General features: G+C 69.4%; 45 protein-coding genes (1 of these 45 running past the window's edge). 23 read left to right on the forward strand and 22 right to left on the reverse strand.

The features are described from left to right. The first annotated feature begins 394 nt into the window (after positions 1–394). Genes TsocGM_RS16515 through TsocGM_RS16525 form a run of 3 tightly spaced genes read left to right on the forward strand, consistent with a single transcriptional unit; the run spans position 395 to position 3,089 of the window. A complete protein-coding gene (locus TsocGM_RS16515) occupies positions 395–1,180 on the forward strand; it encodes a hypothetical protein (protein WP_126726567.1) in 786 nt (261 codons plus the stop codon). After that, positions 1,174–1,935 (forward strand): DUF4129 domain-containing protein, encoded by a 762-nt coding sequence (locus TsocGM_RS16520; protein ID WP_126726568.1) that lies wholly within the window; start codon positions 1,174–1,176, stop codon positions 1,933–1,935. Before TsocGM_RS16515 ends, TsocGM_RS16520 begins: the two co-directional genes overlap by 7 nt. Further along, complete coding sequence (locus TsocGM_RS16525; RefSeq protein ID WP_126726569.1) at positions 1,932–3,089, forward strand: DUF4350 domain-containing protein; 1,158 nt, start codon at positions 1,932–1,934, stop codon at positions 3,087–3,089. Before TsocGM_RS16520 ends, TsocGM_RS16525 begins: the two co-directional genes overlap by 4 nt. 128 nt (positions 3,090–3,217) lie before the next feature. On the opposite strand, the gene TsocGM_RS16530 is transcribed toward TsocGM_RS16525, so the two are convergent. Then, positions 3,218–4,204, reverse strand: coding sequence for a GDP-mannose 4,6-dehydratase (locus tag TsocGM_RS16530; protein WP_126726570.1), 987 nt, complete (start codon positions 4,202–4,204; stop codon positions 3,218–3,220). Positions 4,205–4,590: 386 nt separating this feature from the next. Between TsocGM_RS16530 and TsocGM_RS16535 the strand changes: the two genes are divergently transcribed. Then, positions 4,591–5,343 carry a hypothetical protein gene (locus TsocGM_RS16535; RefSeq protein WP_126726571.1) on the forward strand — a complete coding sequence of 251 codons (753 nt, stop codon included), beginning with the start codon at positions 4,591–4,593 and terminating at the stop codon, positions 5,341–5,343. 244 nt (positions 5,344–5,587) lie between these two features. Here TsocGM_RS16535 and TsocGM_RS16540 read toward each other — a convergent pair whose 3' ends face one another. Continuing rightward, the gene (locus tag TsocGM_RS16540; RefSeq protein ID WP_158633594.1) at positions 5,588–7,072 is read right to left on the reverse strand and encodes a peptidylprolyl isomerase; all 1,485 of its coding nucleotides are present in this window, start codon (positions 7,070–7,072) and stop codon (positions 5,588–5,590) included. A 316-nt stretch (positions 7,073–7,388) separates the two neighbouring features. Here TsocGM_RS16540 and TsocGM_RS16545 point away from each other — a divergent pair, with 316 nt between their 5' ends. The 9 genes from TsocGM_RS16545 (at position 7,389) to hflX (ending at position 20,911) form a co-directional block, all read left to right on the forward strand. After that, positions 7,389–8,336, forward strand: coding sequence for a glycosyltransferase (locus TsocGM_RS16545; protein ID WP_233578964.1), 948 nt, complete (start codon positions 7,389–7,391; stop codon positions 8,334–8,336). Positions 8,337–8,388: 52 nt separating this feature from the next. Further along, positions 8,389–9,477, forward strand: coding sequence for a CDP-alcohol phosphatidyltransferase family protein (locus TsocGM_RS16550; protein ID WP_126726574.1), 1,089 nt, complete (start codon positions 8,389–8,391; stop codon positions 9,475–9,477). After that, a complete protein-coding gene (locus TsocGM_RS16555; protein ID WP_126726575.1) occupies positions 9,447–10,229 on the forward strand; it encodes a glycosyltransferase family 2 protein in 783 nt (260 codons plus the stop codon). Before TsocGM_RS16550 ends, TsocGM_RS16555 begins: the two co-directional genes overlap by 31 nt. Then, a complete protein-coding gene (locus tag TsocGM_RS16560) occupies positions 10,226–10,957 on the forward strand; it encodes a class I SAM-dependent methyltransferase (RefSeq protein ID WP_233578966.1) in 732 nt (243 codons plus the stop codon). Before TsocGM_RS16555 ends, TsocGM_RS16560 begins: the two co-directional genes overlap by 4 nt. Beyond that, a complete protein-coding gene (locus TsocGM_RS16565; RefSeq protein WP_126726576.1) occupies positions 10,957–12,477 on the forward strand; it encodes a polysaccharide deacetylase family protein in 1,521 nt (506 codons plus the stop codon). Before TsocGM_RS16560 ends, TsocGM_RS16565 begins: the two co-directional genes overlap by 1 nt. Before the next feature lie 1,037 nt (positions 12,478–13,514). Next, positions 13,515–15,599, forward strand: coding sequence for a DUF11 domain-containing protein (locus tag TsocGM_RS16570; protein WP_158633595.1), 2,085 nt, complete (start codon positions 13,515–13,517; stop codon positions 15,597–15,599). A gap of 143 nt (positions 15,600–15,742) precedes the next feature. Beyond that, the gene (locus tag TsocGM_RS16575) at positions 15,743–18,325 is read left to right on the forward strand and encodes a DUF255 domain-containing protein (RefSeq protein ID WP_126726578.1); all 2,583 of its coding nucleotides are present in this window, start codon (positions 15,743–15,745) and stop codon (positions 18,323–18,325) included. 109 nt (positions 18,326–18,434) lie between these two features. Continuing rightward, the gene (gene truB, locus TsocGM_RS16580; protein ID WP_233578967.1) at positions 18,435–19,367 is read left to right on the forward strand and encodes a tRNA pseudouridine(55) synthase TruB; all 933 of its coding nucleotides are present in this window, start codon (positions 18,435–18,437) and stop codon (positions 19,365–19,367) included. A gap of 239 nt (positions 19,368–19,606) precedes the next feature. Further along, the gene (gene hflX, locus TsocGM_RS16585; RefSeq protein WP_126726579.1) at positions 19,607–20,911 is read left to right on the forward strand and encodes a GTPase HflX; all 1,305 of its coding nucleotides are present in this window, start codon (positions 19,607–19,609) and stop codon (positions 20,909–20,911) included. A gap of 299 nt (positions 20,912–21,210) precedes the next feature. Here the strand turns inward: hflX and TsocGM_RS16590 are convergent, their stop codons facing one another. The 7 genes from TsocGM_RS16590 to TsocGM_RS16620 all read right to left on the reverse strand — a co-directional run bounded on the left by TsocGM_RS16590 (position 21,211) and on the right by TsocGM_RS16620 (position 30,070). Further along, positions 21,211–21,396: a hypothetical protein gene (locus tag TsocGM_RS16590; RefSeq protein ID WP_126726580.1), complete on the reverse strand. Its 186-nt coding sequence runs from the start codon at positions 21,394–21,396 to the stop codon at positions 21,211–21,213. 45 nt (positions 21,397–21,441) lie between these two features. Beyond that, a complete protein-coding gene (locus tag TsocGM_RS16595; protein WP_126726581.1) occupies positions 21,442–21,624 on the reverse strand; it encodes a hypothetical protein in 183 nt (60 codons plus the stop codon). A 272-nt stretch (positions 21,625–21,896) separates the two neighbouring features. Beyond that, a complete protein-coding gene (locus tag TsocGM_RS16600) occupies positions 21,897–22,352 on the reverse strand; it encodes a peptidase associated/transthyretin-like domain-containing protein (RefSeq protein ID WP_126726582.1) in 456 nt (151 codons plus the stop codon). A 151-nt stretch (positions 22,353–22,503) separates the two neighbouring features. Continuing rightward, on the reverse strand, positions 22,504–23,559 hold the full coding sequence (locus tag TsocGM_RS16605) for a DUF1559 domain-containing protein (RefSeq protein WP_126726583.1): 1,056 nt from the start codon (positions 23,557–23,559) through the stop codon (positions 22,504–22,506). Between the two features lie 632 nt (positions 23,560–24,191). After that, entirely contained in the window at positions 24,192–25,310 is a 1,119-nt protein-coding gene (locus tag TsocGM_RS16610) for an Ig-like domain-containing protein (protein ID WP_126726584.1), read from the reverse strand. A 132-nt stretch (positions 25,311–25,442) separates the two neighbouring features. Further along, complete coding sequence (locus TsocGM_RS16615) at positions 25,443–26,546, reverse strand: hypothetical protein (protein WP_126726585.1); 1,104 nt, start codon at positions 26,544–26,546, stop codon at positions 25,443–25,445. A gap of 335 nt (positions 26,547–26,881) precedes the next feature. After that, a complete protein-coding gene (locus TsocGM_RS16620; protein ID WP_126726586.1) occupies positions 26,882–30,070 on the reverse strand; it encodes a VPS10 domain-containing protein in 3,189 nt (1,062 codons plus the stop codon). A 231-nt stretch (positions 30,071–30,301) separates the two neighbouring features. Between TsocGM_RS16620 and trhA the strand changes: the two genes are divergently transcribed. The 4 genes from trhA to hflK all read left to right on the forward strand — a co-directional run bounded on the left by trhA (position 30,302) and on the right by hflK (position 36,152). Beyond that, the gene (trhA, locus tag TsocGM_RS16625) at positions 30,302–30,925 is read left to right on the forward strand and encodes a PAQR family membrane homeostasis protein TrhA (protein ID WP_126726587.1); all 624 of its coding nucleotides are present in this window, start codon (positions 30,302–30,304) and stop codon (positions 30,923–30,925) included. 94 nt (positions 30,926–31,019) lie between these two features. After that, on the forward strand, positions 31,020–34,163 hold the full coding sequence (locus tag TsocGM_RS16630; protein WP_126726588.1) for a cation-translocating P-type ATPase family protein: 3,144 nt from the start codon (positions 31,020–31,022) through the stop codon (positions 34,161–34,163). 61 nt (positions 34,164–34,224) lie between these two features. Then, positions 34,225–35,217 (forward strand): protease modulator HflC, encoded by a 993-nt coding sequence (gene hflC, locus TsocGM_RS16635; RefSeq protein ID WP_126726589.1) that lies wholly within the window; start codon positions 34,225–34,227, stop codon positions 35,215–35,217. Beyond that, on the forward strand, positions 35,217–36,152 hold the full coding sequence (hflK, locus tag TsocGM_RS16640) for an FtsH protease activity modulator HflK (RefSeq protein ID WP_126726590.1): 936 nt from the start codon (positions 35,217–35,219) through the stop codon (positions 36,150–36,152). Before hflC ends, hflK begins: the two co-directional genes overlap by 1 nt. Positions 36,153–36,224: 72 nt before the next feature. Here the strand turns inward: hflK and TsocGM_RS16645 are convergent, their stop codons facing one another. The 13 genes from TsocGM_RS16645 to carA form a co-directional block, all read right to left on the reverse strand. Further along, complete coding sequence (locus TsocGM_RS16645; RefSeq protein ID WP_126726591.1) at positions 36,225–37,502, reverse strand: glutamate-5-semialdehyde dehydrogenase; 1,278 nt, start codon at positions 37,500–37,502, stop codon at positions 36,225–36,227. 27 nt (positions 37,503–37,529) lie between these two features. Then, the gene (gene folP / locus TsocGM_RS16650) at positions 37,530–38,414 is read right to left on the reverse strand and encodes a dihydropteroate synthase (protein ID WP_233578969.1); all 885 of its coding nucleotides are present in this window, start codon (positions 38,412–38,414) and stop codon (positions 37,530–37,532) included. Positions 38,415–38,499: 85 nt separating this feature from the next. Next, positions 38,500–39,042: an LPS assembly lipoprotein LptE gene (gene lptE / locus TsocGM_RS16655; RefSeq protein WP_126726592.1), complete on the reverse strand. Its 543-nt coding sequence runs from the start codon at positions 39,040–39,042 to the stop codon at positions 38,500–38,502. 139 nt (positions 39,043–39,181) lie between these two features. Next, positions 39,182–40,546 (reverse strand): tetratricopeptide repeat protein, encoded by a 1,365-nt coding sequence (locus TsocGM_RS16660; protein WP_126726593.1) that lies wholly within the window; start codon positions 40,544–40,546, stop codon positions 39,182–39,184. Positions 40,547–40,641: 95 nt separating this feature from the next. Continuing rightward, the gene (gene recO, locus TsocGM_RS16665) at positions 40,642–41,385 is read right to left on the reverse strand and encodes a DNA repair protein RecO (RefSeq protein ID WP_126726594.1); all 744 of its coding nucleotides are present in this window, start codon (positions 41,383–41,385) and stop codon (positions 40,642–40,644) included. A 163-nt stretch (positions 41,386–41,548) separates the two neighbouring features. Continuing rightward, positions 41,549–42,844, reverse strand: coding sequence for a hemolysin family protein (locus TsocGM_RS16670; protein WP_233578971.1), 1,296 nt, complete (start codon positions 42,842–42,844; stop codon positions 41,549–41,551). Further along, the gene (gene ybeY, locus TsocGM_RS16675; RefSeq protein ID WP_126726595.1) at positions 42,841–43,365 is read right to left on the reverse strand and encodes an rRNA maturation RNase YbeY; all 525 of its coding nucleotides are present in this window, start codon (positions 43,363–43,365) and stop codon (positions 42,841–42,843) included. The genes TsocGM_RS16670 and ybeY overlap by 4 nt, the downstream gene beginning before the upstream one ends. Positions 43,366–43,369: 4 nt before the next feature. Then, positions 43,370–45,610 (reverse strand): HD family phosphohydrolase, encoded by a 2,241-nt coding sequence (locus TsocGM_RS16680; RefSeq protein ID WP_126726596.1) that lies wholly within the window; start codon positions 45,608–45,610, stop codon positions 43,370–43,372. A gap of 49 nt (positions 45,611–45,659) precedes the next feature. Continuing rightward, on the reverse strand, positions 45,660–46,706 hold the full coding sequence (locus tag TsocGM_RS16685) for a PhoH family protein (protein WP_126726597.1): 1,047 nt from the start codon (positions 46,704–46,706) through the stop codon (positions 45,660–45,662). Positions 46,707–46,837: 131 nt separating this feature from the next. Further along, on the reverse strand, positions 46,838–47,737 hold the full coding sequence (locus TsocGM_RS16690; RefSeq protein WP_233578973.1) for a phosphatidate cytidylyltransferase: 900 nt from the start codon (positions 47,735–47,737) through the stop codon (positions 46,838–46,840). 257 nt (positions 47,738–47,994) lie between these two features. Then, positions 47,995–48,783, reverse strand: coding sequence for a polyprenyl diphosphate synthase (gene uppS / locus TsocGM_RS16695; protein WP_126726630.1), 789 nt, complete (start codon positions 48,781–48,783; stop codon positions 47,995–47,997). Between the two features lie 62 nt (positions 48,784–48,845). Then, positions 48,846–50,153, reverse strand: a complete 1,308-nt coding sequence (locus TsocGM_RS16700) for an adenylosuccinate synthase (protein WP_126726598.1) — start codon at positions 50,151–50,153, stop codon at positions 48,846–48,848. A gap of 250 nt (positions 50,154–50,403) precedes the next feature. Next, complete coding sequence (gene carA / locus TsocGM_RS16705) at positions 50,404–51,558, reverse strand: glutamine-hydrolyzing carbamoyl-phosphate synthase small subunit (protein ID WP_126726599.1); 1,155 nt, start codon at positions 51,556–51,558, stop codon at positions 50,404–50,406. A gap of 237 nt (positions 51,559–51,795) precedes the next feature. Between carA and TsocGM_RS16710 the strand changes: the two genes are divergently transcribed. The 6 genes from TsocGM_RS16710 to TsocGM_RS16735 form a co-directional block, all read left to right on the forward strand. Further along, a complete protein-coding gene (locus TsocGM_RS16710) occupies positions 51,796–52,374 on the forward strand; it encodes a sulfotransferase family protein (RefSeq protein ID WP_126726600.1) in 579 nt (192 codons plus the stop codon). A 310-nt stretch (positions 52,375–52,684) separates the two neighbouring features. Then, positions 52,685–53,128 (forward strand): thiol-disulfide oxidoreductase DCC family protein, encoded by a 444-nt coding sequence (locus TsocGM_RS16715; RefSeq protein WP_126726601.1) that lies wholly within the window; start codon positions 52,685–52,687, stop codon positions 53,126–53,128. Positions 53,129–53,232: 104 nt separating this feature from the next. Continuing rightward, positions 53,233–54,063 (forward strand): MIP/aquaporin family protein, encoded by an 831-nt coding sequence (locus tag TsocGM_RS16720; protein ID WP_126726602.1) that lies wholly within the window; start codon positions 53,233–53,235, stop codon positions 54,061–54,063. Between the two features lie 599 nt (positions 54,064–54,662). After that, positions 54,663–55,565, forward strand: coding sequence for an ABC transporter ATP-binding protein (locus TsocGM_RS16725; RefSeq protein WP_126726603.1), 903 nt, complete (start codon positions 54,663–54,665; stop codon positions 55,563–55,565). Next, positions 55,562–56,500 (forward strand): ABC transporter permease, encoded by a 939-nt coding sequence (locus tag TsocGM_RS16730; protein WP_126726604.1) that lies wholly within the window; start codon positions 55,562–55,564, stop codon positions 56,498–56,500. The genes TsocGM_RS16725 and TsocGM_RS16730 overlap by 4 nt, the downstream gene beginning before the upstream one ends. A gap of 35 nt (positions 56,501–56,535) precedes the next feature. Continuing rightward, positions 56,536–57,671, forward strand: partial view of an alpha/beta hydrolase family protein gene (locus tag TsocGM_RS16735; RefSeq protein ID WP_126726605.1) — the 5' portion only. 1,039 nt of this gene lie beyond the right edge of the window; 1,136 of the gene's 2,175 nt are visible here — the first part of the coding sequence; its start codon is at positions 56,536–56,538; the stop codon falls past the right edge of the window.

Raw genomic sequence — 57,671 nt, forward strand, 5'->3', positions numbered from 1 at the left:
AGAGCGTTGACGTACACGACGGGTCGCTGGGAGCAGTTCTGGGGCAGGCTCAGCCGGGAGGGATACCCGGTGGCGGCGTAAGCGAGTCCGGAGGGGCCGCGAACCACATCATTCGTCGGTCACACCCTCTCGAACGGAAGGCGGTGGAGGCGGAGGCCGATGGCCAAGCCGATCGGCGGACGGCGAATGACCGGGGATCGATGGCGGGGAAGGGATCGGACGCCGAGGACGGTCGATCCGAAGCGCTGATCGCCCCCCCGGAGGGTGCGTCTTCCCTCCGGATCGGACGTCAAGCACCGGTCATCCGCACTCGGCCCTGGGCCTTGATCCGGACTCGTGCCCCATCGGACCTCGACCGGATCGGAGAATCCACAGCCGAGAGGAGAGCGACCCCGTGGCCCTCGACCGGACTCTGGTGCAGATTCGAGAGCGATCGTACCCAGACATCCTGGATCTGGCGTTGGTGGTCATCCGGCACCGGCCCGGAACGATCGGAGCGACGGCGGCGGCGGGGATCGCACCCTGGGCGGCGCTGAACGCCTGGCTGTTGCGCGAGGCGGGAGAGATTCGGGCGTTGGGGCACCTGTGGGCGATCATGCTGGAGGCACCGATCGCCACGGCACCGCTGACGATCGTGCTCGGCGGCCTGATGTTCGGCTCCAAGCAGCGGCCGAGCCGGGTGATCGCCACGATGTTGGGCCGACTAATGCCGATGATCCTGTACCAGTTCCTCCTTAGGAGCATCCTGATCGGGACGGTCGCGCTGGCCTGGCTGGTGCCGACGCGGATGGCCTTCGCCAACGAGGTGATCCTGCTAGAACGCGGGAGGTGGTGGAAGGTCTGGTCTCGGAGCACTGACCTGACGGCCGATCGATCGGGAGACCTGTTCGGCCAGTGGCTGGCGGAGCTGGTCTTCGGATCGAGCTTCGTGATGGCCTTCTGGCTGGCGACGGGACAGATCGCTGGCGTCTTCGAGGGGGAGCTGACCTGGGCGCAGCCGGAGGTCGACCTGGTGTTCAACGGCTGGATGATTCTGGGGATCTGGATCGTGGTGGCCTTCCTCTCCGTGGTCCGGTTCCTGACCTACATCGACCAGCGGATCCGACTGGAAGGCTGGGAGGTCGAGCTTCGGCTCCGGGCCGTCGGCCGGACGATGCGGGAGGAGCTGGAGGCATGGTGAGCCAAAGCCCGGCGACCGTCCTGCTCGCCCTGGCAATGGGCTTGATCGCTCCGGGAATCGGCGAGGCCCGGGAGGTGGAGGAAGCCGCCCCAGCCGATTCCGAAGCGGTCGGCGCCGTCCGGCAGGCCCTCCGCGGTCAGAGGTTCCCCTGGTACGACGCGACGGCCGACGACTTCCGCCCGGTCATGCCGCCGAGGATGCGGTCGTCGACCGGGAGCGGCTGGTGGAACTGGGACCTCGGCGAGGTGTCGCCGCGGGAGCTCGGCCAGCTGATCATCTTTCTCCTGCTGGCGGCCTCCCTGACCGCGCTGGTGCTGTTCATCGCCCGGACCTGGCAGCGAAGGCTCCCGAACCAGGAGCGGCCGACGACTGGAAAACCAGCGCAGGTCACGGGCACGACGACCCGGATCGGCGCCCTGCCGACGGCCCTGGAGGTCGACGAGGCCGACCCGCTGGAGGCCGCCCGGCAGCTCCGGGAGCGGGGGGACCGCTCCCGAGCGGTCGTGCTGCTGTTCGCCCATCAGTTGCTGGTCCTCGACCGGCTCGGGAAGATTCGGTTGGCCCCCGGTCGGACCGGGCGGCAGCTCGTCCGGTCGATCGAGGAGGCCGAGCTGCGCGAGCCGCTCTCCCGGTCGCTCCGGCTGTTCGAGGACGTTTACTATGGCCACCGCGAGCCGGACCCGGCCGCGTTCGAGGCCCTGTGGGCCGAGGCCGAGGAGGTGGACCGTCGCCTTGGCTCGGGGGGAAGACCATGATCGCGAGCGGGCACGGGAGTCGAATCCTCGCGCTGGTGGCGATGGCGGCCGCCCTCTCCCTGTCCGGATGCGGCGAGGAGCGGATCGAGACGGAGTACGGTCGGATGCGGGGGCGGAGCGTCAATGGCACTGGCGCCTTCGCCGAGCTGCTCCGAGGCCGGGGGCATGAGGTCCGCGCCGCCCGTCGCTTGAATGACGAGCTGGCCGGGTGGGCCGACACGATCGTCCGCTTCGCCCCCGAGCCGGGCCCGATCGAGCGGGACGAGGCCGACTGGTACCTCGATTGGCAGCTCTCCGGCCTTGGCCGCCGGCTGATCTTCGTCTGCCGAGACGGGGGAGCCGAGGCCGAATACTGGGCGGCCGCGCTCTCCTCGCTCCCGGCCGACGCTCCTCGCGTGCAGCGGGACCGGATCCTCCGCAAGCTCGGCGAGGCGGGAGGCTGGGGCTCCGATCCGGCTCCGCCCGATCTTGAGCCGGCCGAGGCCCAGTTGTGGTTCTCGATCGACTCCAGCCGGGGGCTCACCGCGTCGGCGTCCACCCTGGATGGCCCCTGGGCCGAGGGAGTCGATCCGGCGGCCGCCAACGTGCCGATCAACCGCGCCATCGAACAGACCAGCGAGACGGAGATGCCGCTGCTGGTCGGCGATGGCCGGATCCTGGCGATGGACTGGGTCTGGGAAATGAACGAGGGAACCGATCCCTCGGCGGTGCTCGTTCTGGCCAACGGGTCGTTCCTGCTCAACGCGGCGATCGTGCCTAAGGCCAGGCGTTCCCTGACGCTTCGGGTGGCCGAATGGGCAGGGTCAACGCCCAGGAAGGTGGCGTTCGTCGAGGGCCCGTTCGTGTTCGGGGCCCAGCAGCCGCTGCCGACCCCCTGGGAAGTGATCCGACAGGTGCCCGAGCTTGGCATGGTCGCTGGGCACTTCCTGGCGTTCGCCCTTGCGGCGGCCCTGAGCCGGGCTGTCCTTCTCGGTCGCCCTCGGCCCGCTCCCTCGATCGCCCTCGATCGCCCGAGCGCCCACGCCGAAGCGCTCGGCCACCTGCTGGCCCGCGTCGGCGCCTCCCAGGCGGCCCGGTCGATCCTGGCCTCCTATCGCCGATGGCGGAGGCCGCAGCGAGCGGTCGACGCAAGGACGGAACCTGACAGCGGATAAGTCGAAGCGGGGGGGAGAAGGCCGACCGGCAAGAGCGGAGGGGATCGGCCGCCGACTTCCGCCGTCGCCCGCAGCGATCGGCTCTCGACCGCCGGCCGGCTTCGGGCGCTGGTGGGCCCGGATTGAAGTCAGGAGGGGCTCGAGTCCTCCTGGGAGTCGAGGGCGGATCGCCAGAGGTCGAGCATGTCGGAGAGGGTCTGCTCGATCTTGAACTCGGGCTGCCATCCGGTATGGGAGCGCAGCTTGGAGGAGTCGGCCAAGAGGAGGGGCTGGTCGACAGGGCGGACTCGGGAGGGATCGACGACGACCTCGACGGGGCGTCGGGCGAGGCGTCGGAGGATCTCAAGCATGGCGGTGAGCGAGATGTCGCGTCCGGTGCCGATGTTGTAGACCTCGCCGGGGAGGCCGAACTCGGCGAGGAGGCGGTAGGCGCGGACGATGTCCCGGACGTCGGTGAAATCGCGGACGATCTCCAGGTTGCCGACCTCGAGGCGAGGGCGGGTGCCGCGTTCGACCTCGGCGACCTGCCGGGCGAAGCTGCTCAGCACGTAGCGGTCCTCCTGGCGAGGGCCGGCGTGGTTGAACGGCCGGGCGATGACCACGGGGGTTCCCCAGCAGAGCGCGTGCTGAATGCCCAGCAGGTCGGCGGCGGCCTTGCTGGCGGCGTAGGGGTTGTTCGGCCGCAAGGGGCAGCGCTCGGTGACGGGAAGGTCCGCCGGGGACGGGTTCCCGTAGCAGACGCCCGACCCGACCAGCAGGACGCGGGGGGTCGGGTGCAATCCCGAGGCCCGGACGGCCTCCAGCAAGGTCATCGCGCCACCGAGGTTCAGTTCCCAGGTCTCCCGGGGATCGCTCAGGCTGGCGCTGGGGTTGGCCTGGGCGGCCAGGTGGTAGACGGCATCGGGACGCTGGCGGGCAAGGAGCCTCGTCAGCGACTCGACGGAGTCGACCCGGAGATCGAACGCCTCCAGTCGGATCGCCTGGGCCAGGTGCGAGGAGGGGCCCGACCAGACCCCCGAGGAGGAAAGGCCGACGACCTCGTCCCCCCGTTCGATCAGGTGCTCGGCCAGATGGCCGCCCACGAAGCCGGTGATGCCCGTGATGAGGGCTCGCATCCCGATTGCCCCTCCTCCCCGCGGCCCTCGCGCTCGCGGCGGTTTCCAAGCGGCCACCGGCGCGGTGATCCCCACCGAGCGGCCAGGCCGGCGTGCCAGCCTAATCGGCGGAAGGGACCCGGACAAGGCGACCATCGCGAAGCGGGGCGGCACCGCCTCGCCTGGGGCCTGCTCACGATCAGGGAACGACTCCCAATCACGGGAAATCGGCCGATTCTCTGGGGCCGGTCGAGCCGATACAATAGGAAATCTGGGCCCAGCTCTGAATCCTCGAGTCGATTCCGGGCCGAGGCTCCCGATGTCGGGGCGTTTCCCGGGCTGCCGCTCGCGTCGGGGCGAGCCCGTTGGACCCGGGGCTCGACCTCCTCCGATCGAGGACCCGTCCCATGATCCCAATGAGCTGCCCGAACTGCGGGAGCCAGGGCGAAGTCCCGCTCGACCGGCTCAACAGCCGCCTGAAGTGCCGTAAGTGCGGGACGATGTTCTATATGGACGAGACCGGGCAGATCGTGCTCGGCGACCCGAACGCTCCTCGGAAGAACGGGAGGCGTGCCCACGCCAAGCAAGCGGGCCCGGGCCTGGACGTGGACTTGGACCTGAGCCGGATGGTCCGGGATCTGCCCAAGCCGGTCCGGATCGGTGCCCTGGGGCTGGCGATCCTGGTGGCGATCGGCTATGGCGTCTCGACGTTGCTGGCGTCGATCGGCTTGCCGAAGGATGTCGAGGGCCGGACCAAGTATGTCGGCGAACTGTTCGTCGACAACAAGGTCGACGATCTGAGGGCGCTGGCCACCCCCGAGACGGCGGACGACCTGGTCCGGTGGCACGAGGAAACGCGCCCCGACCTCGCCTTCGAAGGTCCCCGGGTCGATCAAAACGACGTCTCCACCAGCGCTGTGGTGATGGACTCCAGCGACACGGCCGCCCAGAGCTTCGTGAGCCTGCTGGTCACCAACGCCCCTCCCGTCCCGAGAGGAGCGGCAACTATCGACGAAGGGCCTCAGTCCAAACTGACCCTGGTGCTCTACTGGAAGAAGTCGGGCGACCAGTGGCTCGTCGACGGCGCCCGGACCCTCCAGGAGGCGCTCAACCAGAAGCAGGCCGCCGAGCGATCGCGGAACCGGAGTCGGGGTCGCTGAGCGACCGCCTGCGCCCTTGAGACGATCGGAACGCAGTCACAGGGTCGGATGTCGCTCGGCCGCGACGGGAGGGCTGAGAATCTCCTCTGCCTCCCTTGAGTCGTTCCTGTCAAACGGTCGGGGAACTCGTCCGAGCAGGGCTCCAGAGCCACCGACACGACAGGAAGGCCTCACCCCGAGCCCGATTCACGATCCGAGTCGATCTCCTTCTCGGACGTCGGGCCGCAAGCGGGGGCGGCGCGGCCTATCCACCGATGCCATCCCCCCTCAGATGCCGGGGGACGTATTCGGAGAATACGGTGGTGACGACCGCCCCCTGGTAGAGATCCCTGAGATACTCGTCGATCACCTCGGCCTCCTTTTCGGCCTTGAGGAGATCCCGGATCTCGTCCTGGACCTCCTCGAAGCGCTTCCGACCGGCCGGGACTCGGGATTCGAGCCGGACGATGTGGAGCCCGTCCGGCCCCTCGATGACCGCGCTGGTCTGGCCCGGGGCGAGCGATTCGAGCGCCTGGTTGACTTCGGCGACGGAATAGCTCCCCGGCGAGGACGTCCACATCCCCCCCTGGGGGGCGTTGGGCCCCTCGCTCAGCTGCTCGGCGACACGCTCGAACGGCTCCCCCCGCGCGAGGCGGGCCAGGGCCTGCTCGGCCTTGGCCCGGGCGGCGTCCCGGCTCGGGTGGTTGGCGAACCGGACGACCACCTCCCGCCAGGTGATCTCGGCGTCTCGGTGGAACGCCTCGTGGTCGCGATGCTCGTGGTAGTAGGCACGCATCTCGGGCAGGTCGACCCGGATCTTGGAGGTGACGTTCATCACCAGGTATTGCTGATAGATGAACTCCAGCTTGAAGGATTCGAGGATCTCCTCGAATGACTCACCGCGTTCAGCCAGGATCCGCTCCAGCTCGAAGCGGTCCTGGGCCTTGTACTGATTGAGCAGGCCGGGGAGCCGTTCGCGCTGGAAGTAATCGACGGCCCCCTTGTTGATCATTTCCCAGCGCTTGGGGTCCTTCAGCTCGTTGCGCCGGGCTTTCTGAATGACCAGCGAGCGGTCGATCAAATGGTCGAGGATGTTCTGGGCCAGGGCGGTCCGCATCTCGGCGGTGGCCTGCCCCTCGGGATCGATCTCCCGGAGCCGTCGGGCGACGGCCGATTGCAGTTCGTTCCAGGTGATGATGTCGTTGTCGACACGGGCCGCCCATTCCCCGATCGGCTGCCCGATGGGTGCCGGGGGCTCAGTCGCCGAGGCCCGAGCGACCGCCGCGTCGCCATCTCCCCCGGAGGCGGTCGGGGGCGGAAGGTCAACCTCCTCCCGATGCGAGGCGACCGCGCCAGGGTTCTCCGGCACTCCCTGAGCGCTGGTCGCCGTCGGGGAGGGGGGGGCCGGAGCGGCGGGCGGCCGCGCTGGATGCGACGCCAGCCGAGCCGGAGTGGCGACCGGCGGCGACTCGGCGGATCCGGGAACGGTCGAGGAGGAGAGGCGGGGGGGTTCAACCGCTCTTTCGCCGTTGATGCCGGGGTGGACGCCTGAGGTCCGCACCACCGGGGCGGAGGAGTCTCCCGCCGGAGGGCTTGGGAACGGCCCCGAGTTGACCTGCTGCTCGATCGGGGGCAGACCGTCCGGCATGGCCGCGGGGGCGAGCCCGGCGGTCGGCCGGACGCCATCTCGGGTCTGCCCGCAGCCGATCAGCATCGCGGCGAACATCCCCAGCCCGACGAGCCGCTTCATCGCCACCCCCCTCGACTCGACCTCGGCCGGCCGCCAGCGGTCGGCCCGTGCACCGGAACCGGTTCGAACTCGGACAATCAGTTCCCCGCCCGTCGGCGTCGGCCGGGAGAGGTCCCGGTCGGAATGGGGACCGCGACCGATCCGCGTGGTCCTTCTCAAGGATGTGAGGCCGCGACCATACGGCCAACCGGGAGGACCGGCAAGGCCAGTTTCACCCGTCGGCGAACCTCGGCTGGCGGCTCGCCTTGACCTCCGAGGCGCGGCCGCTTATCGTACCGCGGCCCCAGGGAGGGGCACGAACCGGGGGAAGGAACCCGTGGGCGCCGATCGCTGCTGCATCCTGGTCCTCAACCACAACGGCCGAGACCTGCTGGCCGAGTGCCTCCCTTCGGTCGTCCGGGCCGCCGAGGCCGCGCCGATGCCCTGCGCCGTGGTTGTGGTCGACAACGCATCGACCGACGACTCGATCGCCCTGGTCCGCGATCGCTGGCCCTCGGTCCTCGTCGAGCGCGAACCGAATCGGGGGCTCGCCTCCTTCAACCGAGTGCTGGCGCGTCGGGATGAAGAGATCGCCCTGCTCCTGAACAACGACGTGAAGCTCGCTCCCGGAGCGGTCGCCCCACTCGTCGCGGCCCTCCAGGCGGATCCCGACGCGCTCTTCAGCGCCCCGGCGTGCTGGACCTTCGACGGCTCGACCTACGAAGGCATGCGCACTCGAGTCCGCATCCGGTACGGGCTCGTCCAGGGCCTCTGCCGCGTGCCCGGCTTCGAGGCCGAGGTCGACCGCCCCGGTCTGACCGCCAGCGCCGGGCCGGTCCTTGCGGTCGACCGTCGCAAGTTCCTGGCGATTGGCGGCTACGACGAGTTGTTCTTCCCCGGGCGGATCGAGGATCTCGACCTCGGCTTCCGGGGCTGGATGGCCGGCTGGCGCGGCCTGTATGTGCCGGAATCGGTCGCCTATCACCGTGGGTTCGCCTCGTTCGGCCCGGCGTTCGGCCGATCGGGCTGCGACCTGCTGGCCATCCGCAACACGCTGCTGTTCTCCTGGAAGAATCTCTCCGGTCGCCTGCTCGCCGGGCACCTGGCCTGGCTGGCGGTGCGGACGGTCGCGAGCGTGGCCACGGGTCGCACCGCCTTCGTGAGGGCGCTCGGGGATGCCCTCTCCCGGCTGGGATCGGTGCTGGACGCCCGGCGGTCGGCCGCGGCGGGAGCTGTCGGGAGGGTCGATCGCCAGAACGCCTTCTTCCGAGAGTTCCGATGGTGATCGACTCGGCCTCCGACCGACCCCGAGGAGATCCGGCGCAGGGAGGCACCCGATGGCTCGACCGAGCACCCCGAGAGCCTTGATCGTCGACGCCCGCCCCCGAGGCCCCGACGGCCCGATGGCGCGGGTCCCGCTGCTGGGACGGCCGCTCCTGACGCACCTGGTCGAGTTGGCCTTCCGAGTTGGAGGGGACCCCGTGGTCGTCCACGCTCGGGCCGACGAACACGAGGAACTCGCCCGGTTGCTGGAAGGGACCAGCCATCCGGCCCCGGTCGTCTTCGCGACCGGGCCGCCTCCCGAGGGGGCGCTGATCCTCCGGGCCGACCGGCTCTATGACCCCGTTCGCCTCCGCCGCGCCGCCCGTCGCGGCCGAGACGCCGAGGCGGCGGCGATCTGGCGCCTCGACACTCCCCACGGTCTGCTCGGGGCGGAGGCCGAGCTTGTCCGCCGCCGATCGTATCAGCCAATCGGCCGGTTCTGGTCCGTCGGCCTGGCGGGGCTGCTCGTCCGGCTCCTGGCGCCGACTCGGGTCCGCCCGCATGCGCTGACGATTGGGTCCTTCGCCCTGATGATCGCCTCCGCCGTCTTGGTCCTCTGGGGGAGGCTGGACGCCCCGGTTCGCTGGGGCACGGCGGCCGCGCTGGCGGCCGCGCTGGTCCTCGATGGGGCCGACGGGCGGCTCGCTCGGAAGCAGGGGACCGCCTCGCCGATCGGCCGCTGGCTCGATACGACGCTCGACGAGTCGGGCGAGATGCTCCTGCACGCGGCGATTGCCTGGGCCGCCTTCTCTCGGAGCGGCTCGGCGGCATGGCTGGCAGCGGGGATGACGTTCGCTATGGGCAAGTATCTGTTCACGATCAGCAATGACGAATGGGACCGATCCCTCGGCCTCCGCGACCGCAACTCGGGGCTTGCCCGCGTGCCGCTCGACGCCGAGCCGAGGCTGGCGAGCCCGACCTGGTGGGGACGCCGGCTGGGGCACGCCGACGTGCGCTGGCACCTCTGGATCGTTGCCGCCGCGGCGGGCCGGCTCGACTGGGCCCTGGCGGTGTATGCGGCCTATTTCCCGACCCGCGCCCTCGTCGGCGCGATCCGAAAGGTGGGACCGATATGGCGAGGCGCCCCCGCATCTCGGCCCTGATCATCGCCCGGGACGAGGCGAAGAACCTGCCCGGCTGCCTCGCCTCGCTGGGCTGGGCGGACGAGGTCGTGGTGGTGGTTGACGCCGCCAGCCGCGATCGGACGTATCAGATCGCCCGTCATCGGGTGGACCGCGTCCTCCTGCGCCCGTTCGACGACTTCGCCTCTCAGCGCAACGCGGCGCTCGACGCCGCCTCCGGAGACTGGGTCTTCGCCATCGACGCGGACGAGCGCGCCACCCCCGCTCTGGCCGCCCAGGTCCGCGCCGCCGTGGCCGACCGCCGCTCGGGGCACGCCGGCTACCGAGTCCCGATTCGTAGCGAGATCCTCGGCCGCCCCTTCGGTTACTCCGGCACCCAGGACGACCGGCCGCTCCGCCTCTTCCGCCGGGGTCGGGGCCGCTGGGTCGGTGCCGTCCATGAGACGGTCGCCTTACGCGGAACGATCGGGGACCTCTCCGAGCCGCTCCGGCACCGCACGATCCCGAACATGAACGTTTTTCTGTACAAGTTAAACAAATACACGAGCCTGGAGGCGATTGAGTTCGCCCGGCAGGGCCGGCCCGTCCGCCCCTGGGACCTGACCCTCCGTCCGTTCTGGACGTTCGCCAAGCTCTACGTTGCCAAGCAGGGCTACCGAGACGGCCCGGAAGGCCTGGTCTTCTGCGCCCTTTCCGGCGTCTCGGTCGCGGTGCGGCACTGGAAGCATCGCGAGCTGATCCGCCGGGCCGAGGCCCGGAGGAGGGCCGCGTGATCTCGCCGACTCCCCCCCGGTATCGGGACCGGCACGAGGCCGCGGTCGCCTCCCGGTTCGACGCGCTGGCCCACCGCTTCCGAGACGAGGTCGCTCGCGACGATTTCCGGCTGATGGCCGCCCTCCGCCACCTCGGCCCGGTGGCCGGCCGTCGGGTGCTGGACCTTGGTTGCGGCAAGGGTCGGTTCGCCGCGAGACTGGCGGAGCGGGGGGCGAGCGTGATCGGGGTCGACGCCTCGGCGGCCATGCTGGGGGTCGCTCGGGGCAGGGGAGTGGCGGTGGCGAAGGGGTCGGCCCGGCGACTGCCGATCGGGGACGATTGTGTCGACCTAATCCTGTCGATCGAGGTCATCGAGCATATCGCCCCTCCCGAGCTTCCCGACGCCTTGGCCGAGGCGTTCCGCGTCCTCAGGCCGGGCGGTCGGCTCGTGGTGATCGACAAGAACGCGGCGTCGCTCGACCCCATCCGTCCGTGGCTGCCGGCGGTGCTGGTCAAGCGGATTGACGAGCGACGGGGGCGATGGATGTACCCCCCCGACTCGAATGCCCGGGAGCGCTGGTTCTGGCCCGGCCGGGTGCCGAGCTTGCTGCGGTCGGCGGGATTCGTCGATCCGAAGACGGAGCCGATCCCCTGCCCGGTCGAACGGGAGGCGAAGGTCTTCCGGTGGTTCCCCGCCGCGCGACGGTTCGTGGCGTGGTCGGCCTCGAAACCTGGAGGACCTCGCTGATGGAGGCGAACGCCGGCGTGCCGGTCCTGCCCCTGCTGCTCTGGGGAACTCCCCCGGGGTTGGAGCTGATCCTCCGGCAGGACGGGGTGCCGTTCGAGACGGTGGTCGAACCGCTGCCGATCGTTCTCCAGCGCGGGAAGTTCGTCCTGGTCGACGCCCGCTCCGGCGTCTCGGCGCACGGGCTGCCGCTGGCGCCGTGCCAGGAGGCGATCGACATCGATCGCTTCCGTCGCGAATGGCCGTTCGACCCCTTCGCCGCCCTGGTGGACAACCGGGCCTCGCGGTTCGGCTGGCGAGTGGCCGGGGAGGAGCTGACCGAGCGCGTCTCGATCCGGGACAAGGGGGCAATCCGGCGCCGGTTGCTGGCGCAACTGCGAGCGGAACTCGCTCGCAGGGGAGGCATCTGGGCCCGGATCTCAGCCTTCCCGTACCCCTACCGGGGGGCCTTCAACCTGCGGCTCGACCTCGACGAGCCGATCCCCGGGGACTATTTCCGATTCGCCGAGGCCCGCCGACCGCTCGACGACTGCACCACCCACTTCGTCAGCACCGCCGCCTACGGCGACCTTGCGGACGTTCTGGCCGACTTGCGGCGGGTCGACACACAGTCGCACGGGCATTTCCACTTTGTTTACCGAGATCCTGAGGCCAATCGCCGCAACGTCCAGCGGGCGCACGACCTCCTGGAGGCGAGCGGTTTTGATCCGGTCGGGTTCGCCGCGCCGCAGGGGCGCTGGAACCCGGGGCTGGACGGCGTGCTGGAATCGCTCGGGTATCGGTATTCGTCCGACTTCGGCCTGGGTTACGACGACCTGCCGTTCTTCCCCTGGTTCGGTGGCCGCTTCTCGAAGGTCTTGCAAGTGCCCGTGCACCCGATCTGCGAGGGGCTGTTTCTCGACGCTGGCATCGGGGACGGCCGGGAGATCGCGGCGCACCTGGTCCGGGCGGTTCGGGCCCGGATCGACGTCGGGGAACCGGCGTTCGTTTACGGGCATCCGGAGCGTCGGCTGGCCAGATATCCGGAGGTGGTCGCGGCGCTGGCGAGCGAGGTCGAGCGCTACGAGTTGCTCTGGCGGACAACCCTGACCGAGTTTGCCGACTGGTGGTTGTGGCGAGGACGGCGTCGCTGGTCGGTTTCGGCGCGGGGGCCTGGCGTCTTCGAGGTCGCCTTCGAGGAGTGGAGCGATGCCTACCACCCGACCCTGGAGCTTGTCCGGGGCCGGCACGTTGCCAGCTTGCCGGTGCTTGGCCCGAGGGCGGTGCTCCGGCTCGATGGGCTCTCGTTCGAGGGGCCGAGCCGTCGCGTCGACCTGCCGGCCCCGATCGCCGTACGCCGGCCGTTCAGCCTGAAGGCGGCCGTGCGAACGGCCCTCGACTGGGAGACGGTCACGCCGCTCGAGGAGCTGGACGCGGGCTCGATCTCCGCGATGCTGAAGAAGCGACTCCGCCGCTGGCGGGACCGGCCGGGGAGGGCCCCCGCTCCGGATCACCCCCGGGGCTCCGCCGGCCGATCGGGATGACCCCCGGCCCGGGTCCGGGGCCCGGACTGGGCTTCCCCGGCCTGCCGGGTTCTGTTATGAAGGCGACCCGCGGGGCGAATCGCGCCGCGACGGGAGGGCCCGACGGTCGGGCCCGCCGAGCCGACGTCGGGAGCCTGAACCCGCCCGGTCCCGGGGCGTCGGCCGACGCCGACCGGGCACGAAGGCCGATCGGGCCCCCGCTCCCAGGGATGGGAGGCTCCACCATGGCCCGGCGGACGACCCGCTCGACGAGCGGGGATCGGGACGATCGGGGTCGTTTCCCAAGGATGGGGAGCGCGGGCATGTCCCTGAGGATGTCTCTTTGCGCGGCGATCTCCCTGGGCCTGACGATCGGCGCGCACTTCGTCGCCGGCCAGGCCGCCCAGGAGGTGCCGGCCGACGCCCCGGGGCCGCCGAGGGTCGCCTCCCCGGGCTCGAAGACCCCCAAGGGCTCCGCCCCGGGAGGGGACGGCTCCTCTTCGCCTTCACTGGCGGGGAACCCGGTTCCCAAGGGGCCGCCCTCGATGTCGATTCCGTCTCGTCCACCTCGGGATGAGGACTCGGGGACGGCCGCTGTCCCCTCGAGCGACCCCCTGCCTGCTCCTCCGCTCGTCGCTCCGTCTCGAGCTTCCGACCTGGTCGACCTTCCCAACCTGCCGACGGGAGATGGCCCCCCCGCCGTCGCCGGCCCGGGGGACGGTGGCTCCCCGCCGCCGACCGGCCTCGGCGATGCCCCGCCCGCGCTCTCATTGGCTCCTCCCCTCGGACGTGATGATCCATCGTCCGTCGATCCCCCCTCCCTGCCGGGAGGCCCCCCCTCGGTCCCAACGGTGATGGTGGCCGAGTCCGGGGCAGGCGACGACGGTGGGTACGCCGACTCTCCCAATCCGCCAGGCACCTCCCCGGACTCCGGTCTGGAGCCCGTCCCCGGGATGCCTGCGCCCGAGGGCTCCGCCTTGGCCGGGCTCGGCGCGAAGGGCGGCGAGGGGTCGGCTGTCTGGCCGGGAGCTCCCCCCGCCCCCCCGGCGTCCGGCGCGATGCCCGATGATCCCGCGGGGGATCCTCGGATCTCCGAACTGACCCTCCCCGAGGACGAGGGAGATCCGCTCGGAGGGATCACCCCCCCGTTCCCCTCGCCCATGGACGAGGACCTCGGACCTCCGGGCGTCCCAGGCACCGCGCCGATCGGAGGCGATCCGGTCTTCGCGGCCGAGTCGGGCGCGATCCCTCCCGAGGCGATCGGAGACGATCCTGCTCCGGTCGTTGACGCGGCGAACCTGGGGACGTCCTCCCCGTACAACGAGGCCGACGTCGCGACCGATCCCGGTTCCGGGGCCCTGGACGGCTCGCCGTCGGAGCCGATCTTCGCCTCGGAGCCGCCGGCCGCCACTCCCCCGACCGCTCCGGCCGTTGCCTCCGAGCCGAATTCCCTCGAGCCCGAGCCAGCCGCCAATCCCATGCCCCCGGCCGTATCGAGCAGCCGGCCGAGAATGGCGCTGCCGACGCCAGTGCCGCTGACCCCCGAGTTCTCGGCCGCGGGTGGGCCCGCCGCCGACCCCCGGCTCCAGACCTCCGCCGCCCCGCCAGCCGGCGAGGCGACGATGGCCGACAGCCTGGCGGACCGACTCCCCGAAGGCCCTCGGGTCGTCGGCCTGAGCCTCGACGTCAGCCAGCCGCCGACCTCGAATATCAACTTGCCGATGGATGTTGTCATCACCCTCCGCAACGAGGGCCGAGACGACGCCTTCGACGTGCTCGTCCGCCTACCGCTGCCCGACGGGCTGGAATACGTCGAATCCTCTCCCCCGCCCGACGAGCAGGCCCCCGACGGCTCGTCGCTCTCCTGGCGGTGGGCATCGCTGCCGGCCGGCGAGTCCCGAGTGATCGAGCTGACCACCACGCCCCGCAAGGCGGTGCCCATGGACATCGTCCCGCGGATCACCTCGGTCATGGCGGCCAAGTCGCGCACGGCGGTGCAGGAGCCGAAGCTGAAGATCGACCTCGTCGGCCCCAACGGCGAGGTGCTCAAGGGGAGCCAGTTCGACTTCCAGGTCACGGTGAGCAACCGGGGCAACGGGCCGGCCCGGAACGTCAACCTCCAGGCCAACCTCACCGGAGGGCTCCAGGGCTACGACCTGGACGGCCGCCTGGTCGATGACCGCACGTTCGAGATGGCCATCGGCACCCTGGAGCCGAACGACGTCTACGGGCCGATCCCGCTGAGCGTCCTGGCCGCCGGCGCCGGCGAGCAACTTTGCACGATCCGGGCCACCAGCCCTGATGTCGTGCCGGACACGCCGGCCGAGGAGAAGAAGGTCAACATCGTGATGCCCGACCTCCTGCTCACCGTCGTCGGCCCCGACAGCCGGCCGGTTGGCTCGGTGGCCGAATACGTCATCACGATCACCAACCAGGGAACCGCGGCGGCCACCGACGTCATCGTCGGCTTCTTCGCCCCCGAGAGCGGCACCCCCGACGTCCCCCGCGACGCGGATTACAAACAGGACCCCGCGTCCCGGCACCACAAGATCTACTGGCACCTCCCCCGATTGGACAAGGGGGAGACCCGGGAGTTCCGCGTCCCGATCCGCTTGGACCGCATCGCCCTGTATCCTGTCCAGGTCGCCGCCCATTCGCAGGGGTTCACCAGCGAGCAGGACACCCGGCGCGGTTCGAAGCAGACCGACGTGGTCGGCATCCCGGATGTGCAAATCGTGTCCGTCACGCGCAAGGATCCGGTCATCGACTTCGGCGACACAACCGACTTTGAGATCCGCATCCGCAACGGCGGCTCGAAGGAAGCGACCAACGTTTACGTCGACTTCTACACCAACGAATGGATCGCCGTCGAGCGTACCGACCCTCCCGACGCCAAGTACGACGGCAACAACCCCACCCACCACGGCTTCCCGCCCATCGACCGTCTCGCCCCCGGAGCCGAACGCACGTTCGTCGTCACGGTGAAGGCCGTCAAGTCTCCCCCCGCCGGTCGGGCGGTCGCGAATTTCGACGTGAAGATCTTCTGGGACGGCCTCGACCAGGCCACCCCCGTCAGCTCGAACAACTACGTCTGGATCGCCGAGGGGCAGATCGCCCGCACTCCGGGAGGCAGCCCGAGGTGATCGCGACGACCGTCGCATCCCCTCGCCCGCCCGACCTCGGGGGGAGGGCGAGCGGGCTCCCGGCGATACAATAGGTTCCTCGGGCGACTCCCGGGCGGTCACTCCCCCGGGTCGCCACGCCACCGCCTCCCGAGGACCTCGCCATGCGACGCCCCGCCGCGACGATCCCCCCTCCCGCCCCACCCCTCGGCCGACCGGCCCCGCTTCTGGGGCCGGTGGCGGCCCTTGTCGCCTTGCTCCCCGTCCTCGGCCTCGGATGCCGTGGCTCGATAGCCAAGGACGAGCCGCCGATCCCCGTCGCGACCCAGACACCGGCGCGAGCCGACACCGAACCGGCCGAAGTCCCGGCGCCGGCCCCCGAGGGCCGCAACCGCTTGGGGGAGCAAACCAGCCCCTACCTGCTCCAGCACGAGCACAACCCCGTGCACTGGTATGCCTGGGGGCCCGAGGCGTTCGCAGCGGCGAAGGCACAGGACAAGCCGGTCTTTCTGTCGGTCGGCTACCGCTCCTGCTACTGGTGCCACGTCATGGAGCGCGAGTGCTTCATGGACGAAGGCATTGCCGCGCTGCTGAATGAGCACTTTATCAGCATCAAGGTCGACCGCGAGGAACGCCCCGACGTCGACCAGGTCTACATGACCGCCTTGCAGGCAATCGCCAACGGCCGGGGAGGCTGGCCGATGTCGATGTTCCTGACCCCCGACGGCCTTCCCTTCTACGGCGGCACCTACTTCCCGCCCGAGCCCCGAGACGGGATGCCCAGCTTCCCCCAGCTCCTGGAGGCGATCCGGGACGCCTGGGCCGAACGCCGAGCCGAGGTGGAACAGGACGCCGAGGCGCTCACCGCTTACGTCCGCCGCGTCTTCGACCTCGGCATCGCCCTGGAAGAGGTGCCACTGAACCGGGAGCTGGCGTCCTCGGGCATCCCCGCCCTGCTGGCTGAGTACGACCCTCAGCACGGCGGCTTCGGCTTCTCGCCCGCCCGGCCCGAGGGCCCGAAGTTCCCCGAGCCGGTCAACCTGGTCTACCTGATCGACCAGCACCGCCGAGGCCGTTCGGCCCCCCCCGGCGCCCCGGACTTGCTGAGTGTCGTGCTCAAGACGCTCGACCGGATGGCCCGAGGAGGCATCCGAGACCACCTTGCCGGCGGCTACCACCGCTACAGCACCGACCGAGCGTGGCAGGTCCCCCACTTCGAGAAGATGCTCTACGACAACGCTCAGCTTGTCCCCGTCTTCCTCGACGCCTTCGAGCTGACCGGAGACGAGCGCTGGGCGGCCGAGGCCCGTGCCACCCTCGACTTCGTCGCCGACGTCATGGCCGCTCCAGACGGCGGCTTCTCGTCATCGATCGACGCCGAATCCGATGAAGAAGAAGGGCGCTTTTACGTCTGGACGCGCGATCAGGTTCAGGACGTCCTCGGCGACGATGCCTCGTACACGCTGTTCGCCACCGTCTTCGGCCTCGACCGCGAACCGAACTTCGAGGGCGATCGATACGTCCTGACCCGGCCCGACACGCCTGGTTCCGAGGCCGTCACGCTCGGCCTGGCTCCTGAGCAGGTCGAGGACGCCCTCGCCCCGCTCCGAGAGAAGCTCCTGGAGGCCCGCCGGACGCGCGAGATGCCGTTCATCGATGATACAGTGCTCACGTCCTGGAACGGCCTGATGATCGGCGCCTTCGCCGACGCCGCGAGGCTCCTCGACTCTCCCCGGTATCTGGAGATCTCCTCGAACGCCGCCGCCTTCGTGCTGGATTCGCTCCGAGACGACGATGGACACCTCCTCCGCGCCTACCGCTCCGGCTCCGGCAAGCTGGCGGGGTACCTGGAGGATCACGCCTACCTCATCGACGGCCTGCTCCGCCTGCACAAGGCGACCGGCGACCCCCTCTGGCTCGACGAGGCCCGGTCGCTCGCCGACCGCATGATTGACGCCTTCGCCGATCCCCGAGGGGGCTTCTTCTTCACGGCCGACGACCATGAGCGCCTCGTCGCCCGAGTCAAGGAGCCCTTCGACGGCGAGCTCCCCGGCCCGAACGCCGTCGCCATTCGCAACCTGATCTCCCTCCATCGCCTCACTGGCGAGGGTTCGTACCTCGAACTGGCCGCCTCCGCCCTTTCGGCGTTCGCCCCGGCCGTCTCCCGGTCGGCGGGCTCGGCGCCGATGATGCTTCTCGCCGTCGACGAATACCTCGATGTGCAAGACGGCCCGAAGGACGAAGCCGCCTCCTCGTCTCCCGCGTTCGTCCCGGGAGAGCTCCGGCTCCCCCCCGGCGAGGGCAATCCGACTCCTGCCGGCCCCTCGATCGTGACCGCCCGGGCCGATTCCCCCGCCGATCCAATCCGACCCGGCCAGCCGTTCGAGGTCCGAGTCACGCTGACCATCGCCGATCCCTACCACCTCAACGCGAATCCGGCCGGCGCCGCCAACCTGATCCCCACCACGCTTGCTCTTCCGAAAGACGCCCCCGCCGCGCTGGTCTCCGTCGACTACCCCGCCGGTTCCCCGCTCTCGCTCGCCGGTCAGGACGACCCGATCCCCGTCTACGATGGGACCGCCACCCTCGTCGCCCACCTTCGGCTCCCGGCCGACGCGCCCGCCGGCCCCTCGTCGCTTCCGATTGTCATCCGCTACCAGGCATGCGACGACCGCTCCTGTCTTGCGCCCGCTCTCCTGGAATTCAACGTCCCGATCGAGGTCGCTCCGGTCGATCCCGAACCCTGATCGCTCGTCCTTGTCGGAGCCTCCGGCACCTCGGAGAGGGGTGTCCCCTCTCCGCCCGCCGGGTCTTTCGTCATCCCGCAGTCGTCATCAGCCATCCTCGGAGAGTCCGTTGCCCGCCCGCGACCGCCCCCCGACACCTCCCGTTCCCCTCATCGGCCTTCTCAACCTGGACAAGCCGACCGGCATCACCTCGAGAGACGCTGTGGACCTCGTCGCCCGTCCCTTGAAGCGGTGGAAGGTGAAGGTCGGCCATGCCGGCACACTCGACCCGCTCGCCTCCGGCGTGCTGGTGGTCGCGGTTGGGCCGGCGACCCGCCTGATTGAACGCGTCCAGGACCAATCGAAGACCTACACCGCCACGATCCTGCTCGGGGCCACCAGCGACACTCTCGACGCCGACGGCGTCATCTCCCCCGTGGCGGGCGCCGTCCCTCCTCACGAGGATCGGGTCCGAGCCGCCCTTGCCTCCCAGGTCGGCGAGATCGAGCAGCGTCCGCCCGCCTTCTCCGCCCTCCGGGTCGGCGGCAAGCGGGCCTACGAACTGGCCCGAGATGGCCGGGAGGTGGAGCTGGCGCCCCGTCGGGTCCGCATCGATCGCGTGGAGCTTCTCCGATACGAATGGCCTCGACTGGAGATCGAGGTCGATTGCGGCTCAGGCACCTACATCCGCTCGATCGCCCGAGACGTGGGGGAGGGCCTCGGATGCGGCGGCCTGATCGAAGTCCTTCGCCGCACCCGGATCGGTCCGTTCCGCGTCGAGGAGGCAACCCTGGCCGTGGCGGAAGCCCTCACGCTCGAGTCGATCCCCCGGCTCCTGCGCCCCGCGGTCGACGCCGTCCCCGAACTCCCCCGGCTGGTCCTCACCGAGCGGCAAGCCGCCCTCGTCCGGCTCGGGCAGCCCCTGGGAGCCCGGTCGGGAGTCTCCCCGCCGGGAGAGCCAGGCGAGGTCGCGCTGCTTGGCCCCGACCGCGCTCTTCTCGCCCTCGCCGAGTCGGACCCCGACGCTGGCCTCTACCGCCCTCGTCGGGTCCTCCCGGGCTGATCGATACCAGTCCCATCTGGGATTCTCTCGAACAATCCCCGCCGATGGGACGAACTTCAGAAGGGCTCCTGGTGTCGATTCTCCCGGCCCAGCGGTCTCCTGTCGTTGACGGCCTCCGCTGAGCCGTCCTAGAATCGGCGCGGGGACAAGAACCCGCAGGGTCGCCCCGGATCGCTCAATCGACACCGACCGGCGTTCCGATCACCCCCTCCCACCTCCCTTCGAGGGTCAGAGCCGCCTTGACCGAACTCAAGAGCACCGAGCGCAAGGATCTCAGGGAACGGGCCATCCTCGTCGGCGTCCTGTTGCCTGACGGCCGGTACAACCCGGAGGACCCCCTCGACGAGATCCGCGGGCTAGCCAAGACGGCGGGCCTGGTCGTCGTCGGTTCCCTGCTCCAGAAGCGGCAACAGGTGGATATTGCCACCGTCGTCGGCTCCGGCAAGGTTCACGAGCTGAAGGAGCTCTGCGAGGCCCAGGAGGCCGACCTTGTCGTTGTCGACCACGATCTCAGCCCCTCCCAGGGACGCAACCTGGAGAAGGCCCTCGGGGTGAAGGTCATCGACCGCACCGAGGTCATCCTTGACATCTTCGCCACTCACGCCCAGACCAACGAGGCCCGGCTCCAGGTTGAGCTAGCCCAGCTCGAATACTCCCTGCCCCGCCTGAAGCGCCTGTGGACCCACCTGTCGCGTTACAAGGGCGGCATCGGGGTGCGGGGTCCTGGTGAGAAGCAGTTGGAGACGGACCGCCGGCTTGTCGAGGGGCGCATCCAGGATCTCAAGGCCAAGCTGCAGAAGATCCAGGCGAGGAAGGAGCGAGAGGTCGCCGCCCGAGACGCCGTGCCCACCGTCTCGCTCGTCGGCTACACCAACGCCGGCAAGTCCACGTTGATGAATGCGTTGACCGGTGCCGGTGTCCTTGTCGAGAACAAGCTCTTTGCCACCCTCGACACCCGTACCCGCCGCTGGAACTTCTCCGGAGGCGGCCACTTCCTGCTGTCCGACACGGTCGGCTTCATCCGAGACCTGCCGCACTCCCTCGTCGCCTCATTCAAGGCCACGCTCGAGGAGGCCAGCCAGGCGGATCTCTTGCTGCACGTCGTCGACGCCTCCAGCCCCGAGGCCGAGGCCCAGATCGAGGCGGTCAACGCCGTGCTTGACGAGATCGGCCTCCTTGACCATCCGACGATCCTGGTCCTGAACAAGGCCGACCAGGTCCCCGACCGCTCCTATCTCGATGTCCTCCGCGCCCATCATGACGAGTCGATCGTCGTCAGCGCCGCCACCGGTGACGGCCTCGATCGGCTCGAGCAGGCCGTCCGCGAGGCGATCAACGAGTCGGCACTTGACGCCGAGATCGAGACCACCGTCGGCAATGGTCGCGTGCTCAGCTACCTTGCCCAGCATGCGTTGATCCGGAATCGCCGCTACTCCGATGGGGACCGGGTCACCGTCGACTGCCGCCTCCCCCGCCGCTGTCTCGGCTACCTCGCCGAGCACGGTGTCGACGTCCGCACCAACGGCCAGCGTCTGTACGCCTGAGCCGACGAGACGATCCTACCGGGAGGGCTGGCCGATTCTCCGCCGGCCCTCCGACGTTCCTCCAATCGCCAAGCCGCTCAAGAACGAGCACCGACCCCTCGGGGCGGTGCTCTCCGCTCGACCTCCGCTCGCACCGCTTCCCCGATCCTGCCCGATTGGTTCGGATTCGACTTTCTTGATGAATTTCCTCGCTGGACCCCGGCGACATCGGCCCTCGTTGCTGTCCAGAACGAGCCCGTCGGCCCTGGCCGTCCGATCGTGCGCGGACATCCCGACCCGGGAACCTTCGACCGGCCGGCTCAGAACAGGTCATTGGGTAGGTCGGGCTTCAATCGCATCGTCTCCTTCAGATCATTGGAGTTCTTCCAGAGCAGCACGATCACGGCGATCGCGTTGAAGATCAGGCCGAGGATGAACCACAGCCACGGGTTCCTCCCCGTGTTCTGCGCCCAAAGGGCGCAGAAACCGCCGAACAGAAGGAGCACGGTCCACCCGACCTCGTTGTGTTTGATGATCGTTCGGGATTCCGTTCAGCGTTCCAGGTCCTCGACGTCCGACCGCAGCCGACACACGTCGGATTCGAGTCCCTCGATCGCCCGCTCCAGTTCCGCGATTCGGCCCCCGAAGTCCTGGGCCGGGGCAGGGGAGGGCATCCCGCCGATCGGGAGCAGCGCGAACAGCAGGACGAACTTCACAATGCGAAGGCGACTCATCTCCGTCCTCCGAAGCCGATCACTCGGGGAGAGGCCCGACGGGCGCCTCGAATGGTCGATTGAGCGGCGAGCGGCCGATGGAGGAGATTCGTCTCCGGTTGCCGATTCTTGTCAGGACCAGGTCGGCCGGAGGCCAGGGACCAGACTTGCCCTCACGACCCAGCCAAGGCTCCCGCTCTCGAACGACCTGGACCTCTCGGCGAATTGCTGAAATGTCCCCGGCCCTCGCTCCGAGGGGTCTGGAAGAGGATGCCGAGGGCCGGAAGACGGGCTCACCGAACCTGGATCTTGATGTCGGCCGCGTCGGTCCCGCCGGGGGGGACGGCGTACTCGACGGTCTGGGGAGTGAGCTGCTTCGGCTGGTTTCCCTGGGCGACGAAGTACTCGAGGTCGTTCTCGTCGTCGGGGTCGAGCAGGGGATCGAGCACGGGGTCGGGCGTCACCGTCATGGGGGGCGTGATGGTGACGCGGTGGTTCCCGACCACGGCGCCCTTACGGCCGTCGATGGTCTGCAGCTCGAAGTGACCCTGCTCGTCGGTCTGGCCGCCGGAATTGAGGTTCGGGTCCTCGGTGTCGGTCGGCTCGAAGATGACGGTCGCGCGGGCGAGCGGCTCGCCGTTGACGACGACCGTTCCCGAGACCGGGACCAGCTCCGGCCCGGCGTCACCGCAACCGGCGGCGAGGGTAAGCAGCCCGACCGAAACGAATGTGACGATACGAAGGCTCATTGATCGACGCTTCCCCTGGGGATCGTGGACTCGAATGGCCCGGCCCGCCCCGGACCGGCAGGCCTCGGAGACGAGCGGGGCCCGCCCGGCCGGGACAGCCCTGAGGGGCACCGGCCGGGCGGGTCTCGAAGTGAACAGAGTCCCGGAGCGATCAGTACTGGTCGGCGCTGAGCACCTCACCGCCGGCGATCGAGGCCAGAGGCATCCAGACGCCCCTCAGGCTGATCGACTCCTTGAGAAAGATCACCGAGCCGTCGGCCTTCAGTGCGTTCAGGCCGCCGGGATGGAAGCTGGCGAAACCTCGTTTGCACGTGTTGCTGCTTGGGGCGCCTCCGCTTCGCTGCTGGAAGAGGCAGAGGTCGTAGTCGGGAACCATGTAGCCGGGCTTCCACGGCTGGGCCGACGACTGGTTGTAAGACGTGTAGGTGTAGGCCCAGAAGGTCCGTCGACGGTTCGAGGTCTTCGTGCCGTACTCCGAAACCATCAGGGTGTTGGACGTGCCGTCCCGAATCGAGGCGATGCGCTCGACCGAAAGCCCCCGGGCGGGATGTTGTGGGTCCCCGCGGCCGGTGATGACGTACGGTCCGGACGTCGGCACGACGTGCATCACGCCGCGCCAGCCCATGGGAACCAACCCGGCCCGAATCTGAGCGCCGACACCGGCATCGTCCCACATGTACTCGCCGTGGATCCCCTCCGTCGCACCGCTGATGCAGCGGTAGGAGCCCGGGGCGTATTGCAGGTCGTGCGCGGCTCCCGGACCGCTCGCCGGCTCCTCGGTGCGGTCGGTGTTCTCGTCGGAGGGGCAGATCATCGTATTGAGGATCGTCACCCGCACCGTCCCATTCTCCATCACCGCCTGGCCGGCCAGCGGGTGCCAGGGGAAGTGGCTGTCGTTGCCCAGCTCGTAGTTATAGGCATTGTTCAGCGATGTGCCCTCCATGAAGGGCAGGATTGCCAGCGCCCAGGTCGTCAGGTTCGGGGCGCTGCAGCACCAGCCGGAGGCGATGCTGCCGGGAGGAAAGCTGCCAAAGGCGCTCTCGTAATTATGGATCGCCAGCCCGATCTGCTTGAGGTTGTTCGAGCACTGGGCGCGGCGGGCGGCCTCGCGGGCCGATTGCACCGCCGGCAACAGCAGCGCGATGAGCACACCGATGATCGCGATCACCACCAGCAACTCAATCAGCGTGAAGGCACGACGCTTCATGGGGCTCTCCCTCCTCTCAAGCCGAGAAGTCGGGAACTTCCCGAACTTGGATCGATAATCCCGATTTCGGTCACGAACCGGGACGACGAACGCGGCCCGGCCCTCGGTCGGCCTCGATCTCGACGAGACGATCGTCACCGGCAGGATCCCACGACGCGCTCCGATCCTCCCGATCGAGGCCCCCTGATCCCCAGATGACTTGCACGTGGCGATGTGAAGCGTGCCAGGAAATGGCAGCCTTATTAATGCCGGCCACTTCCCATCGGGTCAAGGAATAAATCCCAAAAGAGGGAACAAACAGCGCGCCGTCACCCGCCGCCGATCCATCGAGCCTCTTCCGGAACGATGCCCGATCGGTTGTGATGCCGGAATCCCTCGATGACGGCCCCTGGGCCGAAGCGGCCGGGGTTGTGTCTCGCCAGGAGTCGGGAGCCCTCCGCGCCCCCGGGGAGCGACACGAACTGACGCACCGAGCATCGGAAGGTCAGCAATCGAGACCATCCGGGATGGCGCATCGCCCCGGCCCCGGGGCGGCCTCGCGCAGCAGCCGACCGCGCCCGATTGTGCGCGGGAGATGAAGAACGCAGCCGGGAGCGGAGCGAGATCGGTTCGACCGGGAAGTCGATCCTGGATCAGGGGCCGATCTCGAAGGGCAGCGCGATGATCCTCGCTTCGACTTGCTGCTCAACGCGGTCGAAGACGTCGACCTCGAACGGCCGGCCGATCCCGTTGCCGGCGAGGTCTTCCAGGTCGGTATCGGCCCGGAGCCGGTGCGTCCCGGCCCTCCAGGGCCGTTCGGGAGAGAAGACCCACCTCGTCTCTGCCGAGGCCACCTCGACCTTCCCGGGGACGAGTCGATCGGAGGGATCGACCACGGACAGCAGGCGGCCGGCCAGCGCGTGGTCGAGCGGCTCGGGGAAGGAGACGACGAGCGGATCCCGGGAGCCAGCCGCAGGAGGGGTGACCCGCCAGGAGTGAGGATCCGGGGGAGTCTCGTCGGCGGGTCCGGCTTGGAACGCCTTGCGGAAGGGAGAGGCCAGCGGTCGGCCGGAGGCGTCGGGCCAGCCGGGGTCGACGACCAACTCGTACGAGCGACCGGCTTCGAGCACCGGACCGAGTTCTTCCCGGGGGAGGAGGCCGCGCTTGATCCGGCCCGGGTCGATCAGCAGCGTCATCCGGGTGCCGGACCGATCCCACAACTCCTCGTCCAGTTCCAGGAAGGGCGCAATCACAGGTTCGCCGTCGGGCCCAAGGAGCGTGATCCGGTGATCGGCTTCCCCTCGGCTCATCGGCGAGGAGAAGTGGAGATAGAATCGTAGCAGATTCTCCGGGAGCACATCCGCGGTCGGATAGACGGCGAGGACCCGGGCGGGTTCGGCATCGTCGGGGTTGGGGACCGACAGTTCGGCCTCGATGGGGGAGGCCTTCGGATCTCCCCCAGGAATCCGGCCGGGGAGGAAGCTCGCTTGGTAGGTCGTACCCGGGCGGAGGGAGAAACGGGGCTCGAACCGGAGGCGGTCGCCGACCACCCGGACCTTGCCCAGCATTGGCTCCGGGGCGCCGGCCACCGCCACGACGATCGGCGGCTGCCGATCCAGGTCGGCCGATCGGAGGAGATCGAGCGACCGGGAATCCAAACCGGCGACCTCGAAGGCTCCATCCTCCGCCAGCAGGATCGTCGGGCGGGACGGGGACTGATCGTCACGGGGAACGCCCCCGCCGAGGAGGGCAAACACAACGAGCACGATCATCAAGCGGCCCTCCGAAGCGGAGTCGCACACTTCCCGCCGATCGGCCGAGGAGGGAAACCTCCCCGGCCGACCTGAGGGGGTTGGATCTTGGAGCCGATGGTTCATCTCCCCATCGGTTGGTTCACGGCCTGCTCAGGGCAGGTCGATGGTGCGGAGATCCTGGGCGCCGCTGTCCTGCTGGACGAGGATCAGGGCGCGTTCGGCGTCGAGACGGTCGAGCTGGACAACGCCTTGGAGGTTGTCGATCGTCTCGTACTTCAGGCCGGCGGTGTCCTGAACCGGGGAGGTGATCCCCTCGATCGTGGAGGCGGGGCCGGCGTCGACCTTCATCACGCCCCGGGCCGAGTTGGCCACCAGCAGCAGCTCTCGGTTGTCCTTCTTGTAGGAGACGAGGTCGAGCGGGGTATTGCGGTTGCCCAGTTCGGCGACGGTCGTCCCCTTGACGTGCGCGCCGGCCTTCAGGTCGGCGACCGGGATCTTCACCAGCGGGGTGCAGGTGTAGGCGGCCATCAGGTACGGTTCGCCCTCGATCTGAGTGGCGACGAAGGTGCGGATCGGCGACCGCGTCTCGAACCGCCCGTGAGCGCCGTGGTAGATCTCCAGGCTGGCCGACTGCGGGCCCTCCTCGAACGGGACCGGGATCGCCAGCAGCCGAGAGGAGAACTCCTCGTTTGACAGGCCGGCGACGAAGAGGCGGCCGTCGGCGAAGACCAGGTCGGTGATCGCCTGCGCCCGGAGGCTGCGGCCACGCTCCTGGGCGTTGGGGTCCGGGGCATCGGGCAGCTCGGCGCGGGCGAACTCGACGTCGGAGAGATCCAACACCTCGACATCCCCGGAGGCGTCGACCCGAACGATCGCCGGCTCGGCGTCCGGCCCTCGTCCCCTCGAAACCGACAGGTAGGCTCGGCTGGAGGCGGGGTTGACCGCCAAATCGTTGATCAGAATCTCCTGCGGCTGGGTGCCGAGTTTCGCGGCGATCGTCTCGTTGATCTTCGCCACCTCGATCGGCCCACCGGCCGTCGGGGAGGTGTCCCCGGTGGCGATGGCGAACACCGCCGCGCCGGTCGAGTCGCCGATGAACAGGACCCCCTCGGGGCCGAAGGTCATCGCCCCGGCGGACTTCAAGTCGGGCGAGCCCCGCTCCATGCCCTCAGTCAGGTCCCCGGCGGCCACGGCGGTTGTCAGCAGGGCGGACGCGGACAGGCTCGCGATCACGGTGCGGATCGTCAGCGTCATGATGACTCCCCTGGTTGGTAGCAGCTCGAGTGGTGGATCGATCCCGGGTGAGGGCGAGGTGCAGACTCCCCCTGGGGAGAGTCGAGCGTCATCTTGGTGCCAGTCGCCCCGAGAAATCAAGGCGAGACTGGCCAAGCAAGGTCGGTCCCGGGTCAGTCGGCCTCATCGGGCAGAGGAGCGGGCCTCCGAGACGGAGGCCGAGGACGAATCACCGCTGACGGATCGGAGGTGATCCCAGCGGGACGATGGCTCGGCGAGCCATCAGGGACGGGGCACTCGCTGGCACCCCCCTCGCGCCTGGGCGATCCGTCATCCGCCCTTCCTCTGGCCGAGCATTAGTCGAGGATCAGCTCGTCCTCCTCATCCTCGTCCCGGAGCTCCGGCTCGGCGGGCCCGCGCCAGTCGTCGTCGGAGACGATGACCTCGGAGACCGGGAGCGTCGGGTCCTGGTCGACGCGGAGCGTCTGGCGGTAGGTTTCACCGTCGACGTCGAGGATGACGCCGTAGGTCCCGGGAGGGACGGGGGTTCCTCGGGGGGTTCGGCCGGCGGCGAGGCCGGCGAGGCCCCCCCGGCCTTCGGAACGACGGGTCAGGTCCCAGATGACCCGGTGCAGTCCGGGCCGGCGCGAGGCGCGCAACGACTGCACCGCGTCCCCGGCCGCGTCAACGATCTTCAGCGAAACCTCGTCCGCCTCCTCGAGGAGGCTGTAATAGATCACCCCACCGCTGACCGGATTGTCGCCATAGAACTTGCGGTTGGTCCCGCCTCGGCTCGGCTCCCGCTTCCAGCGCACGGCGGGGAGCGGGTCAAATAGGTGAGCGTCGGCCGAGAGGACCTCCTCCGTGAGCTGTTGGAGCGGAGTCACGTCGAGCACCCACAGGCTCCGGCCGTGTGTGGCGGCCACGATCTCGCCGGCGGTGGGATGGACGGCGACCTCATGAATCGCGACCGTCGGCAGATGGCCGCCGTCGAGCGTCTGCCACGACGATCCCCGGTCGACCGAGAACCAAAGGGCGAACTCGGTCCCGCAGTAGAGCAGATCCTCGTTCCTCACATCCTCCCGGAGGCACCGGGTCGATCCACGGGGCAGGTTGGCCGTGATCGATTCCCAGGTCTGGCCGTAGTCCTCGGTGACGAACAGGTAGGGGTGATCGTCGTCGTTGCGGTGGCCGTCGACGGCGACGTAGCAGCGGCCCGCCTCGAACCGAGAGGGCTCGATCGTGCTGATCCCCCTCGGCCCGGGAAGGCCGAGCCGGTCGGTGACGTCAACCCACTGGACACCACCGTCGCGCGTCACCCAGAGCGCGCCGTCGTCCGTACCGACGTAGAGCACTCCCGGATCGACGGGCGACTCTCCCAGCGCGGTGGCGCTGCCGCGATCAGTACGGGTGATCTCGGGGGAAATCATCGCGAGGTCATCGCCGCGATCGAGCGACTTGAACACGTAATTTCCCGCCGCATAGTAAATTCTCGAGTTGTGTGCCGAGAGTCGGAACGGCGAGTTCCAGTTCCACCGATAACGGACGCCCTCTTTCCTCGGCGGCCGGATTCCGGCCCGCTCCCCCGTGCGGAGGTTGATGCGCTGCAAGGCCCCGTACTGGCTGGTGAAGTAAATCTGGTCGGGGTCGTTGGGGTCGACCTGGCACTGGAAGCCGTCGCCGCCGCCAATGCGGAGCCAGTCCTCGTTCGCCGGCCCCTCGCCGTTGCGGGTGGCCACCGGGCCTCCCCAGGTGCCGTTGTCCTGGAGGCCGCCGTAGGCGTGATACAGCCGCCGGGTGTCGAGAGCGACGTGGTAGAACTGCCCCAGCGCCAGGTGGTTCAAGTGGTCCCAGTTCTCGCACCGGTCGTAGGAGACGTATGTGCCGCCGTCGGTGCCAAGGATGAGGTGCCGGCCGTCCCGGGGGTCGATCCACAAGGCGTGATGGTCGGCATGGACGTCCCGGCTGGCGTCGGCGGAGAAGGTCTTGCCGCCGTCCCTGGACCGGTACAGGGCGATCCCGAGCACGTACAGGAGCTGATCGTCGTTCGGGTCGACGCGCACCTTGCTGAAATACATCGGCCGAGTGTTGAGGCTATTGATGCGAGTCCAGGTCTCGCCGCCGTCGGTCGACTTGTAGACGCCTCCCGTCTGGAAGCCCTCTTCCCCTTGCTCGTCCTGCTTGTTCTCCTGCTGGCCGCCGAGCGAAGCCCCGAACGGCCGGTCGGGATCACCGCCCTGGCCGCCGCGTTCGGCGAAGGTCAGCTCGAACGTCTTCTCCTCGTCTCCCCGGCGGGCCTTGAGCGACACCGTGTCCCCCGCCGCCTTCTCTCGGATCACGTCGATGAGGTCTTGATACGTCTGGACCTTCTTGCCGTCGATCTCCGAGACGATATCCCCCGCCTGGAGGCCCGCCCGGGCCGCGGGGCCCTCGGGGGTGACGAGCGTCAGGCTGGCGCCGGCCTCCGCGTCTTGCCCCTGAATGCCCATCAGCGCCGGCTTCTTCCCCTCGGGCTCCTTCGGCCCCTCGCCGATCCGCTCCGACTCGACGATGGCGAAGACCACGTCCGGGTCCTTGCGGTACCAGTCCAGGCCGATCCTCCCCAGCTTGCAGGTCGGCAGACCTTCGGTCAGCCGGGTGAAGCGCTTGCCGCCGTCAGTCGTCTTGTAGATGCCCGCCTTCTGGCCGAACTTCACGGCCGGATCGCCCACGTCGAACTCGTCTCGTCGGCGCTCGTAGGCAGCCACTAGCAACGTGTCCGGCTCGTTCGGGTGCATCACGGCGTCGATGATGCCGGTGTTCTCATCCAGATAGAAGACCTTCTCCCAGGTTTCCCCGCCGTTGGTCGTCTTGTACAGCCCTCGCTCCTGGTTCGGGCCGTAGAGCCGGCCCAGGGCGCCAACGTAGACGATGTTCGGGTCGGTCGGATGGATCAACACCTTGCCGATCTGGTAGGTCTCTTTCAGCCCCATGTTCGTCCAGGTCTTGCCGCCGTCGGTCGACTTGTAGACCCCGTCGCCGTAGGAGACCGAGTTCCTCGGGTTCTGCTCCCCGGTGCCGACCCAGACGATGTTCGGATCGGACTTCGCCACGGCGACATCACCGATCGAGACCGTCGCCTCGCGGTCGAACTGGTGCTCGAAGCTAATACCGTTGTTCGTCGTCTTCAGCAGGCCGCCGGAGGCGGTGGCGACCCAGAAGGTGCTCGGGTCGTCCTCGACCACGGCCAGCGCAACGATCCGGCCCCCCATCGCCGCCGGGCCAATCTCCCGCCATTCCAGCGCCTCGACCCACTTCGGGTCGACCTTCGGCCTGGCCGGATTGATTTCGGTCTCGGCCTCCTTCGAGGCCGCCGCCTTAAGCTCCTCAAGCTGCCTCGACAGCGACTCGATCTGCGCCTGGATCTCCTCGATCTTCTTCGCCGACTCCTCGCTTTGCCTCGCCTGAACCGGCATCGGCATCGAGGCAAGCGCGAGGATCGCCAGGCTCAAGGACGCCCGCCGCCCTGACCATCGCAGGCGCCGGGACCAAGTCAATTCCATCATGATTGCAATTTCCATGAGAACGGAAACCGACGCGGGCGGGGCGAACCGAACCGCGCAGCCACCCAGACTTCCCCATCTTACTTGAGCGTTCGACCGAGAGAACCTGGCCCAAGGGAATTCGTCGGAGGATTCGGCACCGTGGTTCGGGGCCGCATCCCGGCTGGGAGGACGGCTGGTGATCCGATATCATGGATCAGCATGAGCGATCTTCCTGAGGACCCGAGGCGTTCGATGACCCCCGCCGAAGAATTGGCCAACGCGCTGAGCCACGGGCTCGGCCTGGTGGCGGCGCTGGTCATCTCCCCGTTCCTGGTTTCTGGGGGCTGGGAGGTCGGCGGCGCGACCGGGGCTCTGGCGGCGCTCGTCTTTTGCACCGCGATGATTTTGGTCTACCTCTTCTCGACGGTCCATCACGCCTGGCCGGACGGGCTCCGCAAGCAACGGCTGGAGGTGCTGGACCGGGCCGCGATCTTCCTGCTGATCGCTGGCACTTATACGCCGTTCACGCTAGGAGTGCTCCGAGGCGTGTGGGGTTGGCTCCTGTTCGGGGCGGTCTGGAGCCTGGCTGTGGTGGGCGTCGTGCGGACGATTCTCGGAGGGGTCGACCGGCCCTACCGGGGGACGAAGCTCTACCTTGCGATGGGATGGCTGGTCTTGCTGGTGATTGGCCCCGTCAGGGAGCGAATGCACCCGACCGGGCTCTCTCTGATCGTGGCCGGTGGGGCGGCCTATACGGTAGGGGTCGCGTTCTACGTCGCCCGAAGGTTGAAGTTCAATCACTTGATCTGGCATCTGTTCGTGCTCATGGGGTCGGCCTTCCACGTCTTGGCCGCCCTGTGGTACTCGGCCGTCTGACGGCGAGCGTCGTCAGTCGCTTGACGCGGCCCCCGGCCTCGGGGAACCTGAGGGCATCGCTCCCGGCCCCGAGGCGCCCCGAGGCCCGTCCCCTGTGCACCGCGAGTACGACCCGACGCAGATGGGGCTCGGCCATGTCGTCGAGTCGCATCATCACCACGATCACGACCATCACCCGGGCCACGATCGGGGGCACGACCACGATCATGACCACGAGGCCGAGCGCCGCCGACTGATTGTCACGACCTGGGCGGTCGGTCTGCTGCTCGCGGGGCACCTGCTGCTGCCGCTTTGGTCGAGCGACTGGGGCCGGCCGTTCGGCGTGCCGCTCGGGCTGCTGGCGGCGATCATCGGCGGGGGCCGGATCGTCTTCCACGCCCTGGAGGCGCTGTTCGCCGGCAAGGTGGGGGCCGACATCGCGCTGGCGATCGCGACCGTCGCCGCCGCGCTGGCGGGCGAGTACTTCGTCGCCGCCGAGGTCGTCTTCATCGCTCTGGTCGGCGAGTGCCTCGAGGCGTATGCCTTCGGTCGAGCGCAGCGGGCGATCAAGAACTTGCTCGACCTGAGGCCCGCCTCGGCCACCATTCTTCGCGACGGCGCTGAGATCGAGATCCGAGCCGAGCAGATCGCGGTTGGCGACGTGCTCGTCGTCCGCCCCGGCGAACGCATCGCCGCCGACGGCGCCGTCGTCGCCGGCCGCACGGCCGTCGACCAGTCCGCCCTCACCGGCGAGGGGATGCCCGTCGACAAGGGGCCCGGAGAACCCGTCTACACCGGCACGATCAACCAGTTCGGCCGCATCGAGGTCCGCGCCGAGAAGGTCGGCGCCGAGACGACGCTGGGCCAGGTGATTCGACTGCTCTCCGCCGCCCAGGCACGGAAGTCTCCCCTGGAACGCACCGCCGACCGCTTCGCCCGAGCCTTCCTCCCGGCGGTGCTGGTGTCAGCGACGGTGGTCTTCCTCGGGACGAATGCCGGGGCGGTCTGGTCGCTGGCCCGGTCAGGAACGCTCGGAGGCCGATCGGTCGATGTGATGCCGACGCTCGCCGTGCTGGTCGTCGCCTGCCCTTGCGCCCTGATCCTCGCCACTCCGGCCGCCGTGCTGGCGAGTCTGGCCCGCCTGGCGCGCTCCGGAGTCCTGGTGAAGGGGGGAGCGGCGATCGAGCGGCTGGCGAAGGTCGATTGCCTCGCCTTCGACAAGACCGGTACCCTCACCGAGGGCCGTCCCGAGCTAGCCGACCGTCGCACCTTCGGGGGCTGGGATCCCGACGGCGTGCTCCGCCTTGCCGCCGCCGCCGAGCGGTCCAGCGAGCACCCCCTCGCCAGGCTCCTCGTCACGGAGGCCAACCGAGCCGGCCTCGACCTTCCCCTCTCCGACGACTTCCTCGCTCACCCCGGCGCCGGCGTCGAGGCGAAGGTCGAAGGCCGCTCCATCCTCGTCGGCAACCTTCGCCTGTTCCGGGAGCGGGGCATCGCGGTCGCCCCCGAGGTCGAGGAGGCCCTGGACGCCCTCGACGAGTCCGGCCAGACCGCCCTGCTCGTCGCCGTCGAAGGCCAGATCGTCGGCGTCCTCGGCGCCCGAGATCGCGTCCGGGCCGAAGCCCACGACGTGGTGCACGCCCTGAAGCACCTCGGGCTGAAGGACCAGACCATCCTCACCGGCGATCGCCTCGCTCCGGCTCGGGCGATCGGCAGGAAGGTGCACATCGCTCAGATCGAGGCCGAGCTGACCCCCGCCGCCAAGGCCGAGTGGATCCATCGCAAGCAGCACGAGGGCCGCATCGTCGCCATGATCGGCGACGGCATCAACGACGCCCCCGCCCTGGCGATGGCCGACGTCGGCATCGCTCTCGGCGGCGTCGGCACCGACATCGCCGCCGAGGCCGGCTCCATCGTCCTCATGGGCGACCCGCTCATGCCGCTGCCGGGAGCGATCGAGCAGGCCCGGCGCACGGTCCGGAATATCCGGCAGAACATCATTCTCTTCGCATTCGGCCTGAATGCCATCGCGGTCATCCTCGCTGGCCTCCGCGTCCTCGGCCCGGTGGCCGCCGCCGTCGTTCACCAGATCGGGTCGTTCCTCGTCATCCTCAACGCCATCCGCCTGCTCGGCTTCGAGGGCTGGCGCCAGTTCGGCGTTGTGAGGGCGGGCGAGCGGTTCGTCCTCGCTTGCCGATCCTGTCGGCCGTCGGTGGTGCGAAGCTGGGCGGCTCGCCATCGTCGGGCGCTGATCGGTGGCTCCGCCACGATTGCAATGGTCGCCTATCTCGGCTCGGGCCTGACCATTATCGAGCCCGGCGCCGTCGGCGTTCTCCAGCGCTGGGGAGCCAGGCGCGACCCGATGCTCGGTCCGGGGCTGCACCTGCGCTGGCCGAGGCCGATCGAGCGGGTCACGGAACGGGAGCCCGAGCTCATCCGGGTGGCTCGAGTCGGCCTTGTCGGATCGACGGTGACGAACTCGCCGACCGGCGCCGTCGCCTGGAGCACCGAACACGACTCCTCCTCCGACGAAGACGCGGCCCTCTTTCTCACCGGCGACGAGAACCTCGTCGAGGTCGCTGGCGTTGTCGAGTACCGACTGACCGCCCAGGCCGCCGCCGACCTCCTCTTCGGGGTCGCCGCTCTCGATTCTGTCGTCCAGGCCGCCGCCGAGGCGTCCTTCCGAGAGGCCGTGGGGAAGTCGGCTCTCGAATCGATCCTCGTCTCCGACCGCCCCGAGCTGGAGGCCGAGATCGGCCGCCGCATCCGGGCCCGACTGCGACGCGCCGGCGTCCCCGTCGCGGTCGAGCGGGCCCGGATCGTCGATGCCCACCCGCCTCGAGCCGTCGTCCCCGCCTACCGAGACGTGGCCGCCGCCGTCTCCGACTCGGAGCGCTACCGCAACGAGGCGATCGGCTACGCCGAATCGCGCCGATGGCTCTCCCTGGGCGAGGCGAGCGAGGCCCGGGACCGCGCCTCGGCCTCCTCCTTCGCGCTGGCCCGGGCCGCCGAGGGAGCCCGAGACGCCTTCCTCGCCCAAAGCTCCGCCCGGGCCAGCCACCCCGGACTGACCGACTTCCGCCTCGTCCGAGAGGCCCTCGCCGCCGGCCTCGCCGGCCGCCCGAAGCTGATCCTCGACCCTCGCGCTCGAGGCCGCCGTCAGGTCTGGCTCGCCGATCCCGACCGCTTCGGCCTCGAGCCAGCCGCGTTCTCCTCCCCGGCGACCGAGGCCCAACCGATCGAACCTTTCGACGAATGATCATTCATATGACTTCAACAGCGTTCACCAATCACGAACGCCCGCTGCTGGGAGCTCGGGGATGACCCGCACCGCGATCCGTTCCGTCCTCGTCGGGACCGCCCTGGCGGCCCTCCTCGCGGCCTTCCGGACTCTCGTCGTCGTCGACCAGGCCGAGGTCGCCTATGTCACCGAGTTCGGGAGGCCCGTCCGGCTGATCGAACGGCCCGGCCTCACCTTCAAGTGGCCGCACCAGAGCACTCGACGCTTCGACAAGCGCCTCCAGGTCGATTCCCCTCCCCCCCGCGAAATGCTCACGCAGGACAAGAAGAACCTTCAAGTCGCCTGGTCGATCGCCTGGAAGATCGCCGACGTCGACACGTTCCTCGCCTCCGTCCGGACGATGCCCGATGCCTCCGCTCGCCTGGAGGACCTCGCCGCCTCGGTCCTTGCCGCCGAGCTCGGCGGCCGAGATCTTTCGGGGCTCGTCGCCGTGGGAGAATCCTCAGCGCTGGAAGCGCTCGCCGATGATGCCCGCCGCCGAATCGACGACCAGGCGGAGTCGGAATACGGGGTCGAGGTCGTCGACGTCCAGTTGCGCCGGCTGAACTACCCGGTCGAGGTCCGCGAAGCCGTATTCGAGCAGATCCGGGCCGAGCGCCGTCGCGTCGCCGCCGCCACTCGGGCCGAGGGCGAGAGCCAGGCCCGCCAGATTCGATCCGCCGCCGACCTGGAACGTTCCAGGATGCTCGCCGAGGCCGAGGCCGACGCCGCTCGCCTCATCGGCGAGGGAGAGGCCGCCGCCACCCGCATCGCCAATGAGGCCCACGCCGCCGACCCCGACTTCTACCGCTTCCTCAAAACACTTGACGCCTACCGAGCCGCGATCGACGACCGGACGACCCTCGTCCTCTCGGCCGACAGTCCCTTCCTCAAGCTCCTGACCGAAGGGATCCCCGAACCTCCCGAGCCGCCGAGCGGCCCCGGCATCGCCGCCGAGGCCCCCCCGGCGCCGGCAACCGCGCCGGCCTCCGATCGGGACGAGCACGGGGCGACCGGCGAAGGGGAAGACTGATGCGTCGCAGAGTGCTCGGAAGCATCGTCGTCGCCCTGTCCGCGTTTGCGGTGAGCGGGGTGCGGGTGATCCGGCAGGACGAGGTCGGTGTCGTCCGCCGCTTCGGCGCCGTCCGTCCCGAGCTGTGGGGCCCCGGCCTGCACTGGGGGTTGCCCTGGGGGATGGACCGCGTCGACCGGCTCCAACCGGGCAAGACCCGATCCCTCACCATCGGGGACGATGGCCAGACCGCCGCCCCGCTCTCCCGACGGCCCGACCCCGAGGCCGACGACGTGCTCACCGGGGACCTGAACCTCGTCACGGCCCAGGTCACCTTGCAGTACCGCGTTTCGGACCCCACCCGCTTCCTCTTCGCCTCGACCTCCATCGAGGACGCCCTCTCCCGGGCCACCGAGGCCGCGTTGACCCGGGCCGTGGCCTCCCGGCGAGTCGACGACGTGCTCACGACCGGCCGCGCCGAGGTGGCCGACGCGATGGCCGCCCTGATCCAGTCGACCGCCGACCGCCAGGGGCTCGGTGTCTCCATCCGAGCCGTCCGGCTCGGCCGCGTCGCGCCCCCGGTCCCTGTGGCCGACGCCTTCGCCGACGCCGCCCGAGCCCGCAGCGACCGTCGCCAGGCCGTCTCCGAGGCCGAGGCCTACCGCGATCGCACCCTCGCCGACGCCCGAGGCCGTTCCCGGGAGATCGCCGACGCCGCCTCCGCCGCCCACGACCGCGCCGTCCAGCTCGCCCGCGGCGAGGCCGACCGCTTCTCCTCCGTCCTGACCGAGGCCGCCCGCTCCCCTGACGCCTCCCGTCGACGCCTCTACCTGGAGGCCATCGCCGAGCTGCTCCCTCGCGTTGATCGCACCGTCGTCGTCGACCCCGGTGAGGCTGTGGACCTCGGCCTCTTCGCTGGCGGACGCGGGCCGGCCGAGAGCAACGCCAAGCCCTGAGAGCCTCCTCCCGCTCGATCATCCGGGAGGGGGCAGCCTCTCTCATCCGCAACGATTTCCGGCGAGCCTGTTTCAGCCCCGGATGTGACCGTCGCCGAAGACGATCCACTTGCTCGTCGTCAGCTCTCGGAGCCCGCACGGTCCCCGGGCGTGGAATTTGTCGGTGCTGATGCCGATCTCCGCCCCCAGGCCAAGCTGCCCGCCGTCGTGGAATCGGGTGCTGGCGTTCACCAGCACGGCAGAGCTGTCCACCTCGGCGACGAACCGCCGAGCGGCGGCCAGGTCGCTGGTGACGATCGCCTCGGTGTGCCCCGAGCCGTGCCGGGCGATGTGCTCGATCGCCGCGTCCAGATCGTCGACCACGGCGACGGCCAGGATCAGGTCGAGGTACTCCGTGTCCCAGTCCGCTGCGGTCGCCGCCTTCATCGCGGGAACGATGGCACGGCTCGCCGCGTCTCCGCGCAGCTCCACACCCACGTCGGTCAGCTCCCGGGCGACCTCCGGCAGGAATCTCGGAGCGATCGCCCGGTGGACAAGCAGCGTCTCGGCGGCGTTGCAGACGCCGGGCCGCTGGGCCTTGGCGTTGACAACGATGGCGGACGCCATCGTCACGTCGGCCGACGCATCGACGTACACGTGGCAATTCCCCTGGTAATGCTTCAGCACAGGCATCTTCGCCTCGGCCACCACCCGGCGGATCAGGCTTTCGCCACCCCGGGGGATCGCCAGGTCGATGCACTCCGGCATGCCGAGCAGCAGTCCGACCGCCTCGCGGTCGGCCATGCCGACGTACTGCACCGCGTCCCGGGGAAGGCCGGCCGCGTCGAGCTGGTCGGCCAGGATCGCATGCAAGGCCAGGTTCGTGTGCCGGGCCTCCTTGCCTCCCCGGAGGATCGCGGCGTTCCCGCTCTTGACGCACAGAGAGGCGGCGTCGGCGGTCACGTTCGGGCGGCTCTCATACATCATGAAGATGACGCCCAGCGGGACTCGGATCCTGGACACCTCCAGCCCGTTCGGCCTGCGATACGCCTCGATCACCTCGCCCACCGGGTCGGGCAGCGCCGCCACCTCCTCCAGGCTCGCGGCGATCTGGCCGATCCGCTTCACGTCCAGCCGCAGGCGATCGACCGCCGCGGCATTCAGGCCGAACCCTGGCGCGGCCTCGACGTCCCTCGCGTTGGCCTCAAGGATCGCATCGGCCCCGGCGCGGATCGCCTCGGCCGCTCCCCGCAGCCATCGGTCCTTCGCCGCTCCCGACGCCGAGGCTAGGGACCGGGACGCGAGCTTCGCCCTCCTGGCGAGTGTGCGGCACTGTTCCACCAACGAATCCGAGGCAGCCTGCACGTTCATCGTTCGAATTCCAGCTGGAGAGAATGCTCAATCGTGATGCTTGATCGCCGACCAGACCTTCACCGCGTCGGCCATCGCGGCCACATCGTGGACCCGGACGATGTCCGCCCCGGCCTCGATCGCCAGCAGCGAAGACGCCACGGACGCCGCGGCCCGGTCGCCCACGCCCCGGCCGGTCAGGTCGCCGAGGAACCGCTTGCGCGAGGTCCCGACCAGGATCGAGCAGCCGATCCCCTCGAGGCGGCCGAGCCGGCGGAGCAGCTCCCAGTTGTGGTCGGCCGTCTTGCCAAAGCCGATCCCCGGATCGACCGCGATCCGAGACCGCTCGATCCCGGACGCCTCGGCGCGCTCGACGAGGCGGGCGAGTTCGTCGTAGACCTCCGTGACCACGTCGGCATACGTCGGGTTGCGCTGCATCGTCTTCGGGGAGCCCTTCATGTGCATGAGCACGACCGCCGCCCCCGACTCGGCCACGATTTTCGGCATCCGGTCGTCGCCCGAGAGCCCCCGGATGTCGTTGATCACCGAGGCTCCGGCGCGGAGGGCCCGCTCGGCCACCTCGGGCTTGGTCGTGTCGATCGACAGCGGCACACCGATTCGGCCGGCCAGCGCCTCGACCACCGGAAGAACGCGCCGAATCTCCTCCTCCAGCGGTACCGGATCGGCCCCCGGTCGGCTGGACTCGCCCCCCAGGTCGAGCAGGTCGGCACCGTCCGCCACGAGCTGTTCGGCCCGGGAGACGGCGGCATCCAGATCCGGCGCGAGGCCGCCGTCGGAGAAGCTGTCCGGCGTCAGATTGAGGATGCCCATGACCGCCGGCCGCTGGACGATCCGGCCGGGCAGGTGCCAGTCGGCCAGGCCGATCAGGGAGCCGAGCAGCAGGAATACGAGCAGCAGGCCGATCGCCGTCACGTTCCCGTCTTTCGATCGCTCGATCGCCCGGGCGCCGGCGCCCCCCGACCGGTGGCTCGGCCGAGCATGGAGCGATCCGGAGGGCTCACCAGGGCTCTTCCATCATGTTAACGATATCGACCGCCGCTCGGCGAATCGCTTCCTGGTAGGCGAGGAAGGCCGTCTCTCCCGGCTCGGGGAAGAAGGGGACCGACTGCGAGAAGCGGACCACGGGCGGGTCCTTCTCCGGGTCGCCACCATCCCGGACGTCCTCCCACGAAACCTCGACCGTCATGTCGGCGAAGATTTGCCGGGGCAGGTTGTTCGGGTTGACCACGGTGGTGTACTTGGTTGTGAACAGGACGGTGCCGGAGAGAATCGTGTCGGCCTCCTCCCGCGAGTCGACCACCTTGTAGGGCGTCCGCCGCTCGATCTCCTTGATGACCGCTTCGGTCAACATCAGGTTCACGTCCTCCCGGAAGGAGAACGAGCGGAAGACCGGGACGTAGACCGTCCGGATCGACTCGTCGAAGGGAGCCCGCAGCGAGTAGCCGCATCCGGCACCCGAGGCGGCGGCGAGGCAGGCGATCGCGACGATCAGGACCGGACGCCTCGCGAGGGTGCCGGGGCCGGATTCGGGTCGAGCCATCGGGGGCCTCCTGTGCCGGCCGTTGGCCGGGAGCCTGTTGGGCTCGCGTCCCCCCTCTCCTCCGAGGGGCTGCGACGCGAGGGTCATGGCTCATCCAACATCAGCCATCTCGTATCCGACTGCGATCATGCGGTCGGGCTCACGGCCCGACCGACCCTCCCGGACCGAGTGATCCCAGGTTCCCCGAGCTGATCCCCTGCGAGAACGGATCGCTTGCGCCGGGCTGGGTCATGGTCTTCAACGGCGCCGATTCCTTCCTCGGCATCGTCGCCAGCTCGGCGAGCTGCTGCTTCGCCTTCTCAGCCCAGGGGCTTCTTGGCCACTTCTGCGTGATCATGCCGAAGTAGTACTCGGCCGAGATCACGTAGCCGGCGCTCCGGAAGTATTCGCCGTAGGAGTACGCCCGTTCGGCCTCCTGGTCGGCGATCAGATCGAGCTTCCGGTACAGGTCGTCTCCCTTCTCGTCGGTGGTGCTCGCCCGGCGCTCGGGGAAGAGCTGCATCGTGCGCCGGACGGTTTCCCTCGCCTCGGCCAGGCCGCTGAAGTCGTACTCGGGGCCGATGTAGGCGTTGAGCTTCGAGTCGACGCTGGCGAGCAGCGCGTCGTGCAGCAGGGGGCTCTTGGGGTGGTCGTTGACGAGCTGATCGTAGTAGAAGGCGGCGTTCTCGAAGTCCCCCGAGGCGGCGTAGTGGTCGGCGATCAGCTTCACGGCGTCGTCGGCCAGCGGGCCGGTTGGGTCGTTCTGGCGAACGTGCTCCAGCACGGCGACGGCGTGCCCTCCCGAGTCGATCAGCGGCAGGCTCCCCTTGAACCGGGAGTGCCAGGGCAGGGGAGGGCGGTCCTCCGAGGGGCGAACCTGGTTGAGCCAGATCTGGGCGATCTCGAATTCCCGGGCGACGGCCTCGTCCAGATGCGGAGTGCCGGGATACTGCTTGAGCAGTTCCTCGAACGTGTCGTGCGCCTTGACGTAGTTCCCCTGGCGGAACCGGATCTCGCCAAGGTAGTAGAGCGCCTTCATGCCCCAGGGGGAGCGACTTGGGTCGTATTGCTCCAGGCTGGGGACCGAGCCGACCGGGTCGCTCAGCAGGTTGATCTTCGGTCGGCGCTCCCGGCGGGCGATCCGGGCGAAGGCGCGCTCGGCGGCATCGAAGTCGCCTTGCAGATAGAGCTGCTCGGCGGCCTCGAACTCGGCGGCGCGTCGGTCCTGCATCGACTCGTCCTTCTCGGCCCAGCCGTCCGGGCCGAGGATCAGGCCGCTGGCCGGGTGGAGGTCGCCGTCCTCCTTTGGCGATGGCGTACCGACCCAGCGGGACAGGAGTGATCTCGACTCCTCCGGCCCCCCGGCCGTTCCCTTCCTCGACATCATCGGGAGCACCGCGAAGGATCCGCCGGCGCTGGGGGGAGGGCCGGCCTGGCAGCCCGCAGTCAGCAGGATCATCGCGAGCATCGCCGCCGCGACGGCCTCGGCCCGGAAGATCCGGATTCGGGACAGGGGCTCGGACATCCGTGTCTCGCTCCGACGGGTTCGGCTCGGGTGCCGATCGGGCCCGCCCGACCGACTCGACCCGACCTGGCTCGCCTCGCCTCGAACTGGTCCGGTCAGACGAACGGCAGCAGCCTCGGCCTCCGGCCGATGAGGTGGCTGATGACGGCTCCCACGGTCGACCGCACCGGCCCCAGTGTCTCGGGGTCGCCCCAGGTGGCCTTCCACGCATCTCCCGGCGAGGCGAGGGCGCGGATCGCCTCGAGCGTGTCGCCGGAGAGCGTGGCGACGTGCGGTTGGCCCGGCCGGCAGCCGGGGCAAAGGACCCCGCCGGTGGCCAGGCCGAAGGCGACCCGGTCGCCCTCGGTCGGCGAGGGGGGCTGGCCGCAATGAACGCAAGTGTCGAGGGCCGGCATCAAACCCAACTCCCGGAGACAGGCCAGCTCGAACCGGAGAATCCGGCTCGGGCGAGAGACGGGGTCGCCCAGGTGACGGAGCGTCACCCGGCTCGCGTCGAAGAGCCTCGGGTGCGGGTCGTGGCGGTCCGTCAAGGCGTCGAGCAGCTCGGCGACGTAACAGCCCCCGTACAGGGCCGCCGTGTCGTGCGTGAGGGCTTCGTAGCGTTCGGCGAGGACCGCCTCGGTGAGGAGGTCGAGCGCTTCGGACGCCTTGTGGAGCAGTACGATATCGCAGACGCTCAGCAGGTCAAGCCCGCTCTGGAACGGCGACTTCAGCCGCCTCGCCCCCTTCGCCAGCGCCGACACCTTGCCCAGCTCCCTCGTGTAGAGCGTCAGCACCCGGCTCGTCTCGAAGACGTCCACCGAGCGGATCACCAGGGCAAGCGTGCGGATGGCGGCCACGGCGATTCGGCCTCGATCCTCTCCAGGACGCGGCAGTCCTCTCGGTCGTCGAGCGGCACGATCGGATTGCCAGGGCGGGAGTCGATCTCGTGGAAGACGACGATGAACGGCCCTGCATCCGGATTCCCGGCCGCTGGCGCTTGCGCCTGGGCCGTCCCTCCGATCAGCCCACGGACTTCTCCAGACTCGCCCCCGGCCTCAGGTCGATCCGAACCCGTCGGATCGAGTGGTCCCCCACCTCGACGACCGTGAACTCGACCCCCCGGTCCACGAACGAGACGCCCGGCTCCGGCAAGCGGCCCAGCGCGTTGAAGGCGAAGCCGCCGATGGTCTGATAATCGGCGTCGGTGGGCAGGTCCAGGTCGAGGCGATCGTTGAGGTCTTCGAGGCTCATGCCGGCGTCGACCTCATAGAGCGACTCGGCGATGGAGACGAGCGGATCATCCGGAGTGGGGATGTCGTACTCGTCGTCGATGGGGCCGACGATCTCCTCCAGCAGGTCCTCCAGCGTGACGAGCCCGGCGACGCCGCCGTACTCGTCGAGCACGATGGCCAGGTGTACGCGCTGGCGGCGCATCTCGTCGAGCAGGTCGGTGGCGCGTTTGGTTTCGGGCACGCGGAGCGGTTGTCGGGCCAAGCGGCGGGGGCGGAGCTCCTCCAGGGTCGAACCGTCGGCCAGCTCCGAGAAGAGGTCCTTGGCATAGAGTACACCGATGATGTCGTCCCGGCTCTCGCCGTACAGGGGGATCCGGCTGTGTCCCGAGCCGACGATCGCCCGGGCGGCCTCGGGGCCGGGCGTCGAGGCGGGCAGGGCGACCATGGCGGATCGGGGCGTCATCAGCTCGCCGACATCCCGGTGCTCCAGTTCCACCAGGCGCTCGATCCGCTCCCGGGTCGCGTCCGAGAGCTCGTGCTCGGCGTCCTGGTTGGCGCCGGCCGACCGCAGTTCGACCTCGACGCTGACGGGCCTCGGCCGGGCATGACGCCTCGGGCCTCGGCGGCGCAGGACGGCCGCCTCCAGCGCCGAGCCGGTCGACAACATCGGGGTCGCCAGGGCGTTGAGCACACGAACCGCCGGCCAGAGCCGGTCCAGCAGTGACTCGGCGAAGACCCGACCGGCCACCCCGGCAACGACTCTCAGCAGCGTGCCGCCGGCAACCCAGGCGACGATCACCGAGCCGGCGTCCACCCCCGCTGGCCGGTACGCTGCGGCCAGGCCGAGGAGGACGAGCAGGCCCAGCCCCGAGGCCGAGGCGTGCACCGCCGTCGCGCGTTCGGTTGGCTCCCACTCCGCCTCGATCTCATCCGCCCGGTCGGGCCGGCCTCGGGCCGCGCAGACGGCCTCCAGGCGGCTCCGGGAGTAGGTCAGTAGGGCCCGGGAAACGAGTACCGCCAGGCCGTGCCAGGCCGCCATGCCCGCGGTCGCCAGGGCGAACACCCCGAGGGTCAGCGCGTTCAACGACCTCCCTCCCGTCCCGACGACCCGTCGGCGTCCCCGGCGTCGGCCTCCCGAGGAGGGGGCGAGACGCCCAGGGCCGAGAGGACCTCGTCCTCCCGGAGTCGCATCCGGGCGCGCTCCGCCTCGGTCGAATCGTCGTAACCGCAAAGGTGGAGCAAGCCATGGACCAAGTACAACGCGAACTCCGCCCCGGGGTCAAGCCCGCGTTCTGCCGCCGACGTCACCGCCATCTCCCCCGAGATGACCAGGTCCCCCGAGAACTCGGGGTCCCCCGGGTCGGACAGCGGGAAGCTGATCACGTCGGTTGGCCAATCGTGTGCCAGGTGCCGACGGTTGACCTCGAGGATCGCGCGGTTGTCGACCAGGGCGATCGACAGCGAGCCCCTTCGGACCCCCTCCAGCTCCAGGACGCGGGCGGCCATCGCTCGCACCGCCTCCGGGGAGAGCCTCAGGTGGTGCTGGGCATCGCTCAGCTCAATCTCCAGGTCGGGAGAGTCGGCGGTGAAGGGGGGAAACGGCATCGGCTCAGGCGGTCCGCTGCTCAGGGTACTTGACCCGACCGTGGTAGATACCAATCAGTGACTTGATGATGCTCTCACGCACCAGAGCGATCTCCCGGAGGGTCAGGTCGCACTGGTCGAACTGGCCGTCGCGCAGCCGCTTGTCGATCAGGTCGGTGACCAGTCCCTCCAGCCGGGAGGGAGCAGGGTCCGACAGCGCCCGACTGGCGCTCTCGGAGGCGTCGGCCATCATCAGGATGGCGGCCTCCTTGGTCTGCGGCTTCGGCCCGGGGTAGCGGAAGGTGCTCTCCAGGATTGTCGGCGCGTCCGGATCGCCGTCGCGACGGCGATTTGCCTCGTGGTAGAAGTACTCGACCAGCGTTGTGCCGTGGTGCTGCTCGATCAGGTCGATGATTCGGGGCGGGAGGCCGTGCTGTCGAGCCAGCTCGGCGCCATCCTTGACGTGGCCGATGATGATCAGGGTGCTCATCGCCGGTGCGAGGTTGGCGTGCCGATTGACGGCTCCGGCGGTTTGGTTCTCCACGAAGTAGTGCGGCTTGAGCATCTTGCCGATGTCGTGGAAGTAGGCCCCGACCCGCACCAGCAGGCCATCGGCGCCGACCTTCTCCGCGGCGGCCTCGGCAATCGTGCCGACGGTGATCGAATGGTTGTGTGTGCCCGGGGCCCTTCGCACCAGTTCCTGCAGCAGGGGGTGGTTCACGTCCCCCAGTTCCAGCAGGCTGATGCCGGTGACGATGCCGAAGCCTCGCTCGACGAACGGCAGGCTGCCGCCGAGCAGGAAGCCGGTCAGCAGCCCCCAGCCGGCCCGGAGGGCGCTGTCGGAGAGGATCAGCTCCGACGGCTGGTCCTGCCAGAGGCCGGCGGCGATCGAGAGGATCGCGTATCCCACCGCGGCCGAGGCGCCGACCAGAATCGGCTTGGTCCGTGTGCGCACCTCGCCAAGCATGAGGATCGCGGTGGCGGTCCCACCAAGCAGCATGATGAAGGAGGCCAGCCCCGTGCCCAATGCCAGGCTCACCAGCAGGCTGGCCCCGACGGTGAAGACCAACGCGGTCAGTGGAGTGTAGGCCACGGCCAAGAGCATCGACGCCAGGGCGATCGGAATGAGTTCGGCCCCCCAAGGCCGTAGGGCCATCAGCCGGGCCAGCCCCAGCGCGACGACCGCCACACCGCAGAACACCGCCACCCGAGTCGGATCCCGGGCGATTCTCGGCTCGTAGCGGTCGAGCGTGGCCCCGATCAGGCCGTAGACGGCGGAGACGATCAGCAAGAATGCGACGACCCTCCCCAATCGGGCCGCCGGCGACATCGCCCGGAGCGTCGCCTCGTAATCGAGGCGGAGCCACTCGAGCTGCTCCTCGGTGATCGTGTCCCCCTTCTCCACGAGCAATTGCCCACGAGAGGAGGTATCGTACCAGTCATCCACCCGAGACCGGGCCAGGGCGCGGGCCTCGTCGGTCAACTGCTTCTCGTAGTGGAGGGTGGTCGTCGCCGCCAGGCGGGAGGAAACCAGTTCGAAGAGCGTCTTGCCCAGCTCTGGAGAGGTGAAGGCGGCCACGAACTCCTCGGCCACCGGGTAGTCGGGCCGCACCAGGCGGTCGGGCAAGACGCGGTCCCGGTTGACGAACAAGCGATCGCCGTCGTCGAGCACGACCTGGATCATCGTCCCCGATTCCTCGTCCAACGGCAGCAGGTCGCGGCCGAGGACGCCGTGGCGGATGATCGGTGCGAAGGCCTCGGCAATCGCGCGCCGAAGGCCCTCGCGACGCTCGGGGGTGTCGCTGGCCTCGCGCAGGTCGTCGAAGATCTCCTCGTTGAGATCCCAGGAGGCGACCACGTCGGCCGGCAGGGCGTCGACCGTGTCTCGCTTGGCGTCGGCGATGGTGGCGATCAGGTCCTCAAGCATTTTCTGAAGCTCGAGGATCGACGCTGGGCTGTTCGAGAAGATCGGCGGTACGCCCTTGGCGGCCTCGTCGCGCATCAGATTGGTCTGCACGGAGTTGTACCGCCGCAGCTCGGGGACGTTGACGCGCAGGTCCCTGGTGGCGCGTTGGCCGACCCGGTACGAGAATGGCGGTCCCGAGCCGCAGACGATCGCGGCGCTGACCAGCGCCGCCACGATCGCCGGCGCCAGGCAGGCCAGCCGCCGGCGCTGCCGGGCGTGGCGTCCCTTGCGGAGGTCGATCAGCTCGGGGCCGCGCAGCTGCGCGCGTGCGACCTTGGGCTTACGTCTGCCGGGCGTCATGGGTGAGCCTCTGCCGGTCTGCCGGCCGGTGCGGCGTCTCGGCCCTCGGTCACGGGTGCTCCGGGGCGGGCCCCGGCTCCGGGGTGGGGGACGGCCCCGGCCCGCCCAACTCCGGGGCGGAGTCGGGGATCGGGGCGGCCATCATGGCTGGCTCGATGGGGGAGCCAGTGCGTTCGTAAGCGTCAACGATCGCCTGCACCAGGGGGTGCCGGATGATGTCCTCCCGGTCGAGCTTCACGACGCCGATCCCCTGGATCCCTTCCAGCCGGGCCACGGCGTCCGAGAGGCCGTTGGGGGTGCCGGGCTCCAGGTCCACCTGGGTGGTGTCCCCGGTGACGACGATCCGGGCGTCGGTCCCCATGCGGGTCAGGAACATCTTCATCTGGCTCACGGTGGCGTTCTGGCCCTCGTCCATGATAATGACCGCCTCATTCAGCGTCCGGCCCCTCATGTAGGCCAGCGGGGCGATCTCGATCAGGTCGTTGCCCATGTAACGCCGCAGTTGATCATAGTCCATCAGGTCGCGCAGCGCGTCGAGCAGCGGGCGGAGGTACGGGTTGATCTTCGCCTCCAGGTCCCCCGGCAGGAAGCCGAGCCGTTCCCCCGCCTCCACCGCCGGCCGAACCAGCACGATCTTCTTAATCTCTCCTCGGCGGAGCATCGCGACGGCGGAGGCCACCGCCAGGTACGTCTTCCCCGTGCCGGCGGGCCCGATGCAGAAGACCAGGGCGTTCTCCTTCAGCGCCTTCAGGTAGCGCGCCTGGCCATCGGTGCGGGCCCGGACCACCCGGCTCCCTTCCCGGATTTCGACCGTCGGGCCCTCCGGCCCGTCTTCGACCGGGGAGACCGCGTGGATCGCATCGCTCACGTCCTGGGCCGAGAGCATCCCCTGCCGCCGGTACCGGCGGCGGAGTCCCTCGAACACTCGGGAGGCGCGGTCCACCCGCTCTGACTCCCCCTCCACCCGGATCTCGCCGTTGCGGGCCAGTACCTTCACGCCCAGGGCGTCACGCACCTGGCGGAGGAACTGGTCCCGGCTGCCGAAGATCGCCAGCTCCTCGTCGTGATCGGCCAGCCGGATCGTCACTGCCTGCATTCAAGACACCGGGGCGCAAACCGACTACGCCGGGAGACATCGCTTCGACCCGCGCACAGTCGACCCCGGTATTATTGGGAACTGGGGTGCGGGAAGGCAACGGCAGCTCCCAAGGAGGATCCCGGCCGCGATCAGGGGGGCCCGAAGATCAGCCAATAGCCGTAGGCCACCGGCCCGGCGAAGAGCAGCGAGTCGAGCACGTCGAGCACCCCGCCGAAGCCCGGCAGGGTGGCCGAGGAGTCCTTGCGCTCGCAGTCCCGCTTGATCATCGACTCCATCAGGTCCCCGAGCTGAGCCGCCGAGCCAACCAGCAGGCCGAAGCCCAGCACCTCGACCCAGCTGAGCACCGGCGTGTTGAACAGCAGCCGGGCCGCCCCGAAAACCGCCCCCGAGGACAGGATCCCCAGGACCATACCCCCGACGGCTCCCTCGACCGTCTTGTTCGGACTGAGCCTCGGCCAGAGCTTGTGCCGGCCCGCCACCCGCCCGGCAAAGTACGCACCCATGTCCGCCCCCTTGGCCGTGGCGACCAACGCCGCCAGCGGCACCAGGCCGCGATACGGGCTCTCCAGCCACCGGAACTGCACAAGGAAGCTTCCCAGCAGGCCGACGTAGGCCACCGCCAGCACCGTGCCGGCGATCGTCGCCATCGTCCCCCCGGGGTGCTCGAATCGAGCGCTCTGGGCGATAAAGGTGAACATCACCACCGCCACGAACGCCCAGAGCGGCCAGGCCAGCGCCTCAACCGCCGCGCCGGGGCGGTCGTCCAGCCCGGTCAGCTCGGCCACGAGGTGGGGCCCCCAGTTCGAGAGCACCACCGCCAACACCCCTCCGATCACCAGCTCGCGATCCGGCCGGGCGCTGGTCTGCTGGAACAGCGAGCTGATCTCCCGAGCCCCCAGCCCCATGACCACCATCATCGCCAGCAGCCAGAGCGGGAACCACGGGGCGAAGTAGATCGTGTCGACGAGCAGCACCAGGACGAACGCCGCCGCCATGGGGATGCCGATCAGCAGCCGGGTCAGCAGCATGGTCGCACCAGGGGTCCTCGCCGATCCGCTCCGACTCGGCGCCCTGCCCGCCGCGAGGCGCCTTCTCCCAATCTAGCCGGCCAGCCGCTTCGCCGCACCGCCCCGCCCCAGCCCGGCTCGATCCCGATCCCGATTCCGATCCCCATCGGGATCGCACCGATCCGAGGCCCTCGAGGGGAACGCGATGGAGCGGGACTGCCGCTTCGCTCGATCCGAAGGCTCTCCGCCGCTCCCTGATCCGACCTCAGACCGCGCCGTTAGACCGCTCCTTCCGTCGGGGACCGGCCGGGGAGGCCGCCGAACTTGCGCGGGCGGCGGGCGTAATCCAGCACGGCTCGCCGCAGATGCTCGGCCCGGAAGTCGGGCCAGAGCACCTCGGTGACGTGCAGTTCGGCGTAGGAGACTTGCCAGAGGAGATAATTGCTCAGCCGCATCTCCCCGGCGGTGCGGATCAACAGATCGGGATCCGGCATGCCGGCGGTCGACAGGTACGAGGAGAAGGCCGCCTCGTCCACCGATCCCGGGTCGATCACCCCGGCGACGGCGTCCCGGGCGAGCCGTCGGGCCGCCTCGGCGATCTCGGCCCGGGCGCCGTAATTGACGGCCAGACAGAGGGTCATCCCCGAATTCCCGGCGGTCATCGCCGCGGTTCGGTCGTATTCCACCAGCACGTCCTCGGGGAGCCCCTCCCGGCGGCCGATCATCGTCAGCCGCACGTTCTGCTCCATGAGCTCCGATCGCTCGACGATCAGGAAGTGCCGCAGCAGCCGGAAGAGGAACCGCAGCTCCCGCTGCGGTCGCTTCCAGTTCTCGCTGGAGAAGCAGTAGAGGGTGAGCTGCCCCAGACCGATGCGGCAGCCCTCCTCGACCACCGCGCGAACGCTTCGGATCCCGTTGCGGTGGCCGAAGATGCGCGGTAGGCCCTGGGCTTCCGCCCAGCGGCCGTTGCCGTCCATGATGATGGCGATGTGCCGGGGACGCTGCGCCGAGGGCAGGTCCTTCGGGTCGATCGTGGGCTGTGTCGATTCCGAGGTCTCAGTCGGCATGCTCACGCCTGAGGTGCTCCTGCCCCGAACCGGGCGGGTGGGAGGGGCGGACTTCGGCTCGATCACGAGGAAGGGAGGCCCTGATCGGTCCAAATTGTTTGCTCCCGGTCGGGCCCAACGGAGACGATCCCGACCGGGATCCCCAATTGCTGCCCGAGGAAGCGGACGTAATCCCGGGCGTTGCCCGGCAGGTCCGACCAACTCCGGGCGCCGGAGAGGTCCTCCGACCAGCCGGGTAGCTCCTCGAAGACCGGCCGGCACTGGGCCAATCGGTCCAGGTGCGCGGGGAAGGCATCGACCCGGCGGCCGGACGGATCCTCGTAGGCGACGGCCACCTTCAGCCGGTCGATGCCGCTGAGCACATCGAGCAGCATCACCGCCAACTCGGTCGAGCCCGACACCCGGGCGGTGTAGCGCGCCGCCACCGCGTCGAACCAGCCGCAACGCCGGGGACGGCCGGTCACGGTGCCGAACTCCTTGCCAACGCGACGGATGCGCTCTCCCGTCTCGTCATGCAACTCGGTGGGGAACGGCCCCTCGCCCACCCGGGTGGTGTAGGCCTTCACCACGCCGATCCAGCGGTCGACGGCCCGGGCGGGCAGCCCCGAGCCGGCCCAGACCCCCGCCGCGCTGCTGTTGGAGCTGGTGACATACGGATAGCTGCCGTGGTCCACGTCCAGCAGCGACCCCTGCGCGCCCTCGAACAAGAGCCGCTTGCCCGCGGCCATGGCCCGGTGGAGCAGATCCGTCGCGTCTCCCACGAACGGCTCCATCCGGGCGGCCAGGGCCAGGTACTCGTCGGCAATCCGATGCGCGTCCAGCGGCTCGAACTCCTTCAGGAAGGCGGCGAGGTACCGATTCTTGAATTCGACCGCTCGGCGGACCTGCTCGCGGAATCGATCCGGGCGGTACAGGTCGGCGATCCGGATGCCGTGGACCCGCCCCACCTTGTCCCGGTAGCACGGGCCGATCCCGCGCCGGGTGGTGCCGAGCTGCTCGGCCGCCTCGCTCGACTCCTCGGTCAGCCGTTCCTCGACCAGGTGGTACGGCATGATCACGTGGGCCCGGTCGCTGATGACCAGACGGCCCGCCACGTCGACCCCCTGGTCCGCCAGTCGTCCAATCTCCTCCAGGAGCGTGGGAGGATGAATGACCAGTCCGTTCCCCAGCACCGAGGTGATGTCCGGCCGGAGGACTCCCGAGGGCAGCAGCGAGAGCTTGTAGGTCTTCCCCCCCGTGACCACGGTGTGGCCCGCGTTGGCTCCCCCCTGGTAGCGAACGACCAGCTCATGCCGGTCGCAGAGGGCGTCGACGATCTTGCCTTTGGCCTCGTCTCCCCACTGCAAGCCGACGACGCACGTCGATGGCACGGACATTCTCCCGTGATTGCCTGGCTGGGTGCCCCGGGTCGTCGAATCCCGGCGATCCAGTCCCGGAGCCGGGCGATCGCCCGGCGGCTCGGTCGATGGCCGGGGATCGACTGGCTCGACTGCCGACATCCAGGATCCCGACTCCGAAGGTCGACCCTGGTTTTCCGCAACCCGATGATTGAAAGGATCATACGATACGGCTCGCGGCCGTCACCGTCAACCCGGCGGGCCGTCTCCGTTCCCGGGGCGGTCAACCCCGCATCAGCTTCCGGAACTCTCCGAAGAGGTGCCCGCTGTCGTGCGGCCCGGCCGATGACTCCGGGTGATACTGCACGGCGAAGACCGGCAGCCGAGCGTGCCGAAGCCCCTCGAGCGTGCCGTCGTAGAGGTTCACATGCGACACCTCCACGTCCTTTGGGAGGCTCCTGGTGTCGACCGCGAAGCCGTGGTTCTGCGTGGTGATCTCGATCTTCCCCGTGCGTTCGTCCCGGACCGGGTGATTGGCCCCCCGGTGGCCGAACTTCAGCTTGAACGTCTTCGCCCCCAGGGCCTGCCCGAGCAACTGGTGCCCCAGGCAGATCCCGAAGATCGGGATGTTCCGCCGTTCCGCCGCCAACTTGACGAGCGTCCGCAGGTCCTCCACCGCCTTCCCCAGCGCCGAGGGGTCCCCAGGGCCGTTGGAGACGAAGATCCCCGCCGGCTCCAGTTCCAGGATCCGCTCCGGAGCCGTCGAGCCCGGGACAATGGTCACCCGGCATCCCGCCTCGACCAGGTAGCGGGGGATGTTCCGCTTCATCCCGAAGTCCAGCGCCACCACGTGGCACCGATCTCCCGGAGCCGCCTCCCCCTCGATCTGAGAGCGCCGGATCAGATCGGCTGATGGGCCCTCGAACCCCGACTCCCATCGGGAGACGGTGTCGGGCATCACGTCCGTCGTCAGATCGCGTCCGACCAGCCCGGGAGAGTTCCTGGCCTTCTCCACAAGGCTCGCGTCGTCCAGGTCCGTCGTCGAGAGGATCCCCTTCATGGCGCCAATCTCCCGGATCCTGCGGACCAGCGCCCTGGTGTCGATCCCCTCCACGCCCGGGATGCCGTGCCGGACCATGTAGCTCGACAGGTCTTCCCGAGACCGATAGTTGCTCGCCAACCCGCTCAGTTCCCGGACGACGAATCCCCGCACCCAGGGGCGGGCGCTCTCCTCGTCCTCGGGGTTCACCCCGTAATTGCCGATCAGCGGGTAGGTCATCGCCACGATCTGGCCGTGGTACGACGGATCGGTCAGGATCTCCTGATACCCCGTCATGCTCGTGTTGAAGACGACCTCGCCGTCGATCTCCCCGGTCGCGCCGAACGACCGCCCGGTGAAGACCGAGCCGTCTTCCAAGGCCAGTTTCGCGATACCCATCTCGGTCGCTTCTCTCCCCGCTCATCCCGGTCTTCTCGTCGAGTCGAATCATCGTATCAGCCCCCCTCCCCAAGAGGCCAGTGGACTTGCCCCTCCTCGACCGCTTCTCCCCGCTCCTCACCGCATTTCGAGGCCCTCCTCCGTGAGATCTGGTCTTCCCAATCCCCAGCCGCCCGGCCACACTCTGGTCATCCCGCCTGGCCACGGATCGGCCGCTTCCGGATCGAGGAGCCCCCCATGGAATCCTTCGTCACGATCGTCTCCGGCCTGCCCCGCTCCGGTACCTCGATGATGATGCGCATGCTGGATGTCGGCGGCCTGCCGGTGATGACCGACGCCGTGCGCGAGGCCGACGTCGACAACCCCCGCGGCTATTACGAGTTCGAGCCCGCCAAGAAGACCAAGGACGACCCCTCCTGGCTGGAACAGGCCGAAGGCAAGGCCGTCAAGATGGTCTACCAGCTCCTCTACGACCTCCCGTCCAACCGCCGATACCGCGTACTCTTCATGAGACGCGCCATGGAGGAGGTCCTCGCCTCCCAGCGCAAGATGCTCTCCCGCCTCGGCCGCGACGACGGAGGGATCCCCGACGAGAAGATGGCCGCCCTCTTCCGCTCCCAGCTCTCCAAGTTCGAGGCCTGGGCCGCCAACCAGCCCCACCTGTCGCTCCTCGACGTCGACTACAACCGGATGGTTTCCGACCCGATCCCCCTCCTCGCCTCCATCAACGACTTCCTCGGCGGCATCCTCGACACCACCGCCATGGCCGCCGTCGTTGAGCCCGACCTCTACCGCAACCGCGCCGACCGCTCCTGACCGCTCCTCCTGGTCGCCTCATCGCCCCCCAGATCGCTTGACCGTCCTCCATAATTCTCTGAGGACGCCCCGATCTCCCGCTCCCCTCCCTGTGGAGAGAGGGCCGGAGTCAGGGGCCCTCTGCCCGTCCCGGACACTTCGATCGTTCCGACCGAGCAATCCGGGACGGGGCTGAACGCTCTCATCGGAATCCCGGAGCGTTTCATCCCTCCAGGACCCGGTCCGGATGCGCGCCGGGGATCGACCCGAGGCCCACCGGCACCAGAACCGGAGCGGGCCGGAACCGCAGCGCGACCGACGAGGCCCTCCCATGCCCTCGACCGCCGAGCCCCGGGCCGCCTCCCCCGACTCCGCCAGGGCGGAGACGCCGATCGCCTTCTACGACGGCGAATGCGGCCTCTGCAACCGTTTCGTCCAGTTCGTCCTGGACCACGACCCCGACGGTCGCATCCTCCTGGCCCCCCTGCAGGGGAGCACCTTCCGAGACCGCTGCCCCGACCAGGCCCCCCCCGACCTCTCCACCGTGCTGCTGCTCGACGGCGGCCGGCTCTACGACCGTTCCTCCGCCGTGCTCCGCGTTCTGAGAATCCTCCGGTTCCCGTACTCCCTCCTCGCCCGCCTCGCGCTGGTCGTCCCCCGTCCCCTGCGCGACCTCTCCTACGACCTCGTCGCCCGCCGCCGATACCGCTGGTTCGGCCGAGCCGAGGCCTGCCGACTCCCCACTCCCCGGGAGCGGGCTCGGCTCCTGCCCTGAGCTCCCTGCGCATTTGAGAGGGGGGAGAAGGCCATGTTCGGGCCGGATCGGGTCTGGTACGTTGCCCCGATCCCGACCCAACTCTCCCCCATCGTGCGAAGATCATGAATCAGCCTCCGTTGAAGTCCGCCCTGATCGGCGAGTTCCTGGGCACCGCGCTGCTCGTCCTGCTTGGAGACGGGGTCGTCGCCTCCGTGGTCCTGCTGGGCAAGCAGGCCGACTGGATCGTCATCACGACCGGCTGGGGCCTGGCCGTGATGCTCGGCGTCTCCCTCAGCGGCCGGCTCAGCGGAGGCCACATCAACCCGGCGGTCACCCTGGCGCTGGCCTCCCGAGGGCAGTTCCCCTGGCCCCGGGTCCCCGCGTACTGGGCGGCCCAGCTCGCCGGCGCCTTCGTCGGGGCGCTGCTCGTCTACGTCGACTACGCCGAGGCCTTCCGAGCCTTCGAGTCGGAGAACGGGATCACCCGGGGCGTTCTCGTCGACGGCCGCCTCGCCGGTCCGGCCGCTGGCGGAGCCGGCGTCTTCTTCACCACCCCGGCCTTCGACGTCTCCTGGCGAAGCCTCTTCAGCGAGATCCTCGGCACCTTCGTCCTCCTGCTCGGCGTCCGCACTCTATCCGATCGCCGTAACGTCCACTTCCGCGATTACTTCGAGCCCCTGCTCAACGGCCTGCTCGTCTTCGCCATCGGACTCTCACTCGGCGGCCTGACCGGCTACGCCATCAACCCCGCCCGCGATCTCGGCCCTCGCCTCGCCGCCTCCCTCCTCGGCTGGGGCCCCGCCGTCTTCCGGACGCACGACGCCTCCTTCTGGATCCCCATCGTCGGCCCCCTCATCGGGGGTGTTCTGGGCATCCTCGCCTACGACCTGCTGGTCCACCCCCACCTTCCCGAGGAGTCGGAGCCCGCCCCCGCCGGCCGCATCGTGTCCTGACCGGCCCCGGATACGTCCCGTCGACAGGGACGAGACGTTCCATCAAGACGACGCGACGCAATACAGAACAAAGCAATACAGAACAAAAAAAAAACAGATAAAAACACGGAGGGGGAGGCGGGCGATGGCCCGCACTCACCGGATCCGTCTTCGGACTCGCTCCCCGGCCGGTGGCGGAAACCGATCCGACTCCCCGGCATCCCTCTTCAGGGGCTCCGCGTCGAGGGCCAGGCCCGGCGATCGGAACGCCGGGCGGCACGTCCCTGGAGCGTCGTTCCGCTCGCAGGGACCTCCTCCCTCCTCGTCCGAAGAGACGAGGGGGACGTCGCCACCGGTTCCTGCCGGGGCGACGGCTCTGCCGGATCGCGTCCGTTTCCGTCCTCCAGGGGGTGATCTCGGCGCCACTCCGGGGGCCCCTGAGGAGTCGCCCGCCCGGAACCCGAGCCGACGTGCGCCCATCTCGATGATCCGATCGACCGTGGGTTCCCCGGTGCGTTGTGTTTCCCTGTGTCCGGGCCGACAATGGGGCGATCCGGGAGCCGCTCCCCCGTCGGCGGAGACGGGGCCCCGGGCGGCGGAACGAGGGGGCGGGATCGAGGATGATCGTCACCGAGGGGTTGACCAAGTCTTACGGCAAGTTCCCGGCCGTCCGGGACGTGTCGATGGAGGTCAGGAGCGGCGAGGTCTTCGGCCTGCTGGGACCGAACGGATCGGGCAAGACGACAACGATCCGCATGATCCTCGGCCTGCTGAGGCCGTCGAGCGGCTCCGCCGCGGTCGCCGGTTTCGATTGCTGGCGGGAGAGCCTGCAGGTGCGCCGCCGCGTCTCCTACTTGCCAGGAGAGGTCCGCCTGCCGGGCGCGGCCCGGGGATACCAGCTGCTGAAATACCTCAACGCGCTCCGGGGCGGGGTCGGGCTGGACCGGGCCGTCGCCCTGGCCGAGCGAGTCATGGGGCTGGACCTGAGCAAGAAGGTCCGCACTTTCTCCACCGGCATGAAGCAGAAGCTCGCCCTGGCGCAGGCGTTCGCCGACCCGGTCGACGTGCTGATCCTCGACGAGCCGACCTCGGCCCTCGACCCATCGGCCCGCAACATCGTCCTCGGGCTCGTCGCCGAGGCGAGGAAGGCCGGCCAGACGGTCATCTTCTCCGGCCACGTCCTCTCGGAGGTCGAACAGGTCGCCGACCGCGTCGCCATCATGCGGCGCGGCCGGCTGATGCACGTGGAAGACATGCACGAGCGCCGGCGCAACCTCCGCCTGCTGCTTCTCCGCTTCCAGGGGACCCCGCCGGAATCGCTCCCTGAGGAGCTGCAGCTCTCGGTCCGAGAGCGCAACGGAGAGGTCCTCTTCCTCGAGCATCGAGGGGCCGTCGGCCCGCTGCTCTCCTGGCTCCATTCCCAGCCGGTGGCCGACCTGGCGATCGGCACCGAGGATCTCCGCACCCTCTACGACCGCTACCACGGACCCAACGCCGAGGCCGATGCCGAGGACCGCCGATGACCGTGCTTACAATTGCCCGCCGGCAGCTCGGCGAGACGCGGTGGTCGCTCCTGTTCTCGGCCGCGGCCTTCTTCGGGCTCGCCCTGCTCTGGAACTGGGGCATCTCCGAGTATCAGTTCCGGGAAGAGACCCCCGAGGAGTCCCCTCCCGCCGCCCCCTCGGCCGAGGTCAACGATGGCGACGCCTCGCCGACCGAAGAGCCGACGGATGACGCCTCGCGCCGACGTCGACGGAGAGGACGTCCCGGCCCCCAGGTCTACGTCGCGTTCGGTGTTCCGGGCGATCGCGTCCTCGGCCTGCCCCCCGACCAGACACCCACCCTGCTCATGCAGGTGGCAATGGCCAATCACCCGCTCGTCTTTCTCGTCGTGCTCGGCTGGGGGATCGGCCGCGCCTCGGCGGCGGTGGCCGGCGAGATCGAACGCGGCACGCTCGACCTGACCCTCTCCCGTCCTGTCCGCCGGTCGACCTACATGCTGGCGCAGCTCCTTGCCGCCGTTGTCGTCTTCGGCGTGCTCGGCCTGTCGATCGCCGCCGGGCACCTCGTCTCCGACCAATTCTTCCGGCTGAACGAGCCCCCTTCGCCTGCGGACTACCTGCCGATGGTCGCCTCGCTCGCGGCCCTCGGGCTGGCGGTCTTCGGCTATACGCTGCCGATTTCCGCCAGCGACCTGTCCCGGGCCCGCGCCGGCATCATCGGTCTGGGAATCACACTCGCCGGCATCGCCGCCCTCATCTTCGCCCGTCAGTACGAAGACTACGAGTGGACGGCCGACCTCTCCGTCTTCCAGTACTACGCCCCTGTGGGCATCACCCTGGAGGGCTCGAGCGAGCAGTATACCGACCTCTCGATCCTCCTCGGCATCTTTGCCGCCGGAGGGCTGCTCGCCCTGCTCGCCTTCTCCCGCCGCGACCTACCCAGCAACAGCGGCTAACCGCTCCACCCCTCAATGACCGGAGGAACGCGACGATGCCCCGGACGCCGGCCCTGCTGCTCATCCCCCTCGCCGTCCTCGCCTCGACGACGGCCCGATCGGCCGACGACCCACCCCTGGCCGAGTATTTCCTGGCCGAGGTCGACCGGATCACCACCGAGCCGCTGCTTGGCATCGACTCGCTCGATCAGTGGCAGGCCCGCCGCCCTGAGCTCCAGCGCCGGCTTCGCTCGATGATCGGCCTCGACCCGATACCCGAGCGGACCGACCTGAAGGTCGAGATCCGAGGCACGGTCGAGCGTCCCGACTTCGTCGTCGAACGCCTGCTCTACCAGTCTTCCCCCGGACTGTACGTCACCGCGAACCTCTACCGGCCGAAGCAGGTTGACGGGAAGCTCCCGGCCGTCCTCTATGTCTGTGGTCACGCCAGTGTGGTCCAGGACGGCGTGATCTACGGGTGCAAGGCCCATTATCAGCACCACGCCGCGTGGTACGCCGCCAACGGCTACGTCTGCCTCGTGGTCGACACCCTCCAGCTCGGCGAGATCCCCGGCCTGCACCACGGCACCTACCGCGAGGGGAAATGGTGGTGGCAGTCGCTCGGCTACACCCCCACCGGGATCGAGGTCTGGAACGCCATCCGAGCCGTCGATTACTTGCAGTCCCGCCCCGAGGTCGACCCCGATCGCATCGGGGTCAGCGGCCGATCCGGCGGGGGGGCGATCTCCTGGTACCTCGGCGCCGTCGACGACCGCCTCGCCGCGGTCATCCCCGTGGCCGGCATCACCGACCTGCACGACCACCTTGTCGAGGGCGGCCCCACCGGCGACTACCCCAATGGAGTCGTCGAGGGGCACTGCGACTGCATGTACCTCGTCAACACCGACCGCTGGGACTTCGACGTGGTCGCCGCCCTGGTCGCCCCCAAGCCCCTGCTGGTCGAGAACACCGACCGCGACCCCATCTTCCCCGAGGCCGGCGTCCGCCGCATCTATGAGCAATTACAAAAGGTCTACTCCTGGTACGACGCCTCCGACCGCCTCGGCCTTGTCGTCGGCGAGGGAGGCCACCAGGATACCGAGGAGATCCGCCACCCTTCCTATGCCTTCATGAACACCTGGCTCAAGGGTGAGCCGACCGACCCTGCCGACATCGACGAGCCCGACCGCCA

Source organism: Tautonia sociabilis (assembly GCF_003977685.1).
GTDB classification, from domain to species: Bacteria; Planctomycetota; Planctomycetia; order Isosphaerales; family Isosphaeraceae; genus Tautonia; species Tautonia sociabilis.

Coding starts and splice junctions, on each gene's coding strand:
- TsocGM_RS16520 (WP_126726568.1), top strand. CDS start 1,174: ATGGTGAGCCAAAGCCCGGCGACCGTCCTGCTCGCCCTGGCAATGGGC.
- hflC (WP_126726589.1), top strand. CDS start 34,225: ATGACCCGCACCGCGATCCGTTCCGTCCTCGTCGGGACCGCCCTGGCG.
- TsocGM_RS16720 (WP_126726602.1), top strand. CDS start 53,233: ATGAATCAGCCTCCGTTGAAGTCCGCCCTGATCGGCGAGTTCCTGGGC.
- hflK (WP_126726590.1), top strand. CDS start 35,217: ATGCGTCGCAGAGTGCTCGGAAGCATCGTCGTCGCCCTGTCCGCGTTT.
- TsocGM_RS16535 (WP_126726571.1), top strand. CDS start 4,591: ATGATCCCAATGAGCTGCCCGAACTGCGGGAGCCAGGGCGAAGTCCCG.
- TsocGM_RS16600 (WP_126726582.1), bottom strand. CDS start 22,352: ATGAGCCTTCGTATCGTCACATTCGTTTCGGTCGGGCTGCTTACCCTC.
- TsocGM_RS16645 (WP_126726591.1), bottom strand. CDS start 37,502: ATGAACGTGCAGGCTGCCTCGGATTCGTTGGTGGAACAGTGCCGCACA.
- TsocGM_RS16525 (WP_126726569.1), top strand. CDS start 1,932: ATGATCGCGAGCGGGCACGGGAGTCGAATCCTCGCGCTGGTGGCGATG.
- TsocGM_RS16555 (WP_126726575.1), top strand. CDS start 9,447: ATGGCGAGGCGCCCCCGCATCTCGGCCCTGATCATCGCCCGGGACGAG.
- TsocGM_RS16690 (WP_233578973.1), bottom strand. CDS start 47,737: ATGCTGCTGACCCGGCTGCTGATCGGCATCCCCATGGCGGCGGCGTTC.
- uppS (WP_126726630.1), bottom strand. CDS start 48,783: ATGCCGACTGAGACCTCGGAATCGACACAGCCCACGATCGACCCGAAG.
- TsocGM_RS16575 (WP_126726578.1), top strand. CDS start 15,743: ATGCGACGCCCCGCCGCGACGATCCCCCCTCCCGCCCCACCCCTCGGC.
- trhA (WP_126726587.1), top strand. CDS start 30,302: ATGACCCCCGCCGAAGAATTGGCCAACGCGCTGAGCCACGGGCTCGGC.
- TsocGM_RS16610 (WP_126726584.1), bottom strand. CDS start 25,310: ATGATCGTGCTCGTTGTGTTTGCCCTCCTCGGCGGGGGCGTTCCCCGT.
- carA (WP_126726599.1), bottom strand. CDS start 51,558: ATGGGTATCGCGAAACTGGCCTTGGAAGACGGCTCGGTCTTCACCGGG.
- TsocGM_RS16685 (WP_126726597.1), bottom strand. CDS start 46,706: ATGCAGGCAGTGACGATCCGGCTGGCCGATCACGACGAGGAGCTGGCG.
- TsocGM_RS16725 (WP_126726603.1), top strand. CDS start 54,663: ATGATCGTCACCGAGGGGTTGACCAAGTCTTACGGCAAGTTCCCGGCC.
- TsocGM_RS16550 (WP_126726574.1), top strand. CDS start 8,389: ATGGCTCGACCGAGCACCCCGAGAGCCTTGATCGTCGACGCCCGCCCC.
- lptE (WP_126726592.1), bottom strand. CDS start 39,042: ATGGCTCGACCCGAATCCGGCCCCGGCACCCTCGCGAGGCGTCCGGTC.
- TsocGM_RS16715 (WP_126726601.1), top strand. CDS start 52,685: ATGCCCTCGACCGCCGAGCCCCGGGCCGCCTCCCCCGACTCCGCCAGG.
- TsocGM_RS16530 (WP_126726570.1), bottom strand. CDS start 4,204: ATGCGAGCCCTCATCACGGGCATCACCGGCTTCGTGGGCGGCCATCTG.
- TsocGM_RS16565 (WP_126726576.1), top strand. CDS start 10,957: ATGGAGGCGAACGCCGGCGTGCCGGTCCTGCCCCTGCTGCTCTGGGGA.
- TsocGM_RS16680 (WP_126726596.1), bottom strand. CDS start 45,610: ATGACGCCCGGCAGACGTAAGCCCAAGGTCGCACGCGCGCAGCTGCGC.
- TsocGM_RS16605 (WP_126726583.1), bottom strand. CDS start 23,559: ATGAAGCGTCGTGCCTTCACGCTGATTGAGTTGCTGGTGGTGATCGCG.
- TsocGM_RS16660 (WP_126726593.1), bottom strand. CDS start 40,546: ATGTCCGAGCCCCTGTCCCGAATCCGGATCTTCCGGGCCGAGGCCGTC.
- TsocGM_RS16540 (WP_158633594.1), bottom strand. CDS start 7,072: ATGAAGCGGCTCGTCGGGCTGGGGATGTTCGCCGCGATGCTGATCGGC.
- TsocGM_RS16615 (WP_126726585.1), bottom strand. CDS start 26,546: ATGACGCTGACGATCCGCACCGTGATCGCGAGCCTGTCCGCGTCCGCC.
- TsocGM_RS16730 (WP_126726604.1), top strand. CDS start 55,562: ATGACCGTGCTTACAATTGCCCGCCGGCAGCTCGGCGAGACGCGGTGG.
- TsocGM_RS16570 (WP_158633595.1), top strand. CDS start 13,515: ATGCCCGATGATCCCGCGGGGGATCCTCGGATCTCCGAACTGACCCTC.
- ybeY (WP_126726595.1), bottom strand. CDS start 43,365: ATGCCGTTTCCCCCCTTCACCGCCGACTCTCCCGACCTGGAGATTGAG.
- TsocGM_RS16710 (WP_126726600.1), top strand. CDS start 51,796: ATGGAATCCTTCGTCACGATCGTCTCCGGCCTGCCCCGCTCCGGTACC.
- TsocGM_RS16620 (WP_126726586.1), bottom strand. CDS start 30,070: ATGATGGAATTGACTTGGTCCCGGCGCCTGCGATGGTCAGGGCGGCGG.
- TsocGM_RS16595 (WP_126726581.1), bottom strand. CDS start 21,624: ATGAGTCGCCTTCGCATTGTGAAGTTCGTCCTGCTGTTCGCGCTGCTC.